The organism is Micromonospora musae (genome assembly GCF_003626635.1).
In the GTDB taxonomy this organism is placed as follows: domain Bacteria; phylum Actinomycetota; class Actinomycetes; order Mycobacteriales; family Micromonosporaceae; genus Micromonospora; species Micromonospora musae.
Genome location: NZ_RAZT01000005.1, coordinates 57,672 through 115,342, shown reverse-complemented (window position 1 = coordinate 115,342; position 57,671 = coordinate 57,672). Strand labels below are relative to the sequence as shown.

The following is a 57,671-nucleotide window of genomic DNA, read 5'->3' as shown; positions in this document are numbered from 1 at the left end:
ACACCGCGGGCAGCAGCGACCCCCAGAGCCCGGCCTGGTTGCCCGCGGCGAGTTCGCCACCGCCGGGCAACCGCAGGCACGGCAGGAGCAGCACCGGCACCTGGCCCATCCGGTCACCGAGCCACGCCACGCTCTCGGCCACCCGGCGCTGCGCCGCCGACCGGGCCGGGTCGTCGGCGAAGAGGCGACCCGCCGAGGACTCCGAGTCGAGGTACGCCTGCACCGCCCGCTGGTAGAGCAGCCCGATCTCGGCCCGCAGCATCGGATCGGTGACCAGCACGAAGTGCCATCCCTGCCGGTTGGAGCCGCTGGGTGCCTGGAGCGCGATCTCCAGGCACTCCCGGACCAGTTCCATCGGCACCGGCCGGGTCAGGTCCAACCGGCGGCGGACCGTACGGGTGGTGGTGAGCAGCTCGTCGGGGCTCAGCGGAGGCATTGGCACGAATTGCATCGTGTCACGCCGTAAACCGCGTGGTCCGGCCGTTGGGGGCTGCCTACGATCGCAGGATGACTGATACGGCGAGGACGGCCCGTGCCGGCGTCCCCGAACGTCCGACCCTGGACGGCATCGAGGAGACGTGGGCACGCCGCTGGCAGGAGGAGGGCACGTACGCGTTCGACCGGAGAAGGACCGTTCCGGTAGGCGGCACGGCGTCGGATACGCCGAGCCTCACCGGTCGCCGGGAGGACGTGTACTCCATCGACACCCCGCCGCCCACCGTATCGGGCGAGCTGCACATGGGACACGTCTTCTCGTACACGCACACCGACACGGTCGCCCGCTTCCAGCGGATGCGGGGCAAGTCCGTGTTCTACCCGATGGGCTGGGACGACAACGGCCTGCCCACCGAGCGCCGGGTGCAGAACGTCTACGGCGTGCGCTGCGACCCCGAGCTGCCGTACGACCCGGCCTGGCGGCCGCCCGCCACCCCGATCAGCGACGAGGCCCGGAAGAACCCGACCCCGATCTCCCGGCGCAGCTTCATCGAACTCTGCGAACGACTCACCGTCGCCGACGAGCAGGTCTTCGAGGCGCTCTGGCGGCGGCTCGGGCTCTCGGTGGACTGGTCGTTGACGTACACCACCATCGGTCGGGTGGCGCGGGCCACCAGCCAGCGGGCGTTCCTGCGCAACCTGGCCCGGGGCGAGGCGTACCAGGCGGAGGCGCCGACGCTCTGGGACGTCGGTTTCGCCACCGCGGTCGCCCAGGCGGAGCTGGAGGACCGGGAGCGCCCCGGGGCGTACCACCGGCTGCGGTTCACCGGTCCGGGCGGGCGCGAGGTGCTGATCGACACGACCCGGCCGGAGCTCCTGCCGGCCTGTGTGGCGCTGGTCTGCCATCCGGACGACGAGCGGTACGCCGACCTGGTGGGCGCCACCGCGCGGAGCCCGCTCTTCGGGGTCGAGGTGCCGGTGCACGCCCACTCGCTCGCCGACCCGGCCAAGGGCACCGGCATGGTGATGGTCTGCACGTTCGGTGACCTCACCGACGTGACCTGGTGGCGCGACCTGCAACTCGACACCCGGGTGGTGATCGGGCGCGACGGCCGGTTGCTGCCGGAGCCGCCGGCCGGCGTGCCGGCGCAGCCGTACGCGGCGCTGGCCGGGCAGACCGTCAACGGCGCCCGCCGCGAGATCGTCGGGATGCTCGCCGACGCGGGTGACCTGATCGGCGAGCCACGCGACATCACCCACCCGGTGAAGTTCTACGAGCGCGGCGACCGGCCGCTGGAGATCGTCTCCACCCGACAGTGGTACCTGCGCAACGGCGGACGCGATCCGCAGCTACGCGAGGAGCTGCTCGCCCGGGGCCGGGAGCTGCACTGGGTGCCGGAGCACATGCGGCACCGCTACGACCACTGGGTGGGTGGGCTGACCGGCGACTGGCTGGTCAGCCGGCAGCGCTTCTTCGGGGTGCCGGTGCCGGTGTGGTACCGGCTCGACGACGCTGGCGAGCCGGACTGGTCCCAGCCTCTCACGCCGGAGGAGTCCGCGCTGCCGGTCGACCCGTCCACCGACACCCCGGCCGGGTACGACGAGTCCCAGCGCGGCCGGCCGGGCGGATTCACCGGCGACCCCGACGTCCTCGACACCTGGGCCACCTCGTCGCTCAGCCCGCAGATCGTCGGCGGCTGGGAGATTGATCCCGACCTGTTCGCCCAGGTCTTCCCGATGGACCTGCGCCCGCAGGGGCACGACATCATCCGTACCTGGCTCTTCTCCACCATCGTCCGCTCGCATCTGGAGCACGGCGTGCTCCCCTGGCGGGACGCGGAGCTCTCCGGCTGGATCCTCGACCCGGACCGGAAGAAGATGTCCAAGTCCAAGGGGAACGTGGTGACCCCGATGGCGCTGCTGGAGCAGAACGGCTCGGACGCGGTGCGGTACTGGGCGGCCAACGGCAAGCCCGGCATGGACCTGGCGTACGACGCGGCCCAGATCAAGATCGGCCGCCGGTTGGCGACCAAGGTGCTCAACGCGTCGAAGTTCGCCCTCGGGCTGGGCGCCGCCGACGCGCTGCGCGCCGCCGCCACCGAGCCGCTGGACCGGGCCATGCTCGCCGAGCTCACCGACGTGGTCACCGCCGCGACGACCGCCTTCGAGTCGTACGACCACACCGCCGCCCTGCTGGCCGTGGAGTCGTTCTTCTGGCGCTTCTGCGACGACTACATCGAACTGGTCAAGGAGCGCGCCTACGGCACCGGGTCGGCCTCCGACTCGGCCCGGGCGGCGCTGGCCACCGCCCTCTCCGTGCAGTTGCGGCTCTTCGCCCCGGTGCTGCCCTTCGTCACCGAGGAGGTGTGGTCCTGGTGGCGGTACGGCTCGGTGCACCGGGCGCCGTGGCCGACGACGTACGAGGTGGGCCGGGCGATCGAGGGCGAGGGCGATCCGGAGCTGCTCCGGCTCGCCGGAGAGGCGCTCAGTCAGGTGCGGCGGGCCAAGTCGGAGCGGAAACTCTCGATGAAGGCGGAGGTGCCGCTCGCCGAGGCGCTCGGTCCGGCCGCGCTGCTGGAGAAGCTCACCCTGGTCTCCGACGACCTACGGTCGGCCGGCCGGATCGGCAAGCTGGACCTCCTCCCCGACCGGACGACGGAGCTGGTGATCGCCTCCGCCTTCTGACCCGTCCCCGCCTTCTGACCCGTCCCCGCACTTTCACGGAAAGAGTGGCCATTCGCGCGCGGAAGGCCACTCTTTCCGTGAACGAGTTCCCGAGCGGCGACGGGTGGTGGGCGGGGCCGGGGGGTTACCAGCCGCGGAGGAAGCGGAGGCCGAGCAGGAAGGCGACTACGGCCGGGCCGACCAGCAGGGTGATCGCCTGGAGCCGGTACGGCATCCGGTGCCGGGTCAGCTCGACCGCGTTGCCGAGCACGATCACGCCGGCCAGCATCAGGTACGCGCCCCACCAGTCGGTGTCGCCGAAGTCCACGACGCCGGCGCGGATCAGCTGGAAGGTCGCACCGAGCAGCGCCCCGGTCAGCGCGAGCAGCGCCACGGCCCGGTGCAGTCCCCGGGCCAGCGGATGCGCCGGGCGCCACAGGTAGGTGCCGGCGACCGCCAGACACGGCACCATGATCATGACGGGCCAGCCACGTCCCATGACGCCGAACATGAGCAGCGCGCCGGTGGCGAAGACCAGCGCGCCGGCGCAGGCCACCACGTACCCGGCGAAGGCCCGGCCGCCGCCCCGCGCCAGCAGCGGGCCGCCACAGGCCGCGATCAGCGCGCCCGGGATCAGCACGAACCCCGCCCACCAGTTGAAGTGCCCGCTGCTGCGGGCGATCGTGGTGATCGCCGCCGCGGCCAACCCGGCCACCGCGAGACTCACCAGCCAGTGCCGCCCCGCACTCGCGCCGGGTCGCCCCACCATGACCTGTCCCACTTCTGCGCTCACAGGTCAAGCCTCGCCGACCGGGCAGGCCCGGTCCATCCGGCCAGCCCTACCTTGAGCTGACCGGTTAGCCGGGGGCCCCTGCCGCGCGTACCGCGTCGACAGGGGCCCACCCACGAACAGGCGACGCTCAGCTCGTCTCGCCCGCCACGCTGAACGAGCGCAGCCGGTCGATCGCCAGGACGGTGAAGCCGACGCTGAACAGGGCCGTCATCACCGCCGCCACCGGCACCGAGACGGTGGTCTCCAGCAGCCCGGTCGGGGCCAGCCGGTCGGCGAGGGCGATCACGTACTGCTGGATCGACAGGACCTTGGTGCCGCTCACGAAGTTGCCGAGCAGCCCCTCCCAGATCAGCACGTAGACCAGGCCGAGCAGCACCGGCCGCCGGGTGACCAGGCTGAGCGCCAGGAAGAGCGCCGAGTACGCCAGCGCGCCGAGGCACGCGGCGACGACGAGCGCCAGGCCGAGGCGTACCGAGTGGGCGAGCACGCCCGCGACGTAGATCGGCACGGCGACGGTGACCGCGGTGACCCCGGTCGCCACCGCGAGCTTCGGCAGCACGATCTGCCAGCGCGGAAGCGGCTTCGTGAGGATGTGCACCACGGTGCCGTCGTCGATCTCCGCGCCGAGCACGCCGGTGCCGACGATCAGCGCGACCACCGGCAGCACCACGGCCAACCCGAGGCCGACCAGCACCGGCGGCCCCCACTCGCCCGGATCCACCCCGAGCGAACGGGAGAGCACGGCGAGCAGCACCAGCACCACCGGGAGCGGGAAGAGCATCAGGAACCGGCGGCGGCCGAAGAGGCCCCGGGCGGTGATCCAGGAAACGGTCGACATCTCAGGCCTCCACCAGGTAGGAGAAGACGCTCTCCAGGGACTCGTCCTCGGGCACCAGCTGCTGGACCCGGATGCCCTTCGCCAGGGCGATCCGGGGCAGCGCCCGGGTGAAGGCGCCGTAGTCACCGGCCCGCACTGTCAGGCCGGTCCGGCCCAGCTCGACCCCGGTGACCGACGGCTCGGCCATCAGCGCCACGGCGAGCGCCCGGTCGTCGGCGGAGCGCACCGCGAAGACGTGCGGCCGGTTGGTCATCAGCCGGCGGATCGTACGGAAGTCGCCGGAGGCGGCGAGCCGGCCGGCGACCATCACCTGGACGGTGCCGGAGACCTGCTCGACCTCCTCCAGGATGTGCGAGCTGAACAGGATGGTCCGGCCGGCGCCGCCGAGGCGGTGCAGCAGCTCCATCATGTGCAGCCGCTGACGCGGGTCCATTCCGTTGAACGGCTCGTCGAGCAGCAGCACCTGCGGGTCGTGCACCAGCGCGGCGGCCACCCGGGTCCGCTGCCGCATGCCCTTCGAGTAGGTGCCGATCCGCCGGTTCTGCGCGTCCTCCATCTCGACCAGCGCGATCGCCCGGCGGGCCGCCCCCTTCGGATCGGGCAGCCGGTGCAGCTTCGCGCTGGCCAGCACGAACTCGTACGCGGTGAGGAAGCTGTGCACCGCCTCCCGTTCGCTCACCAGCCCGAGCCGGCGGTAGACCTCGGGATTGCGCCAGGTCGGCGCGCCGTCGAGGGCGACCGTGCCGCGCGACGGGGCCAGGAAGCCGGCCATCATGTGCAGCAGGGTGGTCTTGCCCGCGCCGTTCGGCCCGAGCAGCCCGGTGACGCCCGGGCCGAGTCGCATGGAGACGTCGTTGACGGCGACCACGTTGCCGTACCAGCGGGAGACCCCGGCGAGGTCCAGCGTGCTGGCGGCGACGGTCGGGGCTCCGGCCACGGTGGCGGGGCTCGTCGTGGTCATCGGGTGGCCACCTTCCGGTAGCGGGCGAGCAACAGGGTGACGCAGCCGGCGATGAGCAGCACGGCGGCGACCGCGTACACCGGGCCGAAGTCGCCGATCAGCGAGTGGGTCGCCTCGGCCGCGTCGCCGGTGATCAGCAGGTCGCCGAGCGACCACGCACCGACCCCCTGCACCAGCGTGGACGGGGAGGCGAGACCGGCCAGCTCGTTCAGCGTCTGGGAGGGCATGATCGACAGGGTGCCGACGATCGGCGTGGTCATCAGGAAGACGGCTACGACCCCACCGGCGGCGAACGCCCGCTTGCCGGTGAGCGAGGCGACCAGCAGCCCGATCGAGGCGAAGACGGCCGCCCAGAGCCCGGCGTAGAGCAGGCCCGGCAGCAGGTCGAGCAGCTCGTTCCAGACCCCGTTCATACCGTCGCCGGTGGTGAACGCGGCACCGAGGAACATCACCAGCTGCGGCGCGCCGAGCAGCAGCCAGAGCGCGGTGATCATCGCCAGCAGCTTGGCCAGTGGGTAGTCCGACCGGGGCATCGGCCGGGAGAAGTACAGCGGCAGCACCCCGCTGCGCAGATCCCGGGAGACCAGCTCCGGGGCGACCACCGCGGCGAAGAAGATGACCAGCCAGCTCATGTTGTCGGCGAACTGGGCGTACGTCATGACGACCTCGCCGATCTGGCTGCGCACCGCGGTGACGCCGGCGGCCACCACCGTGACGATGGCGACCACCAGCCACGGGAAGATCTTGGCCTTCGCGCTCCGGCCCAGCCCGAATGCCGTACGCAGCCCGTGCAGGTAGAGCGCGCCGAAGACCTGCCGGCGGCCCAGCCTCGGACCGGTGTAGCGCTGGTAGCCGATGTCGTGGATGACGCCGGTCGGCTCAGACATGGCTGGGCTCCCTCGTGGCGAAGAGTTCGGCCACCCGGTGCCGGCGCTGGTCGAGCCGGTGCAACGGCAGGTCCAGCTCGGCGACCGCGCCGAGGATCAGATCGTAGGTGGCGTCGTCGGCGAGCGGTACGAGCAGCAGCCGCCCGTCCCGGGTCACCGGCAGCTGCAGCGCGGAGAGCCGCGCGGCGAGATCGTCGGTGCCTTCGCTGACCTCCACGGCGAGCACGTCGGTGCTCGTCGTCATGGCCGAGATGTGGTCGGCCCGCAGCAGCCGTCCGCCGTCGATGGCGATCAGCGTGTCGCAGATCCGTTCCACCTCGCCGAGCAGGTGGGAGCAGACCAGCACGGAGATGCCGAACTCGGTGCCGATCCGGTGCACCAGGGCGAGCATGGCGTCCCGGCCGGCCGGGTCGAGGCCGTTGGTCGGCTCGTCGAGCAGCAGCAGGTCGGGGTCGTGCACCAGCGCCTGGGCGAGCTTCACCCGTTGCTTCATGCCGGTGGAGTAGCCGCCGACCGGGCGGTAGCGCTCCTCGTAGAGCCCGACGTGCCGCAGCGCCTCGGAGGCCCGTTCCCGGGCGACCGTACGCGGCAGGCCGCTGATCCGCCCGAGGTGGGTGACCAGTTCGGCGGCGGTGAGGTCCGGCGGGAGCGCCTCGTGTTCCGGCATGTAGCCGACCCGGGCGCGGACGGCCGCGGAGTCGGTGGTCGGGTCCAGGCCCAGCACCTGCACCCGGCCGCTGGTCGGCGTGAGCAGGCCCAGCAGGATCTTGATCAGGGTCGACTTGCCGGCGCCGTTCGCGCCGACCAACCCGATGATCCCCGGCTCGACCGCCACGGTGAGGTCGGCCAACGCCGTGACCACACCCCCGTACGTCTTGGTCAGCGACTCGGTCGCGATCAGTGTCACGCAGCCCAGCGTAGGCAGGAGCGGCGCGTCGTGGGGCCCGCCGCGCCCCCGGTCCACCCCTGATCCTCCCCCCGCCCGCCCCCTAAGGAGACCGGACATGAGGGAACCTTGGAAGGAGCGAGGGAGTCCCATGCACGGTGGTATCGATTCCGGTCGGACCGGTCACCGATCCGGCACGCAGAGGCAGCTGGGAGAAAGATGATCGACGGCACGAGCGAGTCCCCGAAGGTGAGCGTCGTGGTGCCCGCCTACAACAGCGGCCCGCACATCGAGAAGCTCGTCGACTCGCTGCTGCGGCAGTCGATGCCGGCGTCGCAGTTCGAGGCCGTCTTCGTCGATGACGGGTCGACCGACGGGACACCGGCTCGGCTGGACGCGCTGGCGGCCGCCCACCCGCACCTGCGGGTCGTGCACATCGAGAACTCGGGATGGCCGTCACGGCCCCGCAACGTCGGGGTCGCCCACGCCCGGGGCGAGTACGTGATGTTCGTCGACGACGACGACTGGCTCGGCGACGAGGCCCTCGAGCGGATGTACGGCTACGGCGCCACGCACGGCGCCGACGTGGTGATCGGCCGGATGGCGGGCCACGGGGGCCGAGGCGTTCCGCGCGAGCTGTTCCGGCGCAACCGGGCCGACGCGACCCTGGCGAACTCGCCGCTGATCGACAGCCTGACCTGCCACAAGATGTTCCGCCGAGGGTTCCTCGACGAGCACGAGCTGCGTTTCCCCGAAGGGTGGCCACGGCGCCTGGAGGACCACCGCATGGTGGTGCGGGCGTACCTGCTGTCGAAGCGGACGTGCGTGCTCTCCGACTACACCTGCTACCACCACAACCGCCGCGACGACAGCGGGAACGTGACCGCCGGCCGACTGGACCCCCAGGAGTACTTCACCGCGCTGCGGGAGACCCTGGACGTCGTCGACGCGCACGTGGAGCCCGGCCCGCTGCGTGACCGGCTGCACCGACGCTGGTTGCGGCACCAGATGCTCGACCGGCTGCGCGGACGGCGGCTGCTGGAGGCGCCTGCGGAGTGGGCGGACCAGGTGGCCGCGCAGGTCCGGGACATCATCCGGGAGCGGTTCGCCGCGGGAGTGGCCGCCGGGCTGCCACCGATGTACCGCATCCTGGCCCACCTCGCCGAGCGGGACCGGTTGGCGGATCTGCGCCGGCTCGCCGAGTGGGAGAGGACGCTGCGCGCGGCGGCCCGGACCGAAGGCCACGCCCTCGCCGGTTCGACCCTGACCCTCACCGTCGCAGCCTGGTTGGAGTCCGGCGACGGGCCCGTCGCCGTCGGCCGCGACGGCGACCGGGACCTGCTCGTGCTGCCGGTGGCGGACGTCCCCGCGGAGCTGCGCGACGTGACGACGGCCCTCGTCGCGGGCCGGGTCGATGTCGTGGCCCGTCACCAGGAGGGCGGCGACGAGGTCTTCCTGCCGGTGACCTCGACGGTCGAGCGGGTGGTAGGGCCGGACGGGACCGCACACGCCGTCCACCGCGGGACGGTCACCGTGGACTACCGGACGGTCAACGCCGGCCGCACGGCCGGCACCTGGCGACTCAAGGCGCGGGTGACGAGCCTGGCCCGGACGCAGGACGTCCGCCTGCCGCTGTTGATCCAGTGCGAGGCCGACGGGGCGGCGCCGCGGGTCGTGGACGAGACCGCGTTCCTCTTCCGACTGCGCCAGGTGGTCCGCCGCCGCGTACCGGCCGGCCTGCTCGCCCGCCCCTCGCCCCGGGGCCGACGCGGCTGACCGGCGCTCGCCGGCGCGGCGGCCGGGTGCCCGCTGAGGCTCCCTCGTGGAGTGGCACCCTCGACCGATCGCCGCTCTGCTGCGAAACTGTGTGCCGATCAGCGAGTGGGGGTGTGATGAGCAACGGGTGGGTGCTGCCCGACGAGGTGCTCCGCGACGCGCCGGCGTACACGCCGCGCCCGGGGGAGCTGGCCGACCTTGAGCTGCTGCTGACCGGGGCGTACGCCCCGCTCACCGGCTTCATGACGCGCGCCGACCTGGTCTCCGTCAGTCGCCGGGCCCGGCTCGCCGACGGCACCCCGTGGCAGGTCGCGGTGACCCTCCAGGTGCCGACGGCGCTCGCCCAGGGGCTCGATCCACGGGACCCGGCCCGGCGGGCGCTGGTGCTCACCGACGGCGAGGGCGCTCCGGTGGCCGCGCTGGAGGTGGCCGACGCGTGGCCGGTCCGCGACGGAGTCGCCGGGGTCGGGGGCACCCTGCGCCGGCTGGGCGACGGCGGCCACGGGCCGTTCCAGCGGCTGCGCCGCACCCCGGAGGAGGTGCGGGCGCTGCTGCCCCCCGGCCGGGTGCTCGGGGTGATCGCCGATCGTCCACTACACCGGCCGCAGCTCGCCCAGATCGCGCACGCCACCCGCACCCTCGGCGCGCACCTGCTCGTGCTGATACCTGTCGGCGAGGACGGGACCGGCGGGCTGCCGCCCGAGTCGCTGGTACGCGCCGTCTTCGCCGCCCGGGACCGGATGCCACCGGCCACTCTGGTCACCGTGCCGCTCTCCCGACGCCGCGACGAGATCAGCGACGCCCTGCTGCGGGCCCGGGTCTCCGCCGCGTACGGCGTGACCCACCTGCTCTCCACCGGCGAGATGCTCTCCGGCGCCGGGCTGCGGGTGCTGGTGCCGCGCGAGCTGGCCTACGACAGTCGGGACGGGCAGTGGCGCTGGCGGGAGGACATCCCCCCGCGCAACCGGCGGCTGGCGCTGACCCAGGCGGAGATCGACGATCTGCTGGACCGGGGGTTCCCGCTGCCCGAGTGGCACACCCCGCCCGCGGTCGCCAGGGAGCTGGCCCGGGCCCGCCCGCCGCGCCGCCACCGTGGGCTCGTGGTCTTCCTGACCGGGCTCTCCGGCTCGGGCAAGTCGACCATCGCCCGGGGGCTCTCGGACGCCCTGCGCGAGGGTGGTGAGCGTACGGTCACCCTGCTCGACGGTGACGTGGCCCGCCGGGAGCTCTCGGCGGGGCTCGGGTTCAGCAAGGCCGACCGGGATTCGAACGTACGCCGGATCGGCTGGGTCGCCTCCGAGATCGCCCGGCATCGGGGGGTCGCCATCTGCTGCCCGATCGCCCCGTACGCGGCGGCCCGGGCAACCGCCCGGGAGATGGCGCTCGCGGCCGGGGCGGGGTTCGTACTGGTGCACGTCGCCACCCCGCTGGAGGTCTGCGAACGGCGGGACCGCAAGGGCCTGTACGCCCGGGCGCGCGCCGGCCTGCTCACCGGGATGACCGGCGTCGACGACCCGTACGAGGAGCCGACCGACGCCGACCTGGTGCTGGACACGAGCGATCTGGCCGTGGACGAGGCGGTCCAGGCGGTGCTGCACCACCTCACCGAGACCGGCTGGGTCGAACCGAAGCTGCCACCGCTCTGAGCCCGCGTCCCGGCTGGGCGCGGTGTGGCTCAGTGCGCCGCGGCTCGGGGCGTTTCCGTGCGGCGCGGCTCGGTGCGGCGCGGTGCGCCCGGCGGGCGGCTGACCCGCTCGGTGCGTCCGGCCGGCGGACCTGATCACGCAGGTGCCGACGGTGGCGGGCCGCCGTCCGGCCGCTGGACCCACCCCGCTTCCACCGGTTCCGGCCACGCGCTAATGTTCATTCTTGTTGGAACTCGTTTGACCACGTGAGAGTGCCGGAAATGGCCGGGAGGTGCGGCGGATGCTGGCGCAGCAACGGCAGGCGACCATCCTGGAGCGGGTCCGCGCGGCGGGCGGCGTACGCGTCAGCGAACTGGCCACCGAGTTCGGTGTCTCGGACATGACCATCCGGCGTGACCTGGAGTCGCTGCACGAGCGCGGCCTGCTGGCCAAGGTGCACGGCGGCGCGACGGTGGCCGGGCCGGGCTCGACCGACGAACCGGGCTTCCGGGCGAAGTCGGTCCGACAGCCGGCCGAGAAGGCGGCCATCGCCGACCGGGCGGCCCAGCTGGTCCGCCCGGGTGCGGCGATCGCGCTCTCCGCCGGCACCACCACCGCCGAGCTCGCCCGCCGGCTGCTGGACGTGCCCGGGCTGACCGTGGTGACCAACTCGCTCCCGGTGGCCGAGATCATGCACGCCGGCGGACGCCCGGACCAGACGGTGGTGCTCACCGGCGGGGTGCGTACCCCGTCCGACGCGCTGGTCGGGCCGCTGGCCGTGCAGGCGGTCCGATCGCTGCACCTGGACCTGCTCTTCCTCGGTGTGCACGGAATCAGCGAGCGGGCCGGATTCACCACGCCCAACCTCATGGAGGCGGACACCGACCGCGCCCTGGTCGCGTCCGCCGACCGGCTGGTGGTGCTCGCCGACCACTCCAAGTGGGGGACGGTCGGCATCTCCTCGATCGTCGAACTGTCGGCCGCGCACGTGCTGGTCAGCGACGAGGGATTGTCGTCCGAGGCGCGGCGGGTGCTCGGCGAACGCGTGGGCGAACTGGTGATGGTGACGGCGACGGGCACGCCGACGAACAGAGGGGCGGCGGAGTGAAGCGCACCGAGATGCGGCTGGCCGACGGCCGGGAACTGATCTACTTCGACGAGCGGGACGACGCCGTCCGCGACCAGCCGGACCGGCGGGAGCTGCCACCTCCGCCGCCCGCGTCCCAACTGCGTTACGACCCACTGACCGACGAGTGGGTGGCGGTCGCCGTGCACCGGCAGACCCGCACCTTCCTGCCGCCGGCGAACGAGTGCCCGCTCGACCCGTCGGTGGGTGACCGGCTCACCGAGATCCCGGCGCCCGACTACGACGTGGTGGTCTTCGAGAACCGGTTTCCGTCCCTGAGCGGCCGGGCCGCCGACACGCCCGGAGAGATCACGCCGTTCACGCCGGTCCGGCCGGGGCTCGGCCGCTGCGAGGTGGTCTGCTACACCTCCGACCACGACGCCTCGTTCGCGAGCCTCTCCCCCACCCGGGTCCGTACGGTGCTCGAGGCGCTCGCCGACCGGACCGTGGCCCTCGGCGAGCTGCCCGGTGTGGAGCAGGTGTTCTGCTTCGAGAACCGGGGGGTGGAGATCGGCGTGACCCTGCATCACCCGCACGGTCAGATCTACGCGTACCCGTTCGTCACGCCGCGGACCCGGACGATGCTCGCCGCCGCGCGCCGGCACACCGAGCGCACCGGCGGCGGCAACCTCTACGCCGACCTGCTCGCCGCCGAGCGGGCCGCCGGCGAGCGGGTGGTCCTGGCCAACGAGCACTGGACGGCGTACGTCCCGGCGGCCGCCCGCTGGCCGTTCGAGGTGCACGTGGCCCCGAACCGGCCGGTGCCGGACATCCCCGCGCTCGACGACGCCGAGCGGGACGCCTTCGGGCCGCTCTACCTGGACCTGCTGCGCCGCTTCGACGGGCTCTTCGACATGCCCATGCCCTACATCGCGGCCTGGCACCAGGCGCCGGTGCGGATCGACCGTGAACTCGGCCACCTGCACCTGCAGCTGTTCAGCATCCGCCGGGCGAAGGACAAGCTGAAGTATCTGGCCGGTGCGGAATCCGGCATGGGCACCTTCATCAACGACGTCGCACCGGAGCGCGCCGCCGAACTCCTCCGCGCCGCCTGAACACCGCCGCCGCGGCGGGTGCGCGCCAGTGAAGCTCCCCGAACAGGGCGCGGGGGGCCCGGGACAGGGCCCCCCGCAGGGAAGGGACGGCTGGCTGTGCACGACAGCCGGGAAGGCTGGCTGATCGGCACTCGTGCCGCGCGGTCACCACGGCCAACCTTCCAGGACGCGACTGGCATCTCGTCCACCCTGGTCAACGAGGCGCGCCGAGCGGAGTGACGGAAAATCACTCCTCCGGGTACGACGAAGCCCGCCGGCGCGCTGCCGGCGGGCTTCGTCGTTGCTGATCGAGATCAGGCGGCGAGCTTGCGCGCCAGGTTCTCGTCGAGCGCGTTCATGAACTCGTCGGTGGTCAGCCACGGGGCGTCGCGCGAGATCAGCAGCGCGAGGTCCTTGGTCATCTGGCCGCCCTCGACGGTGTCGACGATGACCTGCTCCAGCGTGTTGGCGAACTCGGTGACCGCCGGGGTGCCGTCCAGCTTGCCCCGGTGGGCCAGGCCCCGGGTCCAGGCGTAGATCGACGCGATCGGGTTGGTCGAGGTCTTCTCGCCCTTCTGGTACTGCCGGTAGTGCCGGGTGACAGTGCCGTGGGCGGCCTCGGCCTCGACGGTGCGGCCGTCCGGGGAGAGCAGCACCGAGGTCATCAGGCCGAGCGAGCCGAAGCCCTGCGCGACGGTGTCGGACTGCACGTCACCGTCGTAGTTCTTGCAGGCCCAGACGTAGCCGCCCTCCCACTTGAGCGCGGCGGCGACCATGTCGTCGATCAGCCGGTGCTCGTAGGTGAGGCCAGCGGCGTCGAACTCGGCCTTGAACTCGTTCTCGAAGACCTCGGCGAAGAGGTCCTTGAACCGGCCGTCGTACGCCTTCAGGATCGTGTTCTTCGTCGACAGGTAGACCGGGTAGTTGCGGTCCAGGCCGTAGCGGAAGGAGGCCCGCGCGAAGTCCCGGATCGACTCGTCGAAGTTGTACATGCCCATGGCGATACCGCCGCCGGCGAAGTTGGCGACCTCCATCTCGACCGGGGCGGAGCCGTCGGCCGGGGTGTAGGTGACGGTCACCTTGCCGGGGCCGGGCACCACGAAGTCGGTGGCCTTGTACTGGTCGCCGTGGGCGTGCCGGCCGATGATGATCGGCTTGGTCCAGCCGGGGACCAGGCGCGGCACGTTCGACATGATGATCGGCTCGCGGAAGACGACGCCGCCGAGGATGTTACGGATCGTGCCGTTCGGCGACCGCCACATCTTCTTGAGGCCGAACTCCTCCACCCGGGCCTCGTCCGGGGTGATCGTCGCGCACTTCACGCCGACGCCGTGCTCCTTGATGGCGTTGGCCGCATCGACGGTGACCTGGTCGTCGGTCTCGTCGCGGTGCTGGATCGACAGGTCGTAGTAGTGCAGGTCGACGTCGAGGTAGGGCAGGATCAGCTGCTCCCGGATCTGCTTCCAGATGATCCGGGTCATCTCGTCGCCGTCGAGCTCCACGACCGGGTTGTTTACCTTGATCTTCGCCATCGGCCGGCGCTCCTCTCGGGGGACACGTGCTCAAGCAGTACGAGCGTACTGGAAAGTTGCCGGCACCCCCCAGCCGGCCTCGGTGGAGGGAAAATCCACGACCGGCGCGGGAGATCAGTGGCATCATCGCCCGATGCCGCTGAGCCGCAGCCTCGGGTCTATCACGGTCACCGCGATCACCGACGGCGAGGGGCCGTTCTTCGAGCCCCGCACGGCGGCGTTCCCGGCCGCCACGGCGCGACAGTGGCGGGAGGCCGACCGGCGGGACCCGGCGGCGGTGACCCCCGACGGACGCTGGTGGCTGGGCTTCCGCTGCTTCGCGATCCGGGCCGGCGACGGACCGGTCACCCTGGTCGACGCCGGGATCGGGCCGGCCGACTCCCCCGCCGCGAGCTGGGCGCCCGTACCGGGTCGCCTCCCCACCGAACTCGCCGCCGCCGGCATCGACCCGGCCGACGTCCGCACGGTGGTGCTGACCCACCTGCACACCGACCACGTCGGCTGGGCGGTCACCGGCTCTCCCGGCACGCCGTACTTCCGCAACGCCACCTACCTGCTGCAGCGCGCCGAGGCAGCCGCCGTCGACCGGGTCAACCCGCAGCTGGAGGCCGGGCTGGTCGCGCCGTTGCGCGCCGCCGGCCAGCTGCGGGAGGTCGACGGCGAGGCCTCGATCGGGCCGGGCGTACGCCTCCTGCCGACGCCGGGGCATACGCCGGGACACCAGTGCGTGCTGCTGGACGGCCGGGAGGAGCGGCTACTGCTCACCGGCGACCTGCTGGTGCACGCCGTCCAGCTGGTCGACCCGGAGCTCGCGTACGCCCACGAGGCGGACCCGGACACGGCGCGAACCTCCCGCACGGCCCTGCTCCGCACCCTCGCCGAGGCCGGCCCCACGACCCTGGCCACCCCCCACCTCGGCACCCCCTTCCACCCCCTCTAACCCCCACCCCTCCCTCACGCCCGGCCCACCCGCCCCGCCGCGTTGATCAAGAGATTTGCGTCAGGATCCGGCGCCGGGACGACGCAAATCTCTTGATCAACGGGGGTGGCTGGGGTCGGAGGGGGTGGGATCAGGGGGTGGGGAGATGGCGGGAGGGGCGCGCCGTGTGCGGCGCGCCCCTCCCGGGTGGTGCTCAGGTCACATGTTGGAGATGTCGGCCTGCTTGGCGCGGACGGCCTCGGCGGCCTCCTTGAGGCTGGCCAGCTCGTCGGCGTCCAGGTCGGTCTCGACGACCTGCTTGACGCCCTCGGCGCCGATCTGGGCCTCCACGCCGAGGTAGACGCCGGAGATGCCGTACTGGCCGTCGACCCAGGCGCAGACCGGCATGACCTCGCCCGAGTCCTCGGCGACCGCCTTGGCCATCCGGGCGGCGGCGGCCGACGGCGCGTAGTACGCCGAACCGGTCTTGAGCAGCGCGACCACCTCGGCGCCACCGTTGCGGGTCCGGACGACGAGGTCCTCGATCTGCTCCGCGGGCATCACGTCACGCAGCGGCTTGCCGTTGACGGTGCTCTGCGAGGGCACCGGCACCATGGTGTCGCCGTGCGAGCCGAGGGTGAGGGTCTTCACCGACTTGACCGGCACGTTCAGCGCCTCGGCCACGAAGTTGCTGAACCGGGCGGTGTCGAGCATGCCGGCCTGGCCGAGCACGCGGTTACGCGGGAACTGGGTGGCGATCTGGGCCAGCGCGGTCATCTCGTCGAGCGGGTTGGAGACCACGATGACCACGGCGTTCGGTGCGTACTTCGCCACGTTCTCGGCGACCTGACGGACGATCTTGGCGTTCGTCTCGAGCAGGTCCATCCGGCTCATGCCCGGCTTGCGCGGCAGACCGGCGGTGATCACTACGACGTCGGAGCCCTCGATGGCGTCGTAGCCCTCACCGTTCTGGCCGGTGGTCACGCCGACCACCTTGGTCTCGAAACCCTCGACCGATCGCGACTGGTTCAGGTCCAGTGCGATGCCGGCAGGCTTGCCCTCGACGATGTCGGTGATAACGACGGTGTCGAAGATGTCGTACTCGGCCAGGCGCTGTGCGGTGGTGGAGCCGTAGAAGCCGGCGCCGACGACAGTGACCTTCTTACCCATGGTCGTCCCACTCCCTGATACCAGTCGGTTTTCCGGACCGTATCAGTCATCCTGGCACCGATCAGGCCAGGGGCGGACGGTTATGACCCCGTTGGGGGCAGCGGGGGCTCCGCCACCCGGAATCCGTTGCCGGGGGCCGCTTCCCGGCTGTCAGCCCTGCTCGGCGCGCTCGACCACGTTGGTGAGCAGCATGGCCCGCGTCATCGGCCCGACCCCGCCCGGCATCGGGACCAGCGCGCCGGCCACCTCCACCACGCCGGAGTCGACGTCGCCGGTGTAGCGGCCCTTGCCGTCCGGACCGACCACCCGGGTGATGCCGACGTCGACCACCACCGCGCCCGGGCTGATCATGTCGGCGGTGAGCAGGCCGGGTACGCCGGCCGCCACGATGACGATGTCTGCGGCCCGGGTGTGCGAGGCCAGGTCCAGGGTGCCGGTGTGGCACAGCGTCACGGTCGCGTTCTCGCTGCGGCGGGTCAGCAGCAGGCCGAGTGGGCGGCCGACGGTGTTCCCGCGACCGACCACCACGACCTTCGCGCCGCTGAGCCCCACGTCGTACCGGCGGAGCAGTTCGACGATGCCGCGCGGCGTGCAGGGCAGCGGCCCCGGGTAGCCGAGCACCAGCCGACCGAGGTTGACCGGGTGCAGGCCGTCGGCGTCCTTCGCCGGGTCGATCAGCTCCAGCACCCGCTGGGTGTCGAGGTGGCCCGGGAGCGGCAGCTGGACGATGTAACCGTGGCAGGCCGGGTCGGCGTTCAACTCGGCGAGCACCTGCTCGACCTGCTCCTGGGTGGCGTCGGCCGGCAGCTCACGCCGGATGGAGGCGATGCCCACCTCGGCGCAGTCGCGGTGCTTGCCGTTGACGTACGCCTGCGATCCGGGGTCGGCGCCGACGAGCACCGTGCCCAGCCCCGGGGTGATGCCCCGTTCGGCCAGAGCCTTGACCCGCGTACGCAGCTCGTCCTTGATCTCCGCCGCAGTCGCCTTGCCGTCCAGAAGCGTCGCCGTCACGAGCAGATCGTCTCACGGCCGGCACGCCCCGGTTGCGACGACCCGATGACCGCCGCCACCGGCGGTCTGCCTCCGGTTCGCCCATTGGTAACGGTGCGTGACATGAATTAGGTCACTCTTCGTGTCGATTATGGTCTGCGTCACAACCCGTCGGGACGGTTAGTTTCTTTGGGCAACAATCTGGACACGTACTCCAAGATTCGCCCATCCGGGTAGGAACCGAGACCTCATCAGCCTTGATCCAGACGAAAAAACGCTCGTCAGAGCCGAATCGACCGGGGTGCCTCTAACAGCATGGGCACCCCGGAGCAGAAGCCGGCCAGCCGCTCCGTTACCAGGTTGTGATCAAGTCGTTGCCGAAGTCGCGTTAACGGCCTACCGTTGCCGCTCGTTGCGCAGCGTCACCCAGCGTCGGGCTCGACTGCGCAGTGTGAGGAGATGAGGAGGCTTCATGCGAGTTCGTAGGCTCGCCGCCTGGACCGCCCTCCCGCTTGCGGTGACGCTGGGCCTCGCGGCCTGCGGCAGCGGCGGCGACGGTGGCTCCGGCGGCAGTGGCTCCGACACGGTCAGCATTCAGATCGCCGAGCCGCAGCACCTGGTTCCGACCAACACCACCGAGACGTCCGGCTCCCAGGTCGTCTCCGGCCTGTTCAGCCCGCTCGTCGACTACGACGCCCAGAACAAGCCCGTCGAGGTCGCGGCCGAGTCGGTCACGTCGACCGACAACAAGGCCTGGACGATCAAGCTCAAGGACGGCTTCACCTTCCACAACGGTGAGAAGGTCACGTCCGACGACTACATCAACGCCTGGAACTACGGCGCCTACGCGCCGAACGGCCAGGGCGGCAGCTACTTCTTCGAGAAGATCGCCGGCTACGAGGACCTCCAGGGCGAGCACCCGAAGGCCAAGACCATGTCCGGCCTGAAGAAGCTGGACGACCTGACCTTCCAGGTGACCCTGTCGGCGCCGTACATCGACTTCAAGACGATGCTCGGCTACAACGCGTTCTACCCGCTGCCGGACGCCGCGTTCTCCGCGCCCGGTGTGCTGAAGAGCGACTACGAGCAGGCGCCGATCGGCCAGGGCCCCTTCAAGATGAAGGGCACCTGGCAGCACGACAGCAAGATCGAGGTCGAGCGCTACGACGCGTACCCGCTCGACAAGCCGAAGGCGAAGAACATCGAGTTCCGGATCTACCAGCAGCTCACCGCCGCGTACGCGGACCTGCTGGCGGACAACCTGGACGTGCTCCCGACGATCCCCACGGAGAGCCTGAGCACCGCGCAGACCGACCTCGGCGACCGGTACCAGACCAGCCCGATGTCGTCGTTCCAGTTCCTGGCGTTCCCGACGTTCGACAAGGACTTCCAGAACCCGGACGTGCGCAAGGCCATCTCGATGGCGATCGACCGCGACGAGATCACGAAGTCGATCTTCAAGAACTCGCAGCAGCCGGCCCGTTCGTTCGTCTCGCCGGTGCTCCCGGGCTACCGGGACAACACCGCGGGTGCGGCCGGTGAGTTCAACCCGACCGAGGCCAAGCGGCTGTACCAGGCCGCCGGCGGCCCCGCGAAGATCACCATCTCCTACAACGGGGACGGCGGTCACAAGGACTGGGTCGACGCCACGGCCAACCAGCTCAAGGCCAACCTGGGCGTCGAGGTCGTCGGCTCCGCCGAGCCGAAGTTCGCCGACCTGCTGAACAAGGTCGAGAAGAAGCAGCCGGTGGGCATGTTCCGGCTGGGCTGGGTCATGGACTACCCGTCCATGGAGGACTACCTCGGCCCGCTGTACAGCACCAACGGCTCGTCGAACTACTACGGCTACAGCAACAAGGAGTTCGACCGCCTGGTCAAGGAGGGCTCCGCGGCGCCCACCCAGGAAGAGGCGATCAAGAAGTACCAGCAGGCCGAGGACATCCTGGCCAAGGACATGCCGGTGATCCCGCTCCGCTTCGGCGAGAACGTGTTCGGGCACTCGTCCAAGGTCAAGAGCGTCGAGATGGACCTGTTCCAGCGCGTCAACCTGCTGAAGGTCGAGGCGGCCAGCTGAGCTGACCGCGGCGCGGGCCACCCGGGGAAGCCCGGGTGGCCCGGGCACATCCGAACCGGCCCGGTCGCTCGGCGTCCGGGCCGGTTCCGGCGCCGGCCCCGGTCGGGGCCGAGGACCGGGTCGCAGGTGTTTCCGGTTCGACCAGAGATGTCGTCTCGCGACCCTTTCGCCTTTTTCCGGAGAGACTGGAAAGTATGTTCCGCTACATCCTGCGGCGCCTCCTACAGATGGTCCTGGCCTTCTTCGGGACCACGCTGATCGTCTACGCGCTGATGTTCGCCGGCCAGGGCGACCCGATCCAGGCACTCGCCGGCGAGCGACCGGTGACGGCCGCTCAGCGGGCATACCTGACGGAGAAGTACCACCTCGACGCGACCGGCGTCGGAGGCTTCTTCTACCGCTACTTCGACTACATCAGGAGCCTGCTCCAGGGCGACCTGGGCCAGTCGCTGACCGGCCGGAAGATCGGTGAGATCCTCCAGCAGGCGTGGCCGGTCACCGTGAAGCTCGCCCTCATCGCGCTCGCGGTCGCCGTGATCTTCGGCGTCACGGCCGGCGTGATCGCCGGCATCCGCCGCGCCGGCATCTTCGACAACTCCACGCTGGTGCTGACGCTGCTGGTGCTCGGCATCCCGACCATCGTGCTGGCTCCCCTCGCCCAGTTCTTCCTGGGCGTCAAGTGGCAGCTCTTCCCGCCCACCGCCGGCGCGGAGCCCGACTTCTACGCGCTGCTGCTGCCCGGCATCGTGCTCGGCTCGCTCTCACTGGCCACCGCGCTGCGGCTGACCCGCACGTCGGTGGCGGAGAACCTGCGCTCCGACTACGTCCGCACCGCGCGATCGAAGGGCCTGCTGAAGCGGCGCATCGTCAGCGTCCACGTGCTGCGCAACTCGCTGATCCCGGTGGTCACCTTCCTCGGTGTCGAGCTGGGCAACCTGATGAGCGGCGCGATCATCACGGAGGGCGTGTTCAACATCCCCGGCGTGGGCTTCAACCTCTTCCGCGGCATCCGCACCGAGGACGGCCCCCTCGTGGTGGGCATCGTCAGCGTGCTCGTCGTGGTCTACCTGGTCTCGAACCTGGTGGTGGACGTCCTGTACGCCGTACTCGACCCGAGGATCCGCTATGAGTGAGCGCAGCGAGCGAATCATCAGCGCAGTGTTCCCCGCCTCGGCGCGCCCCGGAGCGCAGCGAGGGGGTGCGCCGAGTGAGCGCAGCGAGCGAATCATCAGCGCAGTGTCCCGCGGCTCGGCGCGCCCCGTAGCGCAGCGAGGGGGTGCGCCGAGTGAGTGCGGCGGACGAATGATCAACGCAGCGTGCTTGGGCGCTCATGCCGGCACAGAGCGGAGCGAGGTGCAGGCATGAGTGACTTCGAAACGGTGGCCGCCACCGAGAACCAGGCCGCCCGGCGTGGTCCCTCGGGTGAGCCCGGCACGCCCAACCAGGTCGGCCCGAACAAGCCGCGCAGCCTGGCCGGGGACGCGTGGCGCGACCTGCGCCGCAAGCCGATCTTCTGGATCGCGCTGCTTCTGGTCGTGATCGTCACGCTGATGGCGATCTTCCCGAGCCTCTTCACCGGCAGCGATCCGAAGGACTGTGCGCTCGACCGGCAGAACCAGGGCCCGTCCGGCGGGGCCATCTTCGGGTTCGGGTTCCAGGGCTGCGACACGTACGCCCGGGCGGTCTACGGGACCCGGGCGTCGCTGCTCGTCGGCGCGCTCTCCGCGCTGATCACCGGCGTCATCGCGCTCGCGGTCGGGCTGCTCGCCGGCTACTTCGGCGGCTGGGCCGACGCGGTGCTCTCCCGGGTGATCGACATCGTGCTCGGCATCCCGCTGCTGCTCGCCGCGATCGTCCTGCTCAAGCGGATCGGCACGGACAACCCGAACTTCCGGCTCGGCGCGGTCGTGCTGGTGCTGGCAGTCCTCGGCTGGACCACCGCCGCCCGGGTGGTCCGCTCCTCGGTGATCACCGCGAAGGAGCAGGACTACGTGGCGGCGGCCCGGATGCTCGGCGCCGGCCACCTCCGGATCATGCTGCGGCACATCCTGCCGAACGCGCTCGCTCCCGCCATCGTGGTGCTGACCATCGCGCTCGGCTCGTTCATCGCCGCTGAGGCGACCCTCTCGTTCCTCGGCATCGGCCTCAGCCAGGAGACCATCTCCTGGGGCCAGGACATCGACACCGGCCGGGTTCACATGCGGGAGTCGTCCACGCCGCTGCTCGTCCCCTCGACCTTCCTCGCGCTGACCGTGCTCGCCTTCATCATGCTCGGCGACGCGATCCGTGACGCCTTCGACCCGAAGCTGCGGTGAGTCGATGCCAACGCGAGCAGTGAGCGAAGCGAGCCCCGCAGTCGCGAGCGGAAAGGCAGACCAGTCATGACCGACGCCGTCGTCCAACCCACACCCGCCTCCGCGACGCCGGAGGGTGGCCACCTGCTCGAGGTCCGGGACCTGCACGTCGAGTTCCGCACCAACGAGGGCGTGGCCAAGGTGATCAACGGGGTGTCGTACCACCTCGACGCCGGAGAGACGCTCGCCGTGCTCGGCGAATCCGGCTCCGGCAAGTCGGTGACCGCCCAGGCGATCATGGGCATCCTGGACACCCCACCCGCGCACGTCCGCTCCGGCCAGATCCTCTACCAGGGACGCGACCTGCTCTCCCAGTCGGAGGAGCAGCGCCGGCAGGTGCGCGGCAAGGAGATCGCGATGATCTTCCAGGACGCGCTCTCCGCGCTGAACCCGGTCTTCCCGGTCGGCTGGCAGATCGCCGAGACGCTGCGCAAGCGCGAGGGGATGTCCCGCGCCGACGCCCGCAAGCGGGCCATCGAGCTGATGGACCTGGTGAAGATCCCGGCCGCCGAGCGGCGGATCGGCGACTACCCGCACCAGTTCTCCGGCGGTATGCGGCAGCGCGTCATGATTGCGATGGCGCTGGCGCTCAACCCGAAGGTGCTGATCGCCGACGAGCCGACCACCGCGCTCGACGTCACCGTGCAGGCCCAGATCATGGACCTCCTCGCCGACCTGCGCCGGGAACTCGGCATGGCGATGATCCTGATCACCCACGACCTGGGTGTGGTCGCCGGCGTGGCGGACCGGATCGCGGTCATGTACGCCGGTCGCATCGTCGAGCACGCCGACGTCCGCTCGCTCTACCGGGCGCCGGCGCACCCGTACACCAAGGGGTTGCTGGAGTCGATCCCGCGCCTGGACGTCAAGGGCCAGGAGCTCGCGACGATCAAGGGACTGCCACCGAACCTGATGCGGATCCCGTCCGGCTGCCCGTTCCACCCGCGGTGCCCGTACGTGCAGCAGGTCTGCGTGGACGTGGTGCCGCACAGCCTGGTCCTCGGCGACGGCCGGACCAGCGAATGTCACTTCGCGCAGGAGGTGCTCGATGACAGCGCCCGCTAGCCCCACCAAGGTCCGCGGCGAGACCATCCTCTCGGTTGACAACCTGATGAAGCACTTCCCGATCACGCAGGGCGTGCTGTTCAAGAAGCACGTCGGCGCGGTCAAGGCCGTCGACGGGGTCAGCTTCGAGCTGCGCCGGGGCGAGACCCTCGGCATCGTCGGCGAGTCCGGCTGCGGCAAGTCGACGCTGGCCCGGATGCTGATGCGGCTGGAGACGCCGACCTCGGGCAGCGCCACCCTGGAGGGGCGGGACCTGTTCAAGTCCTCCGGCGGCGAACTGCGCCGGCTGCGGCGGAACATGCAGATGGTGATGCAGGACCCGTACACCTCGCTGAACCCGCGGATGACGGTCGGCGACATCATCGGCGAGCCGTTCGAGATCCACTCGGACGCCGCGCCGAAGGGCAGCCGCCGCAAGCGCGTCCAGGAGCTGCTGGACCTGGTCGGGCTCAACCCGGAGCACATCAACCGGTACCCGCACCAGTTCTCCGGTGGTCAGCGGCAGCGCATCGGGATCGCCCGGGCGCTCGCCCTGCGTCCAGAGATCATCGTCTGCGACGAGCCGGTGTCGGCGCTGGACGTCTCCATCCAGGCCCAGGTGATCAACCTGCTGGAACAGCTCCAGGACGAGCTGGGGCTCTCGTACATCTTCATCGCGCACGACCTGTCCGTGGTGCGGCACATCGCGGACCGGGTCGGCGTCATGTACCTCGGCAAGATCGTGGAGATCGGCACCGAGGACGAGATCTACGAGCGGGCCACCCACCCGTACACCCAGGCGCTGCTCTCCGCCGTGCCGGTGCCGGACCCGGAGGTACGCCACGAGCGGAACATCATCCGGCTGACCGGTGACGTCCCCTCGCCGGCCGACCCGCCGTCGGGCTGCCGCTTCCGCACCCGGTGCTGGAAGGCGCAGGACATCTGCGCCCGGGAGGAGCCGCTCACCATCGCGCGGGCCGCCGACCCGCACCCCTCGGCCTGCCACTTCGCCGAGGTGCGCCCCACGGCCGCCTGACCCGCCCGACGTTCGCGCCCCGCGTGCCACGCCCTGCCGAGACAGGGTTCGTGGCCCGCGGGGCGCGTCGTATGCGGAGAGGCCCACCGGCCGAGCACGACCGGACCACCCGAAGGCACGGGCGGCCCGGTCGGGCGAGGAGTCAGTGGAAGAAGTGGCGGGTGCCGGTCAGGTACATGGTCACGCCGGCCTCCTTGGCGGCCGCGATGACCTCCTCGTCACGGATGGAGCCACCGGGCTGCACGATGGCCCGGACGCCGGCCTCGAGAAGGATCTTCGGACCGTCGGCGAACGGGAAGAACGCGTCCGAGGCGCAGACCGAACCACTCGCCCGGTCGGCGCCGGCCCGCCGGACGGCGAGCTGCGCCGAGTCGACCCGGTTCACCTGGCCCATGCCGACCCCGACGGTCGCCCCGTCCTTGGCCAGCAGGATCGCGTTGCTCTTCACCGCCCGGACCGCCCGCCAGGCGAAGGCGAGATCGCGCAGCGTCGCCTCGTCGGCCGGTTCGCCGGTCGCGAGCCGCCAGCTCGCCGGGTCGTCGCCGTCCGCGTCGATCCGGTCCGCCAGCTGCACCAGCACGCCACCGCTGACCTGCCGCCACTCCGCCGGCGGCGGGTTCCAGGCCGGGGCGCGCAGCAGTCGGAGGTTCTTCTTCGCCTGGAGGACCTCGACCGCGCCGGCCTCGAACTCCGGCGCCACCAGCACCTCGGTGAAGATGTCGGCCACCTGCCGGGCCAGCTCGACCGAGACCGGCCGGTTGACCGCGATCACGCCGCCGTACGCGGAGACCGGGTCACAGGCGTGCGCCTTGCGGTGCGCGTCGGCGACGTCCGTGCCGACCGCGATGCCGCACGGGTTGGCGTGCTTGATGATCGCGACCGCCGGCTGGTCGGTGAAGTCGTTCGCGGCCCGCCACGCGGCGTCCGCGTCGACGTAGTTGTTGTAGGACATCTCCTTGCCGTGCAGCTGCTCGGCCTGGGCCAGCCCCGCCGGCGCGTCCGGGTCGGTGTAGAGCGCCGCCGCCTGGTGCGGGTTCTCGCCGTAGCGCAGTGCCCGGTCGGAGCGCAGCGCCAACCCGGCGAAGGCCGGCCACTCCGGCTCCCCACCCAGCTGCACCGCGCACCAGTTCGCCACCGCCACGTCGTACACGGCGATGTCGGCGAACGCCCGGGCGGCCAGGGCCCGGCGCTGCGTCAGGGTGAAGCCCCCGGCGTCGAGGGCGGCGCGCAGGGCCGAGTACCCCGACGGGTCGGTCACCACCGCGACCGAGGCGTGGTTCTTCGCCGCCGCACGCACCATCGCCGGGCCACCGATGTCGATCTGCTCCACGCACTCGTCCAGGCTCGCGCCGGAGGCGACCGTCGCCTGGAACGGGTAGAGGTTGCTCACCAGCAGGTCGAACGCGGCCACCCCCAGCTCGTCCAGCTGGTCGACGTGCGACTGCTTGCGCAGGTCCGCCAGGAGGCCGGCGTGCACCTTCGGGTGCAGCGTCTTGACCCGACCGTCGAGGACCTCGGGGAACCCGGTGACCGTCTCCACCGCGGTGACCGGCACCCCGGCTCCCGCGATCGTCGCCGCCGTGCTTCCGGTCGACACGATCTCCACGCCGGCCGCGTGCAGCGCCTGGGCCAGCTCGACCAGGCCGGTCTTGTCGTAGACGCTGACCAGCGCCCGCCTGATCGGGCGGCGCTCGTCCTGAGTGGAGCTCACGGGATCGTGACCTTTCTTCCGATGATCGTCCAGCCGTTCCGTACCAGGCGGCCGACCTGCTCGACGAGCTGGCGCCGCTCGGCCGACTTGATGCGCTCGGTGAGCGTCTCCTCGTCGTCGTCGTCGAGCACCGGCACGGCCACCTGCGCGACGATCGGGCCGGTGTCCGTCCCGGCGTCGACGAAGAAGAGCGTGGCACCGCTGATCTTCACGCCGTAGGCGAGGGCGTCGCGCGGGCCGTGGATGCCCGGGAATGCCGGCAGCAGCGTGTTGTGCGTGTTCAGGTAGCGGTCGCCGAAGGCCGCGAGGAAGTTCGGCCCGACCAGCTTCAGGAACCCGGCGGAGATGACCAGGTCGGGGCGGTGCTCGGCGACCTGCGCGGTGAGCGCCCGGTCCCACTCCTCCCGGGTGTCGTACGCCTTGAGCGGCACCACGAAGGTCGGCAGCCCGGCCGCCACGGCGTGGTCCAGCCCACCGATCCCGTCACGGTCTGCGCCGACCGCGACCACCTGCGCGCCGTACGCCGGGTCGGCGGCCGCGTCGAGCAGCGCGTGGAGGTTGCTCCCGGATCCGGAGACGAGAACGACGATGCGGGCGGCGGGCACGGGCTCGGGCACCCGGCAACCCTATCGGGCAGGTCAGAGTGATCGGCGTCTGGGCGGCGCGCCGCCCACCCGGGCGGCGTTCAGGCGGTACGCTGCCGCTCGCCCCGGGTCGGCGCGTCTTTCCGCCACGCGTCCCGCGTCGCCGACCCGCCGCGTCGACGACAGGAGGTCGCCCACCGCCGTGAACATCCCCGACGCCGGCTGACCGCCACCCCACGGCCCGACGCGACGGCCGTTCCCGCGGCGGAACGACCTCCCGACGGGGTGACCGGCCCGCTGGTCGCACCCTCGACCGCCGCCGCAGGTGAACCCGGATCACCGGCATCACGTGTTGGGGGTGGTGCGTGCCCGGGACATCGGCGCGATCATGAGTAGCAACACCGACACGAACCGACGGACACAGCCAAGGAGCCTCGTCGAATGCAGCCCGGTTACCCCGGTCAGGACCCCCACGGCCAGCAGCCCAACCAGGATCCGACCGCCCAGCCGCACGATCCGTACAGCCCGCCGCCGGCCGCTCCCTACGGGCAGCAGCCCACCCCCGGCCAGCCGTACGGCCAGCCGCAGAACCCCCAGAACCCGCAGCCCCCGTACGGCCAGCCGTACCAGGACCCCTACGGCCAGCAGCAGCCGTACGGCGGGGCGCCGACGTACCCGAACGCCGGCTACCCGCAGCCGTCGGGCCAGAACAACACGCTCGGCCTGGTGTCGATGATCCTCGGCATCGCGGCCATCCCGCTGGTGTGCTGCTTCTACCTCGGCATCCCCGTCGGCATCGCCGGCATCATCACCGGTTACCTGGCCAAGCAGAAGGCCGACCAGGGGCAGGCGAGCAACGGCGGGCAGGCGAAGGCCGGTCTGATCTGCGGTGCCGTCGCTGTGGTCCTGGGCATCCTGGTGATCATCCTCGGCGTCATCGCGAACGTGAGCCTGCCGACCGAGCCCTGACCGGCGGCTGAGCGAAGGGGGCGTTCCGCGTGCGGCGGAACGCCCCCTCGTCGTTCACGCCGCGACCCGCCGACGCCCCGGCCAGGCCCGCGACGTGACCGAACCGCGGCGTCATGGATCCGGATGAGGGCCGCGCCACGTCGGCGTGGGTGACCGCTGCTCTCCTCCGGGCGGCTGCACTCGGTGCTGCCGCTGACCGGGGCGACGCCCCGCCGGGCGCGGCCGGTCAGCGGGCGGCGGGGCGGGTGAGGACGCGCGTCGCGGCGGCGCCGAGCAGCGCGCTCGCCGCGACCACCGCGGTGGTCACCGCCCCCACCTGCCAGGCGACCGGACCCATCTCCGCGAGCCGGCCGCCACCGAGCGGCCCGCCGGAGAGCGCCGCCGCCACGCCGAGCAGGACGCCGGCCACCGGACCGGCGATCGCCGCCGGCCCGAGCAGCGAACCCCACCCGGACGGCGTGCGGTCCTCGGCCGCGAGCCGGAGCACGCGGCGGGCGAGCAGCCAACCGGCGGCCATCCCGGCCAGCACCGGCACCGCGAGCAGGCCGGCGCCGAGCCCGTCCATCGGGCCGCGCGGCAGCCCGGCGAGCAGAGGCACCGCCGGCAGCGCGCCCACGGAGACCTCGCTGGTGCGTACGGCGGTGTCGGCGCCGACCGCGAACCCGGGGCCGAGCAGGTAACTGGTCGACCAGATCATGGCGTTGGGCGCGTACGCGAGGCTGACCAGGATGATCCCCGCCTGACCGGCGACTCCGGTCCGGTAGGCCCCGATCATGTCGGCCGCGTCGCCGCCACCTGTCGCCACCGCCAGCCCGGCCGCGCCGGCCCCTGCGGCGAGCAGCAGCAGCCCGGCGACCAGGCCCGTGCGGACCCCGTCGCGCAGCACCGCCGGAGCGCGTTCGGCGAAGAGCCGGGCGACCCCGGTGATCCGCACGGCGCCGACCAGCGCGGCGAGCGTGCCCAGCAGGGCGAAGCTCACCCCCGCGCGAAGCGGTGCGGCGGCTCCGCCGGTGAGCAGGGCGGCGAGGACGCCGAGCAGCGCGTAGCCGGCGCCGACCGCGCCGGCCGAGACGAGCGCCTGGCGCGGCGACCGACCGCCGCGGGCACCGGTCGCGCGGCTGACATGGACACCCGCGCGGGCCAGCCGCCAGACCACCAGGGCGGTGAGCGCCAGCGGGGCGAGCCCGATCGGCCCGGCGTCCGTTCGCAGCGGCACGCCGTGCCCGAGCAGCCAGCCGGTCAGCCCGGCCCGGAGGGCGCCGGTCGGCGAGCCGGCGTCCTCGGTGAGTTGCGCCAGGCCCAGCACGACCGCGACCGGCAGGTACGAGGTGAGCGCGGCCCCGACGGCGGCCACCGCGGCGGCCACCGCCAGCGGTGCCCGGGTTCGGGGCGACCCGTCGGAGCGCGGTGCCGGCACCCGCCTGCCGGCGGCACGGTCGGCCGGCCGTTCGTCGGCAGCGGCGACCGCACCGGAACGGCGTGTCTGCTCAGGGGTGTCGGAGGACATCGGGGTCTACTCTGGCACGTCGCGTCCCCGACGGCAGTCCGATACCGCCCCGGTGTGGTTCGCGAGTCTCCGGCCGCGCCGACGCTCGGGCACCGGGTCGAGGGCGGGTGTGTCGGCCGGCCGGGCGGGCCGCCTCGGTGGCTGGGCCGCCGGGCGCTCGGGAGCACGCCGCCGGTGCCGATCGGTGCCGTCCGGAGACGGCTGAGGGGGCCGACCGTTCCGGTCGACCCCCTCACCAGGTGCTCCGCTCAGTTGGCGGACATGATCTCCCGCATCAGGCGGGCGGTCTCGGTCGGCGTCTTGCCGACCTTGACGCCGACCGCCTCCAGGGCCGCCTTCTTCGCGTCGGCGGTGCCGGCGGAGCCGGAGATGATCGCGCCCGCGTGGCCCATGGTCTTGCCGGGCGGGGCGGTGAAGCCGGCGATGTAGCCGACCACCGGCTTGGTCACGTTGGCCTTGATGAACTCGGCGGCCCGCTCCTCGGCGTCGCCACCGATCTCACCGATCATCACGATCGCGTCGGTCTCCGGGTCGGCCTCGAAGGCGGCGAGGGCGTCGATGTGGGTGGTGCCGATGATCGGGTCACCACCGATGCCCACGCAGGTCGAGAAGCCGATGTCGCGCAGCTCGTACATCATCTGGTAGGTCAGCGTGCCGCTCTTGCTGACCAGGCCGATGCGGCCGGAGCCGGTGATGTCGGCCGGGATGATGCCGGCGTTGGAGGCGCCCGGGGAGGCGATGCCGGGGCAGTTCGGCCCGATGATCCGGGTCCGCTCGCCCTTCGCCACGTTGTACGCCCAGAACGCGGCGGTGTCGTGCACCGGCACGCCCTCGGTGATCACCACGGCGAGCTCGATCCCGGCGTCGATCGCCTCGATCACCGCGCCCTTGGTGAACTGCGGCGGAACGAAGATCACCGTGACGTCCGCGCCGGTCTCCTTCATCGCGTCCGCGACGGAGGCGAAGACCGGAAGGGCGGTGCCGTCGAAGTCGACGGACTGGCCCGCCTTGCGCGGGTTCACGCCACCGACGACGTTGGTGCCGGCCGCGAGCATCCGCTTGGTGTGCTTGGAACCCTCGGAACCGGTCATCCCCTGCACGATGACCTTCGAGTCCTTGGTCAGCCAGATTGCCATGATCAGACTCCCGCAGCGGCCAGCTCGGCGGCCCGCTCGGCCGCGCCATCCATGGTGTCGACCCGCTCGATCAGCGGGTTGTTCGCGTCGTCGAGGATCGCCCGACCGGCCTCGGCGTTGTTGCCGTCGAGCCGGACGACGAGCGGCTTGGTGACCTTCTCACCACGCTGCTCGAGGAGGGCGAGCGCCTGCACGATGCCGTTGGCGACCGCGTCGCAGGCGGTGATGCCACCGAAGACGTTGACGAAGACGCTCTTCACCGACGGGTCGGAGAGGACGATCTCCAGGCCGTTCGCCATCACCGCGGCGCTCGCGCCGCCGCCGATGTCGAGGAAGTTGGCCGGCTTGACGCCGCCGTGCCGCTCCCCGGCGTACGCGACCACGTCGAGGGTCGACATGACCAGACCCGCGCCGTTGCCGATGATGCCGACCTCGCCGTCGAGCTTGACGTAGTTGAGGTCCTTCTCCTTGGCGGCCTGCTCCAGCGGGTCCACCGCGGCCTGGTCGACCAGCCCCTCGTGGTCGGGGTGCCGGAACCCGGCGTTCTCGTCCAGGCTGATCTTGGCGTCGAGCAGCAGCAGCTTGCCCTCGCCGGTCTTGGCCAGCGGGTTCACCTCGACCAGGGTGGCGTCCTCGGCGACGAACGCCTGCCACAGGCCGACCGCGACCTCGACGACCTGGTCGGCGACCTCGGCCGGGAAGCCGGCGGCGGCGACGATCTCGCGGGCCTTCGCCTCGTCCACACCCTTGACGGCGTCGATCGGGGCCTTGACGACCTTGTCCGGGGTCTCGGCGGCGACCTGCTCGATGTCCATGCCGCCGGCCACGCTGGCGATGCAGAGGAAGGTGCGGTTCGCCCGGTCGAGCAGGTAGGAGAAGTAGTACTCCTCGGCCACGTCCGCGGTCACGGTGATCATGACCTTGTGGACGGTGTGCCCCTTGATGTCCATGCCGAGGATGTCGGTGGCGCGGGCCACCGTCTCCTCCGCGCCCTCGGCCAGCTTCACGCCGCCGGCCTTACCCCGGCCGCCGACCTTCACCTGCGCCTTGACGACCACCCGGCCGCCGAGGCGCTCGGCGATCGCGCGGGCCTCCTCCGGGGTAGTGGCGACGCCGCCGGCGAGCACGGGCAAACCGTGCCGCTCGAACAGGTCCCGCCCCTGGTACTCGTACAGGTCCACGATTGCGCGTCCCGTCCCGTCTCCGCGGCGCGCCGTCGCGCCGCCACCAGCGTTCAGAAAACAGTTTGACGCCTGCCATCAGTTGAAACAGGCCATTGGGCGCAGCCTAGCGAGGTGGGCACCGGCGGCAACCGAGCGGGTGCGCGGTGTGCGGTAATGCACAACCGCGCCGCGGCGGTGCCTCTCGCCGCGTATTCAGTCGTCCGGGCGATGTTGCCGGGAGTGCGTAACCCCTCCGTCGGGGCGTCGTTGAGTCAGGTGTCGGAGCGCTGATCAGCGCGATGACGGGAGACGGCCGATGCCCTGTCGGTCGAGGGGTGGCGGCGGGGCATCGTGCATAGAGGGGCCGGACGTGTGAGGGGTGCGTCCGGCCCCTCCCCCGTCTCCGGAAACTGCCGACCCCGGCGCTCGCGGCCCTCGCGGGCTGCCGCCGGCGAGGTCAGCTGACGGGCTGGGCGACGTTCTGTCGCACCCATTCCACGATCGACGTGGTGGTCGCGCCCGGCGTGAAGATCTTGGCGACGCCCAGTCGCTCCAGCTCGGGGATGTCGCCGTCGGGGATGATGCCGCCCCCGAAGACCACGATGTCGCCGGCGTCGCGCTCGGCGAGCAGCTCGAGCACCCGGCGGAAGAGAGTCATGTGCGCGCCGGAGAGCACGGAGAGCCCGACCGCGTCGGCGTCCTCCTGGATTGCCGTCTCGACGATCTGCTCGGGGGTCTGGTGCAGGCCGGTGTAGATGACCTCCATACCCGCGTCCCGCAGGGCCCGGGCGACCACCTTCGCGCCTCGGTCGTGGCCGTCCAGACCTGGCTTTGCGACGACGACCCGAATACGAGAGCTCATCAGCGCACACCTTTCACCGGCTCCGCGGCCATTCACCTGAACGAACGGTAACCCGGGCGCGGGGGGTCCGGAAATCCGGGCCGGAGTCCTCGGTGGGGCGGGGTGGACGGGGCACGGGCGAGGACTCCTTGGTCACCGGGCCCGAGCAGGGTGCCGGTCGGGCGGCGGCACGGTCGGCCGGTTGTCGTCAAGCCGGACGACTCCGCCGTACCGGTCACGCTCGGCGACGAACGGACAGTTATCGGCTCGTCGAACAGCGACGCAAGGGGGCGCAATACCGGACGCAAGCGGACAGATTGACGCGCCGATTCGGCGCTTTGGCTTGTGACTCGTGTGGCGGTTGGCTAACGTGTCCACGGTTGTCATCGAGTCCATGGACGGGTGACGACGCAGCCGGCGGACGTTCACCTGAGCGTCACCGAATGTCCAGCGGCTGCTTCGGTACCCCGACAACGGAGGGTGTGCGTGCGCCAGCGCCTGTCGTCTGAGCCCGATAGATATCGCGGCCGCCGCCGCGTACCCACCCCACCTCGGAGCCGCTACGCCGCCGTCGTCACCACCGCCTTCGTCGGCGCCGGTGTCGTCGCGCTCGGCGCGAGCGCCCTGCCCGACGCCAAGGACATCAACCAGGCGGCCCTGGACGAGGTCCGCCAGGCCGCGGTGACCAGTCAGGACGCGGCGGCCCGTGCCGAATCCGCCGACGTCGCCTCCCGCGGCAACGACCGGCAGGAAGCCTCCGCCGAGTCCGACGTCTGGCTCCTCCCCTTCCAGGGCTACGACCTCGAGTCGTCCTACGGGGAGCGCTGGGGCAAGCTGCACACCGGCGTCGACCTGGTCGCGCCCGAGGGCACCCCGTACGTCGCGATCCACGACGGCACGGTCACCAAGGCCGGCTGGTTCGGTGGCTACGGCAACGCGGTGATCGTCAAGCACTCCGACGGCAGCGAGGCGATCTACGGCCACTCCTCCGCCCTGAACGTGCGGGAGGGCCAGCAGGTCAAGGCCGGCGACCAGCTCGGGTTGATCGGCATGACGGGCCACGCCTACGGCTCGCACCTGCATCTCGAGCTCCATGTCAAGGGCGAGCCGATCGACCCGAAGCCGTTCCTCAAGGAACGCGGAGTGGACATCGAGCTACAAGTCGAGGCTTACTACAACGACGTAGCCGCTTCCTGACGCTGCGTATCGACCGTTGACCGCCCGGATCGGCTGATCCGGGCGGTTTCTTTTCACCGGAAGTAACCTGGCTCACACGTCGGAGTGTGACCGGCGACACCGGAACCCATGATCACTTAGCGGGTCAGACCGCCCGGACCAGGACGTATCCGGGCAGGGTGGGGCGGGACGACGGGCGGTGCGGTCCGCCCCGTCGGTCGACACCGCGCCGCAGGTCACCAGGATCGGTCGGGTCCCAGCCCCTCGACACCCGAAGGTCCACCCGTGCAGGAAGACAGCACCACCCAGAACGAGCAGCCCACCGAGGCGGACGTCGTCCAGCACCGGCGGCCGGCCGGTCGGGTCCGGCTGCTCGTGGTCGGGGCGGTCGCCCTGGTCGGCCTCGGCGTGGCCGGCGCCGCGATCGTCACGACCGGGGACGACCCCACTCCGGCCCCGGTCTCGCTCGACGCCCAGGCCCGCTCCGAGGCCGCCGCCCGCGCCGACCGCTCCGTGCGCTCCTCCAGCGTCCCGGTCCCGCCGTCGGCGAGCCCCGCACCGAGCGCCACGACGGTCAGCCCGTCGCCCTCGACCAAGCCCGCCACCACGAAGGCGAAGCCGAAGCCGAAGAAGACCGCGAAGCCGAAGCCCGCCTGGGTCATCCCGATGAAGGGCGCGACGATCACCTCGTGCTTCGGTCCCCGTTGGGGCACCCAGCACCAGGGCATCGACTTCGCCATGCCCGCCGGCACCCCGATCCACGCCGCCTTCGGCGGCACCGTGGTCAAGGCGGGAGACGCCGGCGACGGGTACGGCAACTCGGTCTTCATCGACCACGGCAACGGCTACCTGACCCACTACGCGCACCAGAGCCGGCTCGTCGTCAGCGTCGGCGACAAGGTCACCGCCGGCCAGGTCATCGGCTACGAGGGCGCGACCGGCGACGCGACCGGCCCGCACCTGCACTTCGAGGTACACCAGGGTCAGATGTGGAACCAGATCGACCCGGCGCCCTTCCTGCGCGCTCGGGGCATCGACGTGAACTGCTGAGAACACGGCGGCGCGGAGCCCGGTCCGGCGAGTAGGCCGGGCCGGGCTTCCGGCCTGTTTCGTCAGCCCGTGGTCGGCCGAACCGGCCCGGTCAGATCTTGTCGATCGGGGCGTGCCGCAGCACCAGCCAGAGCGTCTGATCGCCGAAGTCGATCTGCGCGCGGGCGCTGGGGCCCTGCCCCTCGACGACGAGCACTCGCCCCAGCCCGTAACGCTGGTGGTTGACCCGGTCGCCGGCGGCCACCTTCGGCGCCTGCGGCAGCTCGCTCGCCGTGCTCAGCCGGCTGGCGTCCACGCCGAGCCGCCGCGCCAGCTGAGCCGCCTTCGGCGTACCACCGGTGAAGCCGCCGCGCCCGCCGGGCGCGCGGTCCGCGCGGCCGCCGACGCCGCCTCCCCCACCGGCCCACGAGGTGTACGACCCCTCGGTGCGCTCCCAGCGCACCAGTTCCGTCGGCAGCTCTTCGAGGAACCGCGACGGCGGATTGTAGGCCGGCTGCCCCCAGGCCGAACGGGTCACCGCGCGGGAGAGGTAGAGGCGCTGCCGGGCCCGGGTGATCCCGACGTACGCCAGCCGCCGCTCCTCCTCCAACTCGCGGGTGTCACCGAGCGAGCGCAGGTGCGGGAAGACGCCGTCCTCCAGGCCGGTCAGGAAGACCACCGGGAACTCCAGCCCCTTCGCGGTGTGCAGCGTCATCAGGGTGACCACACCCTGATGCTCCGGGTCGTCGGTGGGCACCTGGTCGGCGTCGGCGACGAGCGCGACCTGTTCGAGGAAGCCCGCCAGGGTGGCCCGCTCCCCCTCCTCACCGGTCGCCTCGATCCGCTCGGTGTACTCCCGGGCGACGCTCACCAGTTCCTGGAGGTTGTCGACCCGCCCGGCGTCCTGCGGGTCGATGCTCTCCTCCAGCTCGCTCAGGTAGCCCGAGCGGGTCAGCAGCGCCTCCAGCACCTCCTCCGGGGTGCCGGTCTCGGCCAGCTCGCGGGCACCGTCGAGCAGGGCGACGAAGTCGGCGATGCTGTTCGCGGCGCGGGTGGAGATGCCCGGAGCCTCCTTGGCCCGGCGCAGCGCCGCGCCGAAGGAGATCCGGTCCCGGCCGGCGAGCGCCTCGACGCACGCCTCCGCCCGGTCGCCGATCCCCCGACGCGGGGTGTTCAGGACCCGGCGCAGGCTGACCGTGTCGTCGTCGTTGACCACGGCACGCAGGTAGGCCAGCGCGTCGCGGACCTCCTTGCGCTCGTAGAAGCGCACCCCGCCGACCACCTTGTACGGCAGGCCGACCCGGATGAACACCTCCTCGAAGACGCGGGACTGGGCGTTGGTCCGGTAGAAGACCGCCACGTCGCCGGGGCGGATGTCGGCGTCGTCGACGAGCCGGTCGATCTCCCGGGCCACCCAGTCCGCCTCGGCGTGCTCGGTGTCAGCGACGTAGCCGACGATCTGCTCGCCGTGCCCCGCGTCGCTCCACAGCCGCTTGGGCTTCCGGGAGGTGTTCCGGTCGATGACCGCGTTGGCGGCGTTGAGGATGGTCTGGGTGGAGCGGTAGTTCTGCTCCAGCAGGATCGTCCGGGCGTCGGGGTAGTCCCGCTCGAACTCGAGGATGTTGCGGATGGTCGCGCCCCGGAACGCGTAGATCGACTGGTCGGCGTCACCGACCACGCAGAGCTCGGCCGGCGCCAGCCCCTCGGTACCCGAGACCAACTCCTTGATCAGCACGTACTGGGCGTGGTTGGTGTCCTGGTACTCGTCGACCAGCACGTGCCGGAAGCGGCGGCGGTAGGTCTCCGCGACGTGCGGGTGCGACTGGAACAGGTGCACCGTCGTCATGATCAGGTCGTCGAAGTCGAGCGCGTGGGCCTCGCGCAGCCGACGCTGGTAGAGCGTGTAGGCCTCGGCGAGCGCCCGCTCGTTGGGCCCCTTCGCCCGCGTCGCGAACTCCTCCGGGTCGACCAGCTCGTTCTTCAGGTTGGAGACCTGGGCCGCGAGCCCACGCGCCGGGTAGCGCTTCGGGTCGAGGTCGAGTTCCCGGGTGACCAACTGCATCAGCCGACGGGAGTCGTCCGCGTCGTAGATCGAGAAGGTGGACTTGAGCCCGGCGTGCTCGTGCTCGGCGCGCAGGATCCGTACGCACGCGGAGTGGAAGGTCGACACCCACATGAGCCGGGCCCGCGGGCCGACCAGGGCGGCGACCCGCTCCTTCATCTCGCCGGCGGCCTTGTTGGTGAAGGTGATCGCGATGATCTCCCCCGGGTGCACATCCCGCGCGGCGAGCAGGTGGGCGATCCGGTGGGTGAGCACCCGGGTCTTGCCGGAGCCGGCGCCCGCCACGATCAGCAGGGGCGAGCCGGAGTGGGTGACCGCGTCGCGCTGCGGCCCGTTCAGCCCGGTGAGCAGTTCCTGGGGGTCGAGGCGGCGGCCGGCGGGCCCGGGTCGGTGCGGGCGGGCCGGCTCCGGCGCGGGCGGGGACGCGGGGATGTCGAAGAGAGGATGCATCGCACGGCGAGTCTATGCCGCCGGCCGGACACTCCCCGACCGCGCACGCCCGACCGCTCCGGCGGGAAGGTGGCGGTTCGGCGCTCGCGGCGCCGGACCGGTCGACCCCCCGGCCGCGGTCCGGCTGGTGGGAATCCTTGCGCCCCGGCCTGCGACGTGGGCATACTCGACGACGTGTTCGCTCAGCGCTACTACTTTTACTACGGCACCGGGAGTCCGGCAGCCGTAGGTCGCGCCTGAACGACAGACCTGCGAAACGCCCCGGGCTTCTGGAGCCCGGGGCTTTCTCGTTCCCGGGTTCCGACCACCGGGGCACGACGTCCGAGGGATAAGGCGAAGATGACAGACGTGGTGCAGCAGAACGGCGGCTCGGTGCGGGGCGGCGACGAGGAGCCCGACGAGTCGGCGGGCGGCCCGCCGGCCTCCGCGGACGCGGCGGAGAGTTCGGGGGCCGGGCGGGCCTCGGGTCGGGTGCTGGACGCCGGCACGCAGGAGCCGATGACGGCGGCTCGGATCCGGGAGATCCGCACCCGGATCGACGAGATCGACCAGGCGATCATCGGGCTCTGGCAGGAGCGGGCGGGCCTCTCCCAGGAGGTCGGCGCCATGCGGCGGGCCTCCGGTGGCACCCGGCTGGTGCTCTCCCGCGAGCGCGAGATCCTGGAGCACTTCCGGGCGGCGCTCGGCCCCGACGGCACCCAACTCGCGCTGCTGCTGCTACGCGCCGGCCGCGGCCCGCTCTGACCTCACCCCACCCCGCACCCCCTGCCGCCGCGCCTCGTTGATCATGAGGTTGACGGCTGTTCCGGTGATCGAACAGCCCGTCAAGCCCATGATCAACGGGTCGGAGTTCCCGGGGGCCGGGGGGTGGGAAAGAGAGAACCGCCTGCCGGTGTCGGGGACACCGGCAGGCGGTTCGAGGGGTACGTCAGGCGGCCTCGTGGGTCGCCACGATCTCCCGCTTCTCGGCGAAGTGGCAGGCGCTCGGGTGGTCCGAGCCCGACCGGATCTGCAGCAGCGGCACCTCGCGGGCGCACACCTCCTGCGCCTTCCAGCACCGGGTCCGGAACCGGCAGCCCGACGGCGGGTTGGCCGGCGACGGGACGTCACCGGTCAGCCGGATGATCGCCTTGTGCTCCCGAACGGTCGGGTCCGGCACCGGCACCGCGGAGAGCAGCGCCTGGGTGTACGGGTGGGTCGGCCGCTCGTAGATCTCGTCCTCGGTGCCGACCTCCACGATCTTGCCGAGGTACATGACGGCGACCCGGTTACTCAGGTGCCGCACCACCGAGAGGTCGTGCGCGATGAAGACGTACGAGAGGCCGAACTCGGCCTGGAGCTTCTCCAGCAGGTTCATCACCTGAGCCTGGATCGAGACGTCCAGCGCCGACACCGGCTCGTCGCAGACGATGATCTCCGGACGCAGGGCGAGCGCCCGGGCGATCCCGATGCGCTGCCGCTGACCACCGGAGAACTGGTGCGGGTACCGGTTGATGTGCTCCGGGTTGAGGCCCACCAGGTCGAGGAGTTCCTTGACCTTGCCCCGCCGGCTGCCCTTCGGCGCCACCTCGGGGTGGATCTCGAACGGCTCGCCGATCAGGTCGCCGACCGTCATCCGCGGGTTCAGCGAGGTGTACGGGTCCTGCATCACCAGCTGGATCTGCCGGCGCAGGCGACGCAGCGCCCCACCGGAGAGCTTGGAGATGTCCTGCCCCTTGTAGTGCACGCTGCCGGCGGTCGGCTTCTCCAGGTTCATCAGCACCCGGGCGAGCGTCGACTTGCCGCAGCCGGACTCGCCGACCACGCCCAGCGTCTCGCCCTGACGCAGCTCGAAGGAGACGCCGTCGACCGCCTTGACGTGACCGATGGTCTTCTTGAACACCACGCCGCGGTGGATCGGGTAGTGCTTGACCAGGTCGCGGACCTCGAGGATGTTCTCAGTCACGGTTCACCAGCTCCTCGGCGAAGTGGCAGGCGCTGGCGCGGCCGGCGCCGATCTGCAGCAGCGGCGGCAGCTTCTCCCGGCAGACCGCCTGCGCCATGGGGCAGCGCGGGTTGAACGGGCAACCCGGCGGGATGTTCATCAGGTTCGGCGGGAGGCCCTTGATGGTGCGCAGCTCCTGCCCCTTCTCGTCCAACCGCGGGATCGAGTTGAGCAGGCCCAGGGTGTAGGGGTGCGCCGGCTTCGCGTACAGGTCGTACACGTCGGCTTCCTCGACGATCCGGCCGGCGTACATGACCGCGATCCGGTCCGCGACGTCGGCGACCACGCCGAGGTCGTGGGTGATCAGGATCATGCCCATCTGCCGCTCGCGCTGGAGTTCGGCCAGCAGGTCCATGATCTGGGCCTGCACGGTCACGTCGAGCGCGGTGGTCGGCTCGTCCGCGATCAGCACCTCGGGGTCGAGCGCGAGTGACATGGCGATCATCGCGCGCTGCCGCATACCACCGGAGAACTGGTGCGGATAGTTGCTGAACCGACCCTTGGCGTTCGGGATCTTGACCTGGTCGAGCATCTCGATCGCGCGCTTCTTGGCGTCCGAGCGGCTCATGCCGCGCCGGACCCGGAACTGCTCGGCGATCTGGAAGCCGACGGTGAAGACCGGGTTCAGCGCGGAGAGCGCGTCCTGGAAGATCATCGCGATGCCCTCGCCGCGGATGCGGCGACGCTCCTCGAAGGACATCTTGAGCATGTCCTTGCCGTGGAAGCGCGCCTGCCCGCCGGTGACGAAGCCGGGCGGCGTGTCGAGGATGCCCATGATGGTCTGCGCGGTGACGCTCTTGCCGGAGCCGGACTCGCCGAGCACGGCGAGGGTCTCCCCCGCGTCGACGTGGTACGTGACCCCGTTGATGACCTTGGCGACGCCGTCCCGGGTACGGAACTCCACCCGGAGGTCGTCGACCTCGAGCAGGCGGCCGGCGGGGCGCCCGGAGGCTCCCGCGGCGGACTGCTCGGACACGAGAATGTCGGACAACTGAATCTCCCCTAGCGGAGTTTCGGATCGAGGGCCTCGCGGACGGCCTCACCGAGCATCACGAAGCTCAGCACGGCCGCGACGAGGAACGCGGCGGGGAAGAAGAGCAGGTACGGGGCGACCCGGATCAGGTCCTGCGCCTCGTTGATGATGATGCCCCAGGAGACCACCGGCGACTTCAGCCCGACGCCCAGGAAGGAGAGCGTCGCCTCGGCGCCGATGAAGGAGCCCACCATGATCGTGCCGTACACCAGGATCGGCGCCAGGGTGTTCGGCAGCAGGTGCTTGAGGATGATCCGGCCGTTGCCGGCGCCGAGCGCCCGGGCCGCCACGATGTAGTCGGCCTCCTTGGTGGCGAGCACCGAGGAGCGCATCAGCCGCATCACGACCGGCCAGCTCAGCACGACCAGCGAGGCGATGACGAGGCCCTTGACCTCCCACTCGCTGTTGCTGGTGCCGGAGCCGTTGAAGGTGGTCAGGATGACGATCGCGCCGAGCACGAACGGCAGGCCGAAGAAGACGTCGGCGATCCGGGAGAGCAGGGCGTCCACCCAGCCGCCACGGAAGCCGGCGATCATGCCCATGGTGCCGCCGATCAGCAGCGTGCCGAGGACCGAGAGCAGCGCCACCACGATGGAGGCGTTGGCGCCGTAGATGGTCCGGGCGTAGACGTCGCGACCCTGGATGTCGTAGCCGAACCAGGCGTGCCCGGACGGCTTCTCGAGGCTGCGGCTCAGCTCACCGGCGGTCGGGTCGGCCGAGGTGAAGAGCGAGGGGAAGGCGGCCATCACGACGAAGATCAGGATGAAGACCGCGGAGATCCAGAAGAGCGGCTTGCGCCGCAGGTCGCGCCAGGCGTCGCCGAGCAGGCCGCGGGGCTTCTCCTGCTTGGCGTGCGCGGGCTGCCCGGCGTCGGTCGGGCCGCCGATCTCGGTGGGCTGGTGCGATGGCGGCGCGCCGACGATCGCAGCAGCGGTCGGGTCACTCATGCCGCCACCTCGCTCCGCTCGGTGCCGCCCTGAGCGGCCCGGGACACGGCGTTGATGTTTCGTTCGCTTCGCTCACTCATAGCGGATCCTCGGGTCCAGGGCGGCGTAGAGCAGGTCCACCAGCAGGTTCATCAGGAGATAGACGAGCACCAGGATCACCACGATGGAGACCACGGTGGCGCTCTCCTTGGTGACGATCGACCGGTAGACGATCCGGCCGATGCCGTTGATCTGGAAGATGCCCTCGGTGACGATGGCGCCGCCCATCAGGGCACCGAGGTCGGTGCCGAGCAGGGTTACCACCGGGATCAGCGAGTTGCGCAGCAGGTGCACACCGACGACCCGCCGCATCGGCAGGCCCTTGGCGATCGCGGTACGGACGTAGTCGGAGCGACGGTTCTCCGAGATGCTGGTACGGGCCACCCGGGCGATGTACGCCATCGAGATGCTGCCCAGTACGAAGCCGGGCACTATCAGCTCGGAGAGTCGCATTTCGCTCGACACGGTGGGCTCGACGATGTTCAGCTGAACACCGAGCACCCACTGGAGCACGAAGCCGATGACGAAGATCGGCAGGGCGATCAGGAAGAGCGTGGAGATCAGGACCAGGTTGTCCAGGAAGCCGTTACGACGCAGCCCGGTCACGACACCGGCGGTGAGGCCGATGATCGCCTCGATCGCCAGGGCCACGACCGCCAGCTTCAGCGTGTTCGGGTAGGCCGTGGCGATGATCTCGTTGATCGAGCGGTTGCCGAAGGTCGTGCCGAAGTCCCCCTGGAAAAGGTTCTTCATGTACGTGGCGTACTGCACGTAGAGAGGCTGGTCCAGCTGGAACTTCTCGGTCATCATCGCGACGAATCCCGGCGGGCACGGCCGTTCGCCGCACTTGCCGGCGAACGGGTCGCCGGGTACGGCCCAGACCAGCCAGTAGATCAGGAAGGTCGTTCCGATGAAGACCGGGACGAGTTGGAGCAGCCGTCTCAACAGATAACGGCCCATGGGGTGGTCCTCCAGACAGGGGGCGCGTCGGCGAGCGACACGCTGGTGACGTCGAGGGGTCTTGTGCACCCCTCGTGGAACGGCCCCAGGTCGGGCTCACCTGGTGTGGTGAGCCCGACCTGGGTCAGACCGTACGGATCAGAGCTCGACGGAGGTGATGTCGATCTCGCCGACGTTGGTCAGTTCGACCTTCTTGATCTTGTCCGAGTGGCCCGACTGCTGACCCTGGAAGTAGACCGGGATCGACGGGACATCGGCGTCGATGATCTTGACAGCCTCGGCGAACTTGGCGTGCGCCTCGTCGAGGTTGGCGGCGCCGCTGGCCTCCTTGGCCAGGGTGTCGACCTGCGGGTTGCTGTACAGGCCGTCGTTCGACGAGCCACCCTTGACGTAGAGCGGGTTGACCCAGTTCTCCACGTCCGGGTAGTCCTGCTGCCAACCGGCACGGTACGGGCCGGTCATCTTGTGGGCGTTGATCTGCTGGCGGAAGACCGCGAAGGTCGGGATGCCCTCGGCCCGGGCGTTGATGCCCAGCACGTTCTTCACGCTCTGCGCAACGGCCTCCATCCAGTCCTTGTGGCTGGCGTCGGCGTTGTAGTAGAAGACCATCTCGCCCTGGTAGCCGCTGGACTCCGCGAAGAGCCGCTTGGCCTCGTCGGCGTTGAACTGGCAGGCGGTGCAGTTGCCGGCCACGGCGCCCGGGGTGAGCGGGTTGGCCCAGCTGTCGGCCGGGGTGCGGTTGCCGAAGAAGATCTTGTCGGTGATCTCCTGCCGGTTGACGGCCAGCGAGATGGCCTTACGCAGCTTCGGGTCCTTGAACTTGGCGTCGTACATCGGGAAGGCGATGATGCCCGTGGACGGCGTGGTCGACTGGATCGCCCGCTCGCCCAGGTCGTTCTTCCACTTGTCACCGGCGAGCGCCGAGACCGGGACCTGCTGCTGGAAGTCGAGGTTGCCAGCGAGGAGGTCGTTGTACGCCGCCGTGTCCTCCTGGTAGAGCTTGACGTCGACGTCCTTGATCTTCATCTTGTCGCGCAGCGTGTAGTCGTCGAAGCGCGTCAGCTTGATCGAGACGTCGTCTTCCCACGACACGAACTTCACCGGGCCGTTGCCGACCGGCTTCTTGCCGAACTCCTCCGGCGTCTGGGTGAAGAACACGTCCGGCAGCGGCACGAAGGCGCTGTAGCCGAGCTTGGTGGGGAACACCGCGGTCGGCGCGGCGAGGGTGACCTCGAAGGTGTAGTCGTCGACGACCTTCAGGCCGGTCAGCTCCTTGGCCTTCGGCGGCGGCGCCTTCTGCGGGCCGTCGGCGTCCGGGTCCTCCGACTGCACGTCGGCGAAGCCCTGGATGTCGGCGAAGAAGCTGGAGTTCTGCGCGCCGTTCGGCGAGTAGGCCGCCCAGTTCCAGGCCTTGGTGAAGTTCGCTGCCTTCACCTCGGAGCCGTCGTGGAACTTCAGGCCCTTCTTGATCTTGATCGTGTAGACCTTGGAGTCGGTCGTCTCGATCGACTCGGCAACGGCGTTCTGCGGCGCGCCGCCGTTGTTCGGGTACTCGACCAGCCCGGTCCACAGGTAGTCGATGATCGCGCCACCACCGGTCTCGGTGGTGTTCGCCGGAACCAGGGGAACCTCCGGCTGGGTGCCGTCGATGACGATGGCGCCGTCTGCGGTGTTGCCGGCGTCGCCGCCGTCGTCGCTGCCGGAGCAGCCGGACGCGATGAGCGCGACCGCTGCGCCCAGCGCAACCGCGCCGCTCGTCCGCTTCGAGACTCTCATTCCGAGGGGCCTCCTCTTTCTAACCTGGTTCCGTCGTGGGTATCACGCACGTCTTGGGGGGTGACGCAACGGCGACCTGTTACCGCAGACCGCCGAACACCACTGGGAATTCGGGACACCCCCTGGTGCACCGATCCGCCGGGCCGCCCCACCCGCTCGGGATCGACACCGGGCACGCGTCGCCCCCACGGCGCCGCGGTCCTCAGCGGTGGGCGTGGGGGTCAGGTCGTGCGGGGTGCCTCACACCGGGAGGCGAGGTGCTGCCACTGTGACACCAACCGGCCGGTTCCGTGAAGGTGCCGTTATCAAGACGTTAGTTGGCCGCCACGTTGCCGATACTTGAGAAAAGATCATGAAAAACGCAGCTCATGCCGCTCTGAGCAGGTAAGACCTTGTCCCACCGACACGCCCGTTGCGCGCGTAGTCTCGGCCTCTGTGAGCTTTCCCGCGTCCGCTCCGGCACTCGCCGACGTCCGTCGCGCGCTGGCGGTTTTTGCCCATCCGGATGATGTCGACTTCGCCTGCGCGGGCACGATCGCCGTCTGGAGGGATGAGGGTATCGAGGTCGCCTACCTCATCGTCACCCGGGGGGAGTCGGGCGGCTTCGACGACACCGAACGCGCCGAGATACCCCGGCTGCGGGAAGCGGAGCAGCGGGCCGCCGCCGCGGCGCTCGGTGTCGAACAGGTCGAGCACCTCGACGGCTACCCGGACGGCGCGCTCGCCCCCACCCTGGCGCTACGTCGCGACATCACCGCGGCGATCCGCCGGTTCCGGCCCGACCGGGTGTTGACCCACGCCCCGCTGCGGCGCTGGGAGCAGCTCACCGGGCCGAGTCACCCCGACCACCTGGCCGTCGGCGAGGCCACCACCTGTGCCGTCTACCCCGACGCGCGCAACCGGTTCGCCCATCCGGAGCTGATCGCCGAGGGGCTGGAGCCGTGGGTCGTCCGGGAGGTCTGGTACGCGGGCGGCCCCGCCCCGGACCACGCGGTCGACATCACCGACCGGTTCGACCGCAAGCTGGCGGCGATGCGCGCCCACCGCTCGCAGACCGGACACTTCGAGGTGGAGAGCTGGATCCGGGACCGGCTCACCACCGCCGCGGACAACGCGGGCCTGCCACCCGGTCGCCTCGTCGAGGCGTACACCGTGCTGCGTACCGAGTGAGGAAGAGCCGCCGCTCAGACCAGCCGGCGGTCCGCCGCCCAGCGGGACAGCTCGTACCGGTTGGACATCTGCAGCTTGCGCAGCACATTGGAGACGTGCGTCTCGACCGTCTTGATCGAGATGAACAGCTCCTTGGCGATCTCCTTGTACGCGTACCCCCGGGCGAGGAGCCGGAGCACCTCACGCTCCCGGTTGGTGAGCTGGTCCAGCTCGGGGTCGGCGACCGGGGCGTCCGGCCGGGCCGCGAAGGCGTCGAGCACGAAACCGGCCAGCCGGGGGCTGAACACGGCGTCCCCGTCGGCCACCCGGCGGATCGCCGCGGTCAGCTCGTCCGGGGAGATGGTCTTGGTGACGTAACCCCGCGCCCCGGCCCGGATCAGGCCGATGACGTCCTCGGCGGCGTCCGAGACGCTCAGCGCCAGGAACTTGACCTGCGGGTGGGTACGCCGCATCGCCTCCAGCACCGCGCGCCCGCCCCCGTCGGGCATGTGCACGTCCAACAGGACCACGTCCGGCACGGTCGCGGCGATCCGGTTGACCGCCTCGGCCACCGTGCTCGCCTCACCCACCACCTCGACGTGGGCGCCGAGTTCGGCTCGTACGCCCGCGCGGAACATGGCGTGGTCGTCCACGAGGAACACCCGCAGCCGTTCGGCGCGGACACCCGCCCCGTCGACCGGTTCCATCGGCTGCTCGGCCATCGTCATCTGTCCCTTTCCGCTGTGGACGAGTCCCGGGAGATCGGCAGGATCAACCGGATCTCGGTGCCCTCCCCCGGCGCGGACCGGATCTCGGCCCGCCCGCCGTGCCGACTCATCCGTCCGACGATCGAACCACGTACCCCGTGCCGGTGGTCCTCCACCGTATCCGGGTCGAATCCCTTCCCCCGGTCCCGGACGAAGACGCTGACCTGTTCGGGCTCCACCTCGGCATAGAGCGAGACGGTCTGCACCCCGGCGTGCCGGGCGGCGTTCACCAGCGCCTCGCGGGCGGCGGCGACCAGCGCGCCGACCCGCTCGTCGGTCTCCCGGTCGCCGACCACCACCGCCTCGACGTTGATCGCGAAGGTGTCCTCGACCTCGGCGGCGGCCTGCTCCAACGCGGCCGCGAACCGCTCGGTCGGTGACGCGGTCGGCTTGTAGAGCCAGTTGCGCAGCGACCGCTCCTGACCCCGGGCCAGCCGCTGCACCGTCTTCACGTCGCCGGCGTTGCGCTGGATCAGGGCCAGGGTGTGCAGCACCTGGTCGTGCACCATCGCGGCGAGCTCGGCCCGCTCCTGCTCGCGGATGCGTCCCTCCCGCTCCGAGCGGAGCTGGTTGTACGTCCGCCACAGCACCGGCGCGGCGACCACGCCCACCCCGGCGAGGCCGACCAGCGCGAAGATGACGCCGTTGATCACCGCGTCGAGGTTCTGGGCCGGGGAGTAGACGGCGGCGACCCCGATGATGCCGACCGCGACCAGCACCCCGCCACCGATGAAGCGGAGCACGAACGCCCGCCGGTCGCTCTCCTCGACCACGGCGCCGAGCCACGGCACCGGCAGGGACTCGCCCCACCGCCGACGCCGCTCGGGCGCCGACTGGTGCCAGATCACCCCCGCGCCCACCGCGATGATCGCCACCAGCCAGCCGGCGGTGCCGGCCGCGCCGATCGAGTCGAAGACCATCACCTGGACCAGCAGGACACCGAGCCCGATCGCCACGAACGGCAACAGCTGCGCCACGTCACGACGCGGCGGCACGCCGGTGTCACCGGGTCGCAGCGGCACCACCGCCCAGAAGGCCGCGTAGAGCAGCAGGCCGAGCCCGCTCAGCCCGAGCAGGACCATGAAGGCCACCCGTACCCGCAGCACCGAGATGCCGAGATGTTCGGCGATACCGGCGGCCACCCCGGCGGCCATCCGGTGCTCCGGGGCGCGGTAGAGGCGCGGTGGCGGGCTGACGCTGCTGATCGGAGGCTCCCTCGTCGCGGCGACGGCGCCGGGCCGTGGCGGTGCGGCCGGCACCTGACGGTGGTACCGCTCGATCGTCACACGCTGCGACGGGTCTCGACCACGGGGACGCCCCCGACATTCCCGCCCCGGGATCTCAGGGTGCCGTCAGGGTCGGCTCCTGAGGTCACTCGGGCGGGTGAAGCAGCAGGATCGGAAGCATGACCGAGGAAGCTGCCCAGTCGCCCCGCGCAGGGGTGGCACCGCCGGGCGGAGCGACGCCTCCGCCCGCCTCCCCCGGCTGGACGGGACCCGCACCGGACGGCCCGCCGCCCGGCGCGGGCCCCGCGCCCGGACCGACGGACGCCGGGTCGGGACCGGCCTGGTACGGACCGGGTCCGGAGACGGCCGGCGCCGGCCCCACCCCGGGCTTCGGCCCGGGCGGCACCGGTCCGGCCTTCGGGCCCGGAGGCGGCGGCACCGGGCCGGCCTCCGGATTCGGTGGCGGCGGCACCGGGCCGGCCTCCGGATTCGGTGGCGGCGGCACCGGGCCGGCCTCCGGATTCGGTGGCGGCGGCACCGGGCCGGCCTCCGGATTCGGTGGCGGCGGCACCGGTCCGGCCTTCGGGTCAGGAGGCGGCGACCCCGGTCCGGCCTTCGGGTTCGCCGGCGGCGGGGGCGGGGGCGGGGGCGGGGGTACCCCGCCGCCACCGCCGGGCGGCCCGGGTGGCGCGGCCGGTGGCCCCCCGCCCGGCGCGTTCGGATTCACCACGCGGTACGGGCTGGTCCGCCCGCGCGACGGGCGCTACCTGGCCGGTGTCTGCGCCGCCATCGGGCGCGCCACCAACACCGACCCGGTGCTCTGGCGGGTGCTCCTCGCGGTGCTCGGCTTCTTCGGCGGGGTCGGCATCCTGGTCTACATCGCCGCGTGGCTGATCATCCCCGGCGAGGGCGACACCGCGTCACCGATCGAGTCGATGCTCGGCCGCGGCCGGTCCAGCATGTCGCCGGTCACCGTGATCGTGCTCGGCATCGTCGCGGCCGTCGGCTTCGGCTACATCGTCACCGACGCCTTCCGCGCGGTGCTGCTCGGCGCGGCCATCCTGATCGGTGGGGCGCTGCTGTTGAACCGCGGGCACCGACGCTCCCAGCCCGCCCCGGCCGGGCCACCACCCGCGCCGCCCGGCCCGGTGCCCCCGGTCAGCTACCCCGCGCCGACCCAGTACGCCGCACCACCCACCGCCGACCTGAGCGCCATGCCCGGCGCGCCCGCGCCCGGGGTCGGCCCGCAGCCCCAGCCCTCGCCGGGGCCGGAGGCCCGGGAGGTGATCGCTCCGCACGGGGGGAGCGCTCCCCAGCCCCAGGCCGGCGCACCGGTCTCCGGGCAGCCCGCCGACCGCACCGCCGAGCTGCCCAGCTGGCCGCCGGCCCAGCCGACCGCACCCCAGTGGGGGGCCCCGGGGGCACCCGGCTGGCCGGCGCCGACCGGGCCCGCGTCCGACCCCTTCGGCGGGGGCCAGCCGGGCGGCGGGCACACCCCCACCGCTCCGATGCCGCCGACCGGCTACCGTCCGCCGTTCGCCCCGCACGGCCCGTACGCGACCCAGTCCCCGGGTGCCGCTCCGCCGGCGAAGCCACCGAAACCGCCGAAGCCACCGAAGCGCCCGAAGGAGCGCTCGGCGCTCGGCGCGGTGACCTTCTCCCTGATCTTCCTGGCGCTCGGCCTGGTCGTCATCCTCGACCTGCTCAACGTCTTCGACGTCGGCGCGTCGGCATACTTCGCCGCGGCGCTGGCCACCATCGGGGTCGGGCTGCTGGTCGGCACCTGGTTCGGCCGGGCCCGCTGGCTGATCGCGCTCGGTCTGGTGACCGCCGCCGCGCTCGCCGTGGCGACGGTGGCCGAGTCGTACGACCGGTTCCGGGGCGTCGACGGCGCGGTGACCTGGGCTCCGTCGAGCTACCAGGACCTCGCCACGCGCTACGAGAACAGCTTCGGTGACGCGGTGCTGGACCTGCGTTCGGTCGACTTCGCCGGGCACAACGCCGAGATCACCGTCTCGGTGAACTTCGGACAGGGCACGGTCGTGGTGCCGCAGAACGTCGACGTGACCACGGTGACCGACGTCAACGCCGGCGACGCGACAGTCTTCGGGCAACACCAAGCCGGGGCAGCCGGCGGATCCCGGGAGTTCAGCGACCTCGGCGCGGACGGCGCCGGCGGCGGCACCCTGCGCCTCTTCGTCCACATCAATGCCGGAAGCCTGGTGGTGACCCGATGAAGGCGCACCGTACCGATCTCGTCTCCTTCGCCTTCGGGCTGCTCTTCCTGGCGCTCGCCGCCTGGTGGCTCTCCGGCAAGATCCTCGGGCTCGCCCTACCCCCGGTCGGCTGGTTCCTCGCCGGCGGGCTGATCCTGATCGGGGTCTTCGGTCTGGTGGGCGCGCTCCGCTCGGGCCGGCACGCCGACCGGGAGGTGGCCCCGGCCGACGCCCAACCGGCCCCGGACGTGACCGCGGCCGAGCGGGCGAGCGCGCCGGCCGCCGGGGAGCCGCGGGCCGACCTTCCGGCCACCGGAGTGAACCCCGGATGGCACCCGGACCAGCCCGTCTCCGGCGGGATCCTCCCCGGCTGGGAGCCGGACCAGCCGGCCACCGGCGCGATCCATCCGGCCTGGCAGGTGGACCGCACGGCCGAGATCCGGCCGGACGACGACGGGCGACCGGCGGACCCGGCCACGATTGCCCTCGACCGGGCGGAGGTCAGCACGACCACCATCGATCAGACGGCTGCCGGTCCCGACCGGGGGGACGGCGTCGACGAGCGGCCGACCGGGACTGTCGTCGGCGGGCCGGCCGAGCAGCGGTCGGGCGGTGGCCCGGAGGGCGTGGGCGCTCCCGGGTCGACTCGCCCCGACGACGGGGACGACCCGCGGCGTTGACCTGGGGTCTGTTTCATAAGGTTCGGGCGAGCCTTGTGAAACAGACCCTCGGCCCGGCGGGGAGGGTGCTCGACCCGGCCCCTCGGCGGCGGTGCGATCGGCACGCGGGGACGCCTATGCTGGCCGATGGAGTTTCCGCCTTCGTGGGTCGATCCCACCCCGCCGCGGCGGCCCGTCCCGCGCTTGCCGTGTCTACCCCGTCAGGAGCCCGTCCGACATGACCCAGTCCCCCGCCGTGCGTACCCCCGGCCGGCCCGGTCCGGTCCGCATCGGCGAGCGAGCCGCCCGTACCCTCGTCACCGAGCTCGCCCGGCTCAACGACTCGAAGGCCGCGCTGCTGGTCGGCGTGAACCCGCAGTCCGCGGTGCTGGCCGCGGCGATCGAGGCGTTGCTGCCCGGTGACCGGCTCACCGTGGTGGCCGCCGAGGGAGGGTCCACCGCCGCCCTGCGCGAACACGTCACCGCCCAGGGTCGGTGGGTCGCCGACCGGGTCCGGGTGGTCGACTCCCTCACCGAGGCCGACCCCGCCGAGGTGGTGATCGCGGCCGAGCCGCTGCTCGGCACCGCCGACGAGACCCGGACCACGATCGAGACCCTCACCAAGTACCTCAACGCCGGGGCGGTGCTCAGCGTGGCGACCGCCGCCGGGCCGGGCCGGACCCTGGGCGCGGCGGCGGAGCTCGAGCGGCAGAGCGCCCTGCACGGCGTCGGCGTCGACCTGGTGCTGCGCAACTCGCCGCCGGTACGTCTGCACCGGCTCCGGTTCAGCCCGGCGAGCCCGGCCACGGCGGATCGGCTCGCCGCCGCGCACCGGCCGTCGAGCGTGCCGCTGACCCGGACCATGCACATCGATTCCAACGGGGTCGCGGCGGCCGGAATCAGCCTCGGTCTGGCCGCGCTGGCCCGGCTGACCCGGCCGAAGTCGAAGCTCTGGCTGTTGCCGGCCCTCGCCGCCGCACCGGTCGCCGCGTTCTTCCGCGACCCGGAGCGGGACGTGCCCGAGGACCCGGCGGCGGTGGTGGCCGCCGCGGACGGCCAGGTGCTGTCGGTGCAGCGCCTGCACGACGAGCGCTTCGGCGACGGCGAGTGGCTGCGCGTCGCGGTCTTCCTGTCGGTGCTCGACGTGCACGTCAACCGTGCTCCGGTGGCCGGCAAGGTGGTCGACTACTTCGTGGCCGACGGCGGGTTCGTCAACGCCATGAAGCCGGACGCCGAGCACAACGTGGCCGCGTACACGGTGCTGGACACGGTGCACGGCACGGTGGTGGTGGCGCAGCGCACCGGCCTGATCGCCCGTCGGATCGTGCAGCGGGTGCCCATCGGGTCGCTGCTGGCCAAGGGCGAGCGCTTCGGGCTGATCCGGTTCGGCTCGCGTACCGACGTCTACCTGCCGGCCGATGCGGCGGAGCCGCTCGTCGGCCCCGGCGACAAGGTGGTCGGTGGCACGACGGTGATCGCCCGCTGGCTCTGAGCCGAACGACGAGAAGAGGCGCCGCGGATCGCGGCGCCTCTCTCTTTTCCGGTACGGGGTGTGGCGGCGCTTGCGCCCGGTCAGGCGGCTCGCCGCTGGCGCAGCCAGAGCACCGGCCCGCTGACCAGGTAGCCCACCACGATCAGGGCGAAGGTGAGCCGGATGTCGACCAGCGCGCCGATCACCGGGGCGAGCCACAGCCACGGCGGCAGCTTCACCAGCCGGGCGAGCTTGGCGTACGGGAAGCTGGACACCATCGCGAAGGCCAGCAACGCCACCCCGGCCAGGAGGACCGGACCGGGTACGGGCAACCCGATGGCCACGGTCACCGCGAGCACGGCCGCGGCCATGGTGGTGGGCACGCCGCAGAAGAATCGGCCGTCCTTGGGGCTGACGTTGAACCGGGCGAGCCGGATCGCGGCGCAGGCCGCGACGAGCGCGCACGCGACGGCCGCGGCGGCGGTCGACACGGAGCCGGCGAGCGAAGCATAGACGACCACCGGCGCGGCGAGGCCGAACGAGCACATGTCGGCCAGCGAGTCCATCTGCGCGCCGAACGGGCTGGCCACGCCGAGTTTGCGGGCCAGCGCCCCGTCGAGACCGTCGAACGCGACGCAGGCGATGAGGGAGAGCGCGGCGATGCGCACCTCGCCCTGCATGGCCAGGAAGATGGCGAGCATGCCGAGGGTCAGGCTGCTCAGCGTGCACGCGTTGACCAATGCGAACTTCACCCGGCGGGTGACGGTGCGCTCGCCGGGGAGCAGCGGGATCGACCCGGCCGCCGTGTCGTCGGGCGCGGTCACCGGTGGCAGCGCCGGGCTGATCGGCGGCAGCGCCGGGCTGACCGGCATGACCGACTCGACCTGTGCCCGGCTGAACCGGTCCAGCCCGTAGCGGCGACGACGGCTGCGGTAGCGGGGCTCGACCAGAGCGGTTTCGGTGCCTGTGGTCAGCTCGCCGTCACGCCGGCCCACCCGGACCAGCAGAACCTGCCGGGCGAACGCGCCGCTGCGGCGGAGCCGGCCCGCCCAGCGACGCCCTGCGGGGCGCGGACTGTCAGTCGTACGACGCCGGCGCCATGGGGCTCTCGGCACGCTTCCTCCATCACCGGATGAGTCTTCGGGACGTGCATCCGGCTGTCTCGTACCGGACCACTCTCGGCCCGGCAGCCGTTGTGCGGAGTACACCATTACACAGGGAACGGCGCTTGGCGATAGCTGTCGGCGGGCTTATATCTCCATATACCGCTCAGACGGCTCTCTCGTTCGCATCCCGGGCCTCATCGCCCGTTATCCATCATTCCCTACCTCGACTGTAGCCCAACGGGCCCGAACCGGCTCGGGCGGTGCGGCTTATCCGACTCGCTGTCCGGTCGCCCAGGCAGCGACGTCCGTCAACGGCAGGTCGTCGAGTTGGTCGGCCGTGAACCAGGCCGCGCGGGCCGTCGAGCCGCCGGCCGCCTCGGTGACCCGGGCCTCGGTGGGCGTCTCGACCACCACCCGGTAGATCACCCGTACCCCGTGCCAGTCGAGCGGGCGCCCCTCGGGCCCGAACGCGGCCGGGTTGTGCAGGTTGTCCACGCCCATCAGCTCGATCACCCGGCCGAGCTGCCCGGCCTCCTCGACCAGTTCGCGCAGGAGCGCGGGCTCGGGCTGTTCACCGTGGTCCGTGCCGCCGCCGGGCAGGTGCCACAGCCCGGCGCCGGGATACCCCTCGGCGATCATCGTGAGCAGCACCCGCCCCTGCGGGTCGGTGACCAGCCCGTACGCGGCGAAGCGCAGCCGGCGGTCGCCGAGCGGCGGGAAGGAGGAGGGTCCCGCGTGCCCCGCGGGCAACGGGGAGACCGGCAGGCCGAGCAGCTCGGCGGTGAACGGCGCCAGCGGCACCGCCGCCGCCTCCCGCGGCGTGAACCAGCGGGCCGAGTCGGTCACCCCCGCCGGCCCGTCGCGCAGCGCTCCCCCGGTGACGGCCAGGTCGAAGGCGAGCCGATCGGTGTGCAGTGACACGTCCGCGTCGGGGAACGGGACGACGTCCGCGAGCACCGCGCGCAGTCGGGTCACCTCGACGGTCAGCCCGGTCTCCTCGCCCACCTCGCGGAGCACGGCGTGCGCGGGGTGTTCGCCGTGCGGCACGACGCCACCGGGCAGGTGCCAGACCGCCGGGAATTGGGCGGCGGCGGAGCCGCGTACGAGCAACACCCGCCCGTCGTCGCGGCAGAGCCCGTACGCACCCACCTGCCGCCGCTGCTGCATCCCGTGGCCCCCGCCCGCGTCCCAGTCCGGTCGATCATGAAGTTATCGCCGTCCATCCCGGCGTGTCCCGACAATAACCTCATGATCACCACAGGCCGGGCGGAGGTGGGGGTGGGAGTAGGGGTCAGGTGAGGTGGGCGGCTTGGACGGCTTCGGCGGTGACCTCGGTGAGGCGTTCGGCCGGCAGGGCGCCCAGCTCGGCGGGGGCGAACCAGCGGGCCTCGCTGGTGGAACCGCCGACGTCGGCGACGGTGGGCGGGGCGGGCCGGTCGACCACCACCCGGTAGAAGGCGCGTACGCCGTGCCAGTCGATCGGGTAGCCCTCCGGGCCGAGCGAGGCGGCGTCCCGGTGACTGGCCACGCCGAGCAGCTCGACGAGCCGCCCGTCCTGCCCGGTCTCCTCCACCAGCTCACGGATGAGCGCCGCGCCGGGCTGCTCCCCGTAGTCGGTGCCGCCGCCGGGCAGGTGCCAGCAGCCGGCGCCGGGGTAGCCGTCGGCGACGCGGGTGAGCAGGACGCGGCCCTCGGGGTCGGTGCAGACCGCGTACGCGGCGAAGCGCTGCGCCCGGTGCAGCCCGTCCGGCCCGGGCACCGCGTAGAAGGAGGGGAACTCGGGCGGCTCGTCCGGAACCACGTCGCCCGAGGACGCGGGCAGGCCGAGGGCGCGCGAGGTGAACGAGCGCAGCGGCAGCTCGGCGGCCTCCTCCCGGGTGAACCACCGGGCCAGGTCGGTCGGCCGATCGACCCGGTCGGTGAGGGTCCCGCCCCGCACCGACACCTGGTAGATGAGCCGGTCGGTGTGGATCGTGATGCCCCGCTCGGGCAGCGCCCGCATGTCCGCCAGCACGTCCTGCAGCCCGGTCACGGAGACCGACAACCCCGTCTCGGCCGCCGTCTCCCGGACCACCGTGTGGTTGGGATCCTCGCCGTGGTCGACCGCGCCGCCGGGCAGCGACCATCGGCCGGGGGTGCCGGAGCGTGGGGAGGCACGAACCAGGAGAACCCGGCCAGCCGAATCGGCACAAACTGCGTATGCCGCGATCCTGCGGAGCGGCGTCAGCGCGGTGGTCACGGAAAAAAATTCTCCCTCGGGCGGGTTACCGGCATCGAAAAGAGTCAGATTGCTGACACAGGGCTCGCGACTCAGGGAGCGGTCAGGGTAAGGATCCGGGCGCTCACCGAGGTCGCCGCCGCAGCCGACGCGGAGGGTGGAGACATGACAACCAACACCCCTCCCCAGGCCCCGTACAAGCAGCTCCGGCGCCCCACCACCGACCGCATGGTCGCCGGTGTCGCCAGTGGCGTCGGTCGCTACCTCGGCGTCGACCCCACCATGATCCGGGTGCTCTTCGCGGTCGCCGTCCTGCTCACCGGCGGGCTGGCGCTGCTCGCGTACCCGGTCATGTGGTTCCTGATGCCGGAGGAGCCGCCCGGCGCCCCCGCCTGGCCGCACCCCGCGGGTGCCGCGCCGCAGCCTCCGCCGCCGACCACCACGGCGACGAGCCGGCCGGGGTACGCCCCGACGCCGCCCTACTACCCGCCGGCGGCGCCCGCCGAGCCCGTCGGCACCGCGCCGCAGGCGACGGCGCCGGTCCCGCCGAGCGGGCCCGTACCGCCGACCGCGGGCTGAGCGCCGCTCACTCCCACTCGATGGTGCCCGGCGGCTTGCTGGTCACGTCCAGCACCACCCGGTTGACCTCGGCCACCTCGTTGGTGATCCGGGTCGAGATCCGCGCGATCACGTCGTAGGGCAGCCGGGACCAGTCGGCCGTCATCGCGTCCTCGCTGGAGACCGGGCGCAGCACCACGGGATGCCCGTAGCTGCGCCCGTCGCCCTGCACCCCGACGCTGCGTACGTCGGCCAGGAGCACCACCGGGAACTGCCACACGTCCCGGTCCAGGCCGGCGGCGGTCAACTCCTGGCGGGCGATCAGGTCGGCCTTGCGGAGCAGCGCGAGCCGCTCCTCGTCGACCGCACCGATGATCCGGATCGCCAGCCCCGGGCCGGGGAACGGGTGACGCCAGACCATCTCCTCCGGCAGCCCCAGCTGGAGCCCGAGGGTGCGGACCTCGTCCTTGAAGAGCGCGCGCAACGGCTCGACCAGCGCGAACTTCAGGTCCTCCGGCAGGCCGCCGACGTTGTGGTGGCTCTTGATGTTGGCGGTGCCGGTGCCGCCACCGGACTCGACGACGTCCGGGTAGAGGGTGCCCTGCACCAGGAACTCGACGTCACCGTGCGCGGCGATCTCCCGGGCGGCGGCCTCGAAGACCCGGATGAACTCCCGGCCGATGATCTTGCGCTTCTGCTCGGGGTCGGTCACCCCGGCGAGCGCGCCCAGGAACCGGTCCCGCGCGTCGACCACCTTGAGCTTGATGCCGGTCGCCGCCACGTAGTCCTTCTCGACCTGCTCGGCCTCGCCGGCCCGGAGCAGACCGTGGTCGACGAAGACACAGGTCAACTGGTCGCCGACGGCCTTGTGCACGAGCGCCGCCGCGACGGCCGAGTCGACGCCACCGCTGAGGCCGCAGATGACCTCCTTCTCGCCGACCTGCTCGCGGATCCGGGCGACCTGCTCGTCGATGATGTTCTCCGGCGTCCAGGTGGGCTCGATGCCGGCGATCTCGTAGAGGAACCGGGTGAGCATCTCCTGGCCGTGCGCGGTGTGCCCGACCTCCGGGTGGAACTGCACGCCGGCCCGCCGCCCGACGAGGTCCTCGAAGGCGGCGACCGGCGCGCCGGCGGACTCGGCGGTCACCGTGAAGCCGGCCGGCGCCTCCGTGACGCAGTCGCCGTGGCTCATCCAGACCGGCAGGTCCGCGGGGAGATCCTTGAGCAGCACGCCCGCCTCCGGGCGGGCCTGCAACGGGGTGCCGCCGTACTCGCGGTTGCCGGTGTGCGCCACCGTGCCGCCGAGCGCCTGGGCCATGGCCTGGAAGCCGTAGCAGATGCCGAAGACCGGCACTCCGGCGGTGAACATGCCGGCGTCGACCTGCGGGGCACCCGGCGCGTAGACGCTGGCCGGGCCGCCGGAGAGGATGATCGCTGCCGGGTTCTTCGCCAGCATCTCGGCGACCGGCATGGTGTGCGGGACGATCTCGGAATAGACCTTCGCCTCGCGTACCCGGCGCGCGATGAGCTGGGCGTACTGGGCTCCGAAGTCCACCACGAGGACGGGGCGAGGCGTGCTCATGTGGAGAAAGCCTACCTACTGTTCCGGCCGCCCCCGGCTGCGCCCCGCGGTCGCCCCGGACGTCCCCTTTTCGGCCCGACGTCACGGTCGCAACGCGGCGGGAGCGTACGCCGGCACCGCGGGACTGCGCGGCGGCACCGGATCGATCCGCCGGTACGGCTCGCCGAGGGGCGGTCGCGGGTCCTCCTCGCCCCGATTCGGCCAGAGGGACATCGCCCGCTCGGCCTGCGCGGTGATGGTCAACGACGGGTTCACCCCGAGATTCGCCGAGACGGCCGCCCCGTCCACCACGTGCAGCCCCGGATGCCCGAAGACCCGGTGGTACGGGTCGATCACCCCGTCGACCGGGGTGGCGCCGATCACCGTCCCGCCGAGGATGTGCGCTGTCATCGGGATGTCGAAGGGCTCGGTCAGCGCGCCGCCCGGCGTACCGCCGATCTCCTCGGCGAGCAACCGGGCCGCCGTGTGGCCGGCGGGGATCCAGGTCGGGTTCGGAGTGCCGTGCCCGGGGCCGCCGACCAGCCGGCCCCGCCACCGCCCGCGCCGGAACCGGAGCGTGAGCGAGTTGTCGGCCGCCTGCATGACCAGGGCGATCACGGTCCGCTCGGACCAGCGCCGTACGGAGAGCAACCGGGCGGCGGTGCCGGGCTGGCGCAGCAGGCTGCCGAGCCAGCGCCGGACGCGGTGCGGCCCGCCCTCGACCAGCAGCGACTGGAGCAGCCCCATCGCGTTCGAGCCCCGGCCGTAGCGGACCGGCTCGATGTGGGTCTGCGGATCCGGGTGGAAGGAGCTGGTGATGGCGACGCCCTCGGTGAGGTCGAGCCCCGCGGCCCGGGCCTGCCGACGCGGCACCGACGCCCCCAGGATCGCCTCGGAGTTGGTCCGGGTCAGCTCGCCGAGCCGGGGCGAGAGGTCGGGCAGCGCGCCGGTGGCCTTCATCTCGTGCAGCAGCCGCTGGGTGCCGAGCGCCCCGGCCGCGAAGACGACCTGGTCGGCGCGGATCACCTGCCGCCGGCGCAGCCAGCCGCCGGTCCGGACGGTGTGCACCTCGTACCCGCCGTCGGGATGGGGGCGCACGGCGGTCACCGTGGTGAGCGGATGCACCCGCGCGCCGAGCCGTTCGGCCAGCCACAGATAGTTCTTGACCAGCGTGTTCTTCGCCCCGACCCGGCAGCCGGTCATGCACGAGCCACAGTGGGTGCAGCCGG

The 57,671-nt window shown here is 71.8% G+C and carries 46 protein-coding genes and 2 pseudogenes (2 of these 48 cut by a window edge); 20 read left to right on the top strand and 28 right to left on the bottom strand.

What is annotated here, in order from left to right; genetic code table 11:
* Positions 1–436: the 5' portion of a nitroreductase family protein gene (locus D7044_RS11335; RefSeq protein ID WP_120688821.1), read on the bottom strand. Its footprint begins 212 nt before the window's first position; only the first 436 of its 648 coding nucleotides appear in the window; its start codon is at positions 434–436; its stop codon lies beyond the left edge, outside the window.
* 71 nt (positions 437–507) lie between these two features.
* Between D7044_RS11335 and valS the strand changes: the two genes are divergently transcribed.
* Entirely contained in the window at positions 508–3,120 is a 2,613-nt protein-coding gene (valS, locus tag D7044_RS11330) for a valine--tRNA ligase (RefSeq protein WP_120688820.1), read from the top strand.
* A gap of 124 nt (positions 3,121–3,244) precedes the next feature.
* Here the strand turns inward: valS and D7044_RS11325 are convergent, their stop codons facing one another.
* From D7044_RS11325 to D7044_RS11305, 5 genes are all read right to left on the bottom strand, one after another.
* A complete protein-coding gene (locus D7044_RS11325) occupies positions 3,245–3,892 on the bottom strand; it encodes a hypothetical protein (protein WP_233564950.1) in 648 nt (215 codons plus the stop codon).
* Positions 3,893–4,019: 127 nt separating this feature from the next.
* The gene (locus D7044_RS11320; protein WP_120679113.1) at positions 4,020–4,730 is read right to left on the bottom strand and encodes an ABC transporter permease; all 711 of its coding nucleotides are present in this window, start codon (positions 4,728–4,730) and stop codon (positions 4,020–4,022) included.
* Position 4,731: 1 nt separating this feature from the next.
* A complete protein-coding gene (locus D7044_RS11315; RefSeq protein WP_120679111.1) occupies positions 4,732–5,691 on the bottom strand; it encodes an ABC transporter ATP-binding protein in 960 nt (319 codons plus the stop codon).
* Positions 5,688–6,578 (bottom strand): ABC transporter permease, encoded by an 891-nt coding sequence (locus D7044_RS11310; RefSeq protein ID WP_120688818.1) that lies wholly within the window; start codon positions 6,576–6,578, stop codon positions 5,688–5,690. The genes D7044_RS11315 and D7044_RS11310 overlap by 4 nt, the downstream gene beginning before the upstream one ends.
* Positions 6,571–7,485, bottom strand: coding sequence for an ABC transporter ATP-binding protein (locus D7044_RS11305; protein ID WP_120679826.1), 915 nt, complete (start codon positions 7,483–7,485; stop codon positions 6,571–6,573). The genes D7044_RS11310 and D7044_RS11305 overlap by 8 nt, the downstream gene beginning before the upstream one ends.
* Positions 7,486–7,683: 198 nt before the next feature.
* On the opposite strand from D7044_RS11305, the gene D7044_RS11300 reads away from it, so the two are divergent.
* The 4 genes from D7044_RS11300 (at position 7,684) to galT (ending at position 13,046) form a co-directional block, all read left to right on the top strand.
* The gene (locus D7044_RS11300; protein WP_233564949.1) at positions 7,684–9,240 is read left to right on the top strand and encodes a glycosyltransferase family 2 protein; all 1,557 of its coding nucleotides are present in this window, start codon (positions 7,684–7,686) and stop codon (positions 9,238–9,240) included.
* Between the two features lie 116 nt (positions 9,241–9,356).
* Complete coding sequence (gene cysC / locus D7044_RS11295; RefSeq protein ID WP_120688817.1) at positions 9,357–10,886, top strand: adenylyl-sulfate kinase; 1,530 nt, start codon at positions 9,357–9,359, stop codon at positions 10,884–10,886.
* A 280-nt stretch (positions 10,887–11,166) separates the two neighbouring features.
* The gene (locus D7044_RS11290) at positions 11,167–11,973 is read left to right on the top strand and encodes a DeoR/GlpR family DNA-binding transcription regulator (RefSeq protein WP_120688816.1); all 807 of its coding nucleotides are present in this window, start codon (positions 11,167–11,169) and stop codon (positions 11,971–11,973) included.
* Positions 11,970–13,046, top strand: a complete 1,077-nt coding sequence (gene galT / locus D7044_RS11285; protein WP_120679101.1) for a galactose-1-phosphate uridylyltransferase — start codon at positions 11,970–11,972, stop codon at positions 13,044–13,046. Before D7044_RS11290 ends, galT begins: the two co-directional genes overlap by 4 nt.
* A 293-nt stretch (positions 13,047–13,339) precedes the next feature.
* Here galT and D7044_RS11280 read toward each other — a convergent pair whose 3' ends face one another.
* Positions 13,340–14,557 carry an NADP-dependent isocitrate dehydrogenase gene (locus D7044_RS11280; RefSeq protein WP_120679099.1) on the bottom strand — a complete coding sequence of 406 codons (1,218 nt, stop codon included), beginning with the start codon at positions 14,555–14,557 and terminating at the stop codon, positions 13,340–13,342.
* 133 nt (positions 14,558–14,690) lie between these two features.
* On the opposite strand from D7044_RS11280, the gene D7044_RS11275 reads away from it, so the two are divergent.
* Entirely contained in the window at positions 14,691–15,497 is an 807-nt protein-coding gene (locus D7044_RS11275) for an MBL fold metallo-hydrolase (protein ID WP_120688815.1), read from the top strand.
* Between the two features lie 198 nt (positions 15,498–15,695).
* Here D7044_RS11275 and mdh read toward each other — a convergent pair whose 3' ends face one another.
* Together mdh and D7044_RS11265 are read right to left on the bottom strand one after the other, a co-directional pair.
* On the bottom strand, positions 15,696–16,646 hold the full coding sequence (mdh, locus tag D7044_RS11270; RefSeq protein ID WP_120679096.1) for a malate dehydrogenase: 951 nt from the start codon (positions 16,644–16,646) through the stop codon (positions 15,696–15,698).
* A 150-nt stretch (positions 16,647–16,796) separates the two neighbouring features.
* On the bottom strand, positions 16,797–17,657 hold the full coding sequence (locus tag D7044_RS11265) for a bifunctional methylenetetrahydrofolate dehydrogenase/methenyltetrahydrofolate cyclohydrolase (protein ID WP_120688814.1): 861 nt from the start codon (positions 17,655–17,657) through the stop codon (positions 16,797–16,799).
* Between the two features lie 451 nt (positions 17,658–18,108).
* Here D7044_RS11265 and D7044_RS11260 point away from each other — a divergent pair, with 451 nt between their 5' ends.
* The 5 genes from D7044_RS11260 to D7044_RS11240 all read left to right on the top strand — a co-directional run bounded on the left by D7044_RS11260 (position 18,109) and on the right by D7044_RS11240 (position 24,144).
* Positions 18,109–19,710, top strand: a complete 1,602-nt coding sequence (locus D7044_RS11260) for a peptide ABC transporter substrate-binding protein (RefSeq protein ID WP_120679092.1) — start codon at positions 18,109–18,111, stop codon at positions 19,708–19,710.
* Positions 19,711–19,904: 194 nt separating this feature from the next.
* Positions 19,905–20,843, top strand: a complete 939-nt coding sequence (locus tag D7044_RS11255; protein ID WP_120679090.1) for an ABC transporter permease — start codon at positions 19,905–19,907, stop codon at positions 20,841–20,843.
* A 228-nt stretch (positions 20,844–21,071) separates the two neighbouring features.
* Complete coding sequence (locus D7044_RS11250; protein WP_120688813.1) at positions 21,072–22,025, top strand: ABC transporter permease; 954 nt, start codon at positions 21,072–21,074, stop codon at positions 22,023–22,025.
* Positions 22,026–22,091: 66 nt separating this feature from the next.
* Positions 22,092–23,129 (top strand): ABC transporter ATP-binding protein, encoded by a 1,038-nt coding sequence (locus D7044_RS11245; protein ID WP_120688812.1) that lies wholly within the window; start codon positions 22,092–22,094, stop codon positions 23,127–23,129.
* Entirely contained in the window at positions 23,113–24,144 is a 1,032-nt protein-coding gene (locus tag D7044_RS11240; protein WP_120679084.1) for an ABC transporter ATP-binding protein, read from the top strand. The genes D7044_RS11245 and D7044_RS11240 overlap by 17 nt, the downstream gene beginning before the upstream one ends.
* A gap of 142 nt (positions 24,145–24,286) precedes the next feature.
* Here the strand turns inward: D7044_RS11240 and purH are convergent, their stop codons facing one another.
* Positions 24,287–25,855 carry a bifunctional phosphoribosylaminoimidazolecarboxamide formyltransferase/IMP cyclohydrolase gene (purH, locus tag D7044_RS11235; RefSeq protein WP_120688811.1) on the bottom strand — a complete coding sequence of 523 codons (1,569 nt, stop codon included), beginning with the start codon at positions 25,853–25,855 and terminating at the stop codon, positions 24,287–24,289.
* The gene (gene purN, locus D7044_RS11230; protein ID WP_120688810.1) at positions 25,852–26,472 is read right to left on the bottom strand and encodes a phosphoribosylglycinamide formyltransferase; all 621 of its coding nucleotides are present in this window, start codon (positions 26,470–26,472) and stop codon (positions 25,852–25,854) included. Before purN ends, purH begins: the two co-directional genes overlap by 4 nt.
* Before the next feature lie 408 nt (positions 26,473–26,880).
* Here purN and D7044_RS11225 point away from each other — a divergent pair, with 408 nt between their 5' ends.
* On the top strand, positions 26,881–27,408 hold the full coding sequence (locus D7044_RS11225; protein WP_120679078.1) for a DUF4190 domain-containing protein: 528 nt from the start codon (positions 26,881–26,883) through the stop codon (positions 27,406–27,408).
* A gap of 226 nt (positions 27,409–27,634) precedes the next feature.
* Here the strand turns inward: D7044_RS11225 and D7044_RS11220 are convergent, their stop codons facing one another.
* From D7044_RS11220 to D7044_RS11205, 4 genes are all read right to left on the bottom strand, one after another.
* Positions 27,635–28,915, bottom strand: coding sequence for a cell division protein PerM (locus D7044_RS11220; RefSeq protein ID WP_120688809.1), 1,281 nt, complete (start codon positions 28,913–28,915; stop codon positions 27,635–27,637).
* A gap of 248 nt (positions 28,916–29,163) precedes the next feature.
* The gene (gene sucD / locus D7044_RS11215; RefSeq protein WP_120679074.1) at positions 29,164–30,051 is read right to left on the bottom strand and encodes a succinate--CoA ligase subunit alpha; all 888 of its coding nucleotides are present in this window, start codon (positions 30,049–30,051) and stop codon (positions 29,164–29,166) included.
* 2 nt (positions 30,052–30,053) lie between these two features.
* Positions 30,054–31,232, bottom strand: a complete 1,179-nt coding sequence (gene sucC, locus D7044_RS11210) for an ADP-forming succinate--CoA ligase subunit beta (RefSeq protein WP_120679072.1) — start codon at positions 31,230–31,232, stop codon at positions 30,054–30,056.
* 439 nt (positions 31,233–31,671) lie between these two features.
* Complete coding sequence (locus tag D7044_RS11205; RefSeq protein WP_120679070.1) at positions 31,672–32,076, bottom strand: cobalamin B12-binding domain-containing protein; 405 nt, start codon at positions 32,074–32,076, stop codon at positions 31,672–31,674.
* A 465-nt stretch (positions 32,077–32,541) separates the two neighbouring features.
* Here D7044_RS11205 and D7044_RS11200 point away from each other — a divergent pair, with 465 nt between their 5' ends.
* Complete coding sequence (locus D7044_RS11200) at positions 32,542–33,252, top strand: M23 family metallopeptidase (protein WP_120679068.1); 711 nt, start codon at positions 32,542–32,544, stop codon at positions 33,250–33,252.
* A 264-nt stretch (positions 33,253–33,516) separates the two neighbouring features.
* Positions 33,517–34,281, top strand: coding sequence for a M23 family metallopeptidase (locus D7044_RS11195; protein WP_120688808.1), 765 nt, complete (start codon positions 33,517–33,519; stop codon positions 34,279–34,281).
* A 91-nt stretch (positions 34,282–34,372) separates the two neighbouring features.
* Here D7044_RS11195 and pcrA read toward each other — a convergent pair whose 3' ends face one another.
* Positions 34,373–36,772 (bottom strand): DNA helicase PcrA, encoded by a 2,400-nt coding sequence (pcrA, locus tag D7044_RS11190; RefSeq protein ID WP_120688807.1) that lies wholly within the window; start codon positions 36,770–36,772, stop codon positions 34,373–34,375.
* Positions 36,773–37,111: 339 nt separating this feature from the next.
* Here pcrA and D7044_RS11185 point away from each other — a divergent pair, with 339 nt between their 5' ends.
* Positions 37,112–37,516: a chorismate mutase gene (locus tag D7044_RS11185; RefSeq protein WP_120679062.1), complete on the top strand. Its 405-nt coding sequence runs from the start codon at positions 37,112–37,114 to the stop codon at positions 37,514–37,516.
* Between the two features lie 184 nt (positions 37,517–37,700).
* On the opposite strand, the gene D7044_RS11180 is transcribed toward D7044_RS11185, so the two are convergent.
* From D7044_RS11180 to D7044_RS11160, 5 genes are all read right to left on the bottom strand, one after another.
* Positions 37,701–38,717: an ABC transporter ATP-binding protein gene (locus D7044_RS11180; RefSeq protein WP_120679060.1), complete on the bottom strand. Its 1,017-nt coding sequence runs from the start codon at positions 38,715–38,717 to the stop codon at positions 37,701–37,703.
* Positions 38,710–39,732, bottom strand: coding sequence for an ABC transporter ATP-binding protein (locus D7044_RS11175; RefSeq protein ID WP_120679058.1), 1,023 nt, complete (start codon positions 39,730–39,732; stop codon positions 38,710–38,712). Before D7044_RS11175 ends, D7044_RS11180 begins: the two co-directional genes overlap by 8 nt.
* A 26-nt stretch (positions 39,733–39,758) precedes the next feature.
* On the bottom strand, positions 39,759–40,736 hold the full coding sequence (locus D7044_RS11170) for an ABC transporter permease (RefSeq protein ID WP_120679056.1): 978 nt from the start codon (positions 40,734–40,736) through the stop codon (positions 39,759–39,761).
* 72 nt (positions 40,737–40,808) lie between these two features.
* Positions 40,809–41,735, bottom strand: coding sequence for an ABC transporter permease (locus D7044_RS11165; RefSeq protein WP_120679054.1), 927 nt, complete (start codon positions 41,733–41,735; stop codon positions 40,809–40,811).
* A gap of 138 nt (positions 41,736–41,873) precedes the next feature.
* Positions 41,874–43,511 carry a peptide ABC transporter substrate-binding protein gene (locus D7044_RS11160; RefSeq protein WP_120679052.1) on the bottom strand — a complete coding sequence of 546 codons (1,638 nt, stop codon included), beginning with the start codon at positions 43,509–43,511 and terminating at the stop codon, positions 41,874–41,876.
* Positions 43,512–43,946: 435 nt separating this feature from the next.
* On the opposite strand from D7044_RS11160, the gene D7044_RS11155 reads away from it, so the two are divergent.
* Entirely contained in the window at positions 43,947–44,681 is a 735-nt protein-coding gene (locus tag D7044_RS11155) for a PIG-L deacetylase family protein (RefSeq protein ID WP_199716576.1), read from the top strand.
* Between the two features lie 14 nt (positions 44,682–44,695).
* Here the strand turns inward: D7044_RS11155 and D7044_RS11150 are convergent, their stop codons facing one another.
* Entirely contained in the window at positions 44,696–45,382 is a 687-nt protein-coding gene (locus tag D7044_RS11150) for a response regulator (RefSeq protein WP_120679050.1), read from the bottom strand.
* A gap of 2 nt (positions 45,383–45,384) precedes the next feature.
* A complete protein-coding gene (locus tag D7044_RS11145) occupies positions 45,385–46,632 on the bottom strand; it encodes an ATP-binding protein (RefSeq protein ID WP_255510747.1) in 1,248 nt (415 codons plus the stop codon).
* 200 nt (positions 46,633–46,832) lie between these two features.
* On the opposite strand from D7044_RS11145, the gene D7044_RS11135 reads away from it, so the two are divergent.
* The 3 genes and pseudogenes from D7044_RS11135 (at position 46,833) to D7044_RS11125 (ending at position 51,020) form a co-directional block, all read left to right on the top strand.
* The gene (locus tag D7044_RS11135; RefSeq protein ID WP_199716575.1) at positions 46,833–48,890 is read left to right on the top strand and encodes a PspC domain-containing protein; all 2,058 of its coding nucleotides are present in this window, start codon (positions 46,833–46,835) and stop codon (positions 48,888–48,890) included.
* Positions 48,887–49,102 (top strand): annotated as a pseudogene (locus D7044_RS11130) (hypothetical protein); the annotation flags it as partial. The gene D7044_RS11135 and the pseudogene D7044_RS11130, both read left to right, overlap by 4 nt.
* Positions 49,103–49,766: 664 nt before the next feature.
* The gene (locus D7044_RS11125) at positions 49,767–51,020 is read left to right on the top strand and encodes a phosphatidylserine decarboxylase (protein WP_120688806.1); all 1,254 of its coding nucleotides are present in this window, start codon (positions 49,767–49,769) and stop codon (positions 51,018–51,020) included.
* Between the two features lie 80 nt (positions 51,021–51,100).
* Here D7044_RS11125 and D7044_RS11120 read toward each other — a convergent pair whose 3' ends face one another.
* From D7044_RS11120 to D7044_RS11110, 3 genes are all read right to left on the bottom strand, one after another.
* Positions 51,101–52,006: a CDP-alcohol phosphatidyltransferase family protein gene (locus D7044_RS11120; RefSeq protein WP_233563230.1), complete on the bottom strand. Its 906-nt coding sequence runs from the start codon at positions 52,004–52,006 to the stop codon at positions 51,101–51,103.
* A gap of 366 nt (positions 52,007–52,372) precedes the next feature.
* Positions 52,373–53,272 (bottom strand): NUDIX domain-containing protein, encoded by a 900-nt coding sequence (locus D7044_RS11115; RefSeq protein ID WP_120688805.1) that lies wholly within the window; start codon positions 53,270–53,272, stop codon positions 52,373–52,375.
* A 124-nt stretch (positions 53,273–53,396) separates the two neighbouring features.
* The gene (locus tag D7044_RS11110; RefSeq protein ID WP_120679042.1) at positions 53,397–54,344 is read right to left on the bottom strand and encodes an NUDIX domain-containing protein; all 948 of its coding nucleotides are present in this window, start codon (positions 54,342–54,344) and stop codon (positions 53,397–53,399) included.
* A gap of 144 nt (positions 54,345–54,488) precedes the next feature.
* Here D7044_RS11110 and D7044_RS11105 point away from each other — a divergent pair.
* A pseudogene (locus D7044_RS11105) lies at positions 54,489–54,821 on the top strand (PspC domain-containing protein); the annotation flags it as partial.
* An 88-nt stretch (positions 54,822–54,909) separates the two neighbouring features.
* Here the strand turns inward: D7044_RS11105 and guaA are convergent.
* Both guaA and D7044_RS11095 read right to left on the bottom strand, forming a co-directional pair.
* On the bottom strand, positions 54,910–56,463 hold the full coding sequence (gene guaA, locus D7044_RS11100) for a glutamine-hydrolyzing GMP synthase (protein ID WP_120679038.1): 1,554 nt from the start codon (positions 56,461–56,463) through the stop codon (positions 54,910–54,912).
* Positions 56,464–56,544: 81 nt separating this feature from the next.
* On the bottom strand, positions 56,545–57,671 hold the 3' portion of the coding sequence (locus tag D7044_RS11095) for an FAD-dependent oxidoreductase (RefSeq protein ID WP_120688803.1). 568 nt of this gene lie beyond the right edge of the window; 1,127 of the gene's 1,695 nt are visible here — the last part of the coding sequence; the start codon falls outside the window, past its right edge; the stop codon is at positions 56,545–56,547.

What these genes read in the sequence shown, in the direction of transcription:
- valS (WP_120688820.1), top strand. Translation starts at nt 508, where the DNA reads ATGACTGATACGGCGAGGACGGCCCGTGCCGGCGTCCCCGAACGTCCG.
- D7044_RS11320 (WP_120679113.1), bottom strand. Translation starts at nt 4,730, where the DNA reads ATGTCGACCGTTTCCTGGATCACCGCCCGGGGCCTCTTCGGCCGCCGC.
- D7044_RS11315 (WP_120679111.1), bottom strand. Translation starts at nt 5,691, where the DNA reads ATGACCACGACGAGCCCCGCCACCGTGGCCGGAGCCCCGACCGTCGCC.
- D7044_RS11310 (WP_120688818.1), bottom strand. Translation starts at nt 6,578, where the DNA reads ATGTCTGAGCCGACCGGCGTCATCCACGACATCGGCTACCAGCGCTAC.
- D7044_RS11300 (WP_233564949.1), top strand. Translation starts at nt 7,684, where the DNA reads ATGATCGACGGCACGAGCGAGTCCCCGAAGGTGAGCGTCGTGGTGCCC.
- cysC (WP_120688817.1), top strand. Translation starts at nt 9,357, where the DNA reads ATGAGCAACGGGTGGGTGCTGCCCGACGAGGTGCTCCGCGACGCGCCG.
- D7044_RS11290 (WP_120688816.1), top strand. Translation starts at nt 11,167, where the DNA reads ATGCTGGCGCAGCAACGGCAGGCGACCATCCTGGAGCGGGTCCGCGCG.
- D7044_RS11280 (WP_120679099.1), bottom strand. Translation starts at nt 14,557, where the DNA reads ATGGCGAAGATCAAGGTAAACAACCCGGTCGTGGAGCTCGACGGCGAC.
- D7044_RS11275 (WP_120688815.1), top strand. Translation starts at nt 14,691, where the DNA reads ATGCCGCTGAGCCGCAGCCTCGGGTCTATCACGGTCACCGCGATCACC.
- mdh (WP_120679096.1), bottom strand. Translation starts at nt 16,646, where the DNA reads ATGGGTAAGAAGGTCACTGTCGTCGGCGCCGGCTTCTACGGCTCCACC.
- D7044_RS11260 (WP_120679092.1), top strand. Translation starts at nt 18,109, where the DNA reads ATGCGAGTTCGTAGGCTCGCCGCCTGGACCGCCCTCCCGCTTGCGGTG.
- D7044_RS11255 (WP_120679090.1), top strand. Translation starts at nt 19,905, where the DNA reads ATGTTCCGCTACATCCTGCGGCGCCTCCTACAGATGGTCCTGGCCTTC.
- D7044_RS11250 (WP_120688813.1), top strand. Translation starts at nt 21,072, where the DNA reads ATGAGTGACTTCGAAACGGTGGCCGCCACCGAGAACCAGGCCGCCCGG.
- D7044_RS11245 (WP_120688812.1), top strand. Translation starts at nt 22,092, where the DNA reads ATGACCGACGCCGTCGTCCAACCCACACCCGCCTCCGCGACGCCGGAG.
- D7044_RS11240 (WP_120679084.1), top strand. Translation starts at nt 23,113, where the DNA reads ATGACAGCGCCCGCTAGCCCCACCAAGGTCCGCGGCGAGACCATCCTC.
- D7044_RS11225 (WP_120679078.1), top strand. Translation starts at nt 26,881, where the DNA reads ATGCAGCCCGGTTACCCCGGTCAGGACCCCCACGGCCAGCAGCCCAAC.
- D7044_RS11220 (WP_120688809.1), bottom strand. Translation starts at nt 28,915, where the DNA reads ATGTCCTCCGACACCCCTGAGCAGACACGCCGTTCCGGTGCGGTCGCC.
- sucD (WP_120679074.1), bottom strand. Translation starts at nt 30,051, where the DNA reads ATGGCAATCTGGCTGACCAAGGACTCGAAGGTCATCGTGCAGGGGATG.
- D7044_RS11205 (WP_120679070.1), bottom strand. Translation starts at nt 32,076, where the DNA reads ATGAGCTCTCGTATTCGGGTCGTCGTCGCAAAGCCAGGTCTGGACGGC.
- pcrA (WP_120688807.1), bottom strand. Translation starts at nt 36,772, where the DNA reads ATGCATCCTCTCTTCGACATCCCCGCGTCCCCGCCCGCGCCGGAGCCG.
- D7044_RS11185 (WP_120679062.1), top strand. Translation starts at nt 37,112, where the DNA reads ATGACAGACGTGGTGCAGCAGAACGGCGGCTCGGTGCGGGGCGGCGAC.
- D7044_RS11170 (WP_120679056.1), bottom strand. Translation starts at nt 40,736, where the DNA reads ATGAGTGACCCGACCGCTGCTGCGATCGTCGGCGCGCCGCCATCGCAC.
- D7044_RS11165 (WP_120679054.1), bottom strand. Translation starts at nt 41,735, where the DNA reads ATGGGCCGTTATCTGTTGAGACGGCTGCTCCAACTCGTCCCGGTCTTC.
- D7044_RS11160 (WP_120679052.1), bottom strand. Translation starts at nt 43,511, where the DNA reads ATGAGAGTCTCGAAGCGGACGAGCGGCGCGGTTGCGCTGGGCGCAGCG.
- D7044_RS11150 (WP_120679050.1), bottom strand. Translation starts at nt 45,382, where the DNA reads ATGGCCGAGCAGCCGATGGAACCGGTCGACGGGGCGGGTGTCCGCGCC.
- D7044_RS11135 (WP_199716575.1), top strand. Translation starts at nt 46,833, where the DNA reads ATGACCGAGGAAGCTGCCCAGTCGCCCCGCGCAGGGGTGGCACCGCCG.
- D7044_RS11125 (WP_120688806.1), top strand. Translation starts at nt 49,767, where the DNA reads ATGACCCAGTCCCCCGCCGTGCGTACCCCCGGCCGGCCCGGTCCGGTC.
- D7044_RS11115 (WP_120688805.1), bottom strand. Translation starts at nt 53,272, where the DNA reads ATGCAGCAGCGGCGGCAGGTGGGTGCGTACGGGCTCTGCCGCGACGAC.
- guaA (WP_120679038.1), bottom strand. Translation starts at nt 56,463, where the DNA reads ATGAGCACGCCTCGCCCCGTCCTCGTGGTGGACTTCGGAGCCCAGTAC.